General features: G+C 63.8%; 38 protein-coding genes (2 of these 38 running past the window's edge). 13 read left to right on the top strand and 25 right to left on the bottom strand.

The window, feature by feature from the left end; all coding sequences use genetic code 11:
• Positions 1-598 carry the 3' portion of an amino acid ABC transporter ATP-binding protein gene (locus OKW20_RS23860; RefSeq protein ID WP_429176168.1) on the top strand. It extends 164 nt beyond the left edge of the window, so only the last 598 of its 762 coding nucleotides appear in the window; the start codon falls outside the window, past its left edge; its stop codon occupies positions 596-598.
• A gap of 215 nt (positions 599-813) precedes the next feature.
• Here OKW20_RS23860 and pyc read toward each other — a convergent pair whose 3' ends face one another.
• Positions 814-4,272 (bottom strand): pyruvate carboxylase, encoded by a 3,459-nt coding sequence (gene pyc / locus OKW20_RS23855; protein WP_429176166.1) that lies wholly within the window; start codon positions 4,270-4,272, stop codon positions 814-816.
• Between the two features lie 119 nt (positions 4,273-4,391).
• Complete coding sequence (locus OKW20_RS23850; protein WP_034802969.1) at positions 4,392-5,132, bottom strand: helix-turn-helix transcriptional regulator; 741 nt, start codon at positions 5,130-5,132, stop codon at positions 4,392-4,394.
• Positions 5,133-5,521: 389 nt separating this feature from the next.
• Here OKW20_RS23850 and OKW20_RS23845 point away from each other — a divergent pair, with 389 nt between their 5' ends.
• Positions 5,522-7,279, top strand: coding sequence for a glucan ABC transporter ATP-binding protein/ permease (locus OKW20_RS23845; RefSeq protein ID WP_429176162.1), 1,758 nt, complete (start codon positions 5,522-5,524; stop codon positions 7,277-7,279).
• A gap of 152 nt (positions 7,280-7,431) precedes the next feature.
• Positions 7,432-8,064 carry a LysE family translocator gene (locus OKW20_RS23840; protein ID WP_429176160.1) on the top strand — a complete coding sequence of 211 codons (633 nt, stop codon included), beginning with the start codon at positions 7,432-7,434 and terminating at the stop codon, positions 8,062-8,064.
• Between the two features lie 29 nt (positions 8,065-8,093).
• Here the strand turns inward: OKW20_RS23840 and OKW20_RS23835 are convergent, their stop codons facing one another.
• The 3 genes from OKW20_RS23835 to OKW20_RS23825 all read right to left on the bottom strand — a co-directional run bounded on the left by OKW20_RS23835 (position 8,094) and on the right by OKW20_RS23825 (position 19,394).
• Positions 8,094-9,248 (bottom strand): OpgC family protein, encoded by a 1,155-nt coding sequence (locus OKW20_RS23835; protein WP_429176158.1) that lies wholly within the window; start codon positions 9,246-9,248, stop codon positions 8,094-8,096.
• 264 nt (positions 9,249-9,512) lie between these two features.
• A complete protein-coding gene (gene ndvB, locus OKW20_RS23830; protein ID WP_429176156.1) occupies positions 9,513-18,140 on the bottom strand; it encodes a cyclic beta-(1,2)-glucan synthase in 8,628 nt (2,875 codons plus the stop codon).
• Positions 18,141-18,500: 360 nt separating this feature from the next.
• Positions 18,501-19,394, bottom strand: coding sequence for a LysR family transcriptional regulator (locus OKW20_RS23825; RefSeq protein WP_043625779.1), 894 nt, complete (start codon positions 19,392-19,394; stop codon positions 18,501-18,503).
• Between the two features lie 113 nt (positions 19,395-19,507).
• Between OKW20_RS23825 and hglS the strand changes: the two genes are divergently transcribed.
• From hglS to OKW20_RS23805, 4 genes are all read left to right on the top strand, one after another.
• The gene (gene hglS, locus OKW20_RS23820; RefSeq protein WP_429176153.1) at positions 19,508-20,908 is read left to right on the top strand and encodes a 2-oxoadipate dioxygenase/decarboxylase HglS; all 1,401 of its coding nucleotides are present in this window, start codon (positions 19,508-19,510) and stop codon (positions 20,906-20,908) included.
• A gap of 10 nt (positions 20,909-20,918) precedes the next feature.
• On the top strand, positions 20,919-22,340 hold the full coding sequence (locus OKW20_RS23815; RefSeq protein ID WP_429176149.1) for an FAD-binding oxidoreductase: 1,422 nt from the start codon (positions 20,919-20,921) through the stop codon (positions 22,338-22,340).
• Positions 22,341-22,430: 90 nt separating this feature from the next.
• Positions 22,431-23,963 carry an L-piperidine-6-carboxylate dehydrogenase gene (gene amaB / locus OKW20_RS23810; RefSeq protein WP_429176146.1) on the top strand — a complete coding sequence of 511 codons (1,533 nt, stop codon included), beginning with the start codon at positions 22,431-22,433 and terminating at the stop codon, positions 23,961-23,963.
• A 25-nt stretch (positions 23,964-23,988) separates the two neighbouring features.
• On the top strand, positions 23,989-25,221 hold the full coding sequence (locus OKW20_RS23805) for a pyridoxal phosphate-dependent aminotransferase (RefSeq protein WP_429176143.1): 1,233 nt from the start codon (positions 23,989-23,991) through the stop codon (positions 25,219-25,221).
• Between the two features lie 292 nt (positions 25,222-25,513).
• Here OKW20_RS23805 and OKW20_RS23800 read toward each other — a convergent pair whose 3' ends face one another.
• Positions 25,514-26,062 (bottom strand): cupin domain-containing protein, encoded by a 549-nt coding sequence (locus OKW20_RS23800; protein ID WP_429176141.1) that lies wholly within the window; start codon positions 26,060-26,062, stop codon positions 25,514-25,516.
• A gap of 148 nt (positions 26,063-26,210) precedes the next feature.
• Between OKW20_RS23800 and OKW20_RS23795 the strand changes: the two genes are divergently transcribed.
• Positions 26,211-27,548 (top strand): aspartate aminotransferase family protein, encoded by a 1,338-nt coding sequence (locus tag OKW20_RS23795; protein ID WP_429176138.1) that lies wholly within the window; start codon positions 26,211-26,213, stop codon positions 27,546-27,548.
• 111 nt (positions 27,549-27,659) lie between these two features.
• Here the strand turns inward: OKW20_RS23795 and OKW20_RS23790 are convergent, their stop codons facing one another.
• From OKW20_RS23790 to OKW20_RS23750, 9 genes are all read right to left on the bottom strand, one after another.
• Positions 27,660-28,925 (bottom strand): glycerate kinase type-2 family protein, encoded by a 1,266-nt coding sequence (locus tag OKW20_RS23790; protein WP_429176136.1) that lies wholly within the window; start codon positions 28,923-28,925, stop codon positions 27,660-27,662.
• A gap of 9 nt (positions 28,926-28,934) precedes the next feature.
• Positions 28,935-29,252, bottom strand: coding sequence for a Dabb family protein (locus OKW20_RS23785; protein WP_429176133.1), 318 nt, complete (start codon positions 29,250-29,252; stop codon positions 28,935-28,937).
• 7 nt (positions 29,253-29,259) lie between these two features.
• Positions 29,260-30,915 (bottom strand): GMC family oxidoreductase, encoded by a 1,656-nt coding sequence (locus OKW20_RS23780; protein ID WP_429176126.1) that lies wholly within the window; start codon positions 30,913-30,915, stop codon positions 29,260-29,262.
• Between the two features lie 103 nt (positions 30,916-31,018).
• Positions 31,019-31,798 carry a 3-ketoacyl-ACP reductase gene (locus OKW20_RS23775; RefSeq protein WP_429176105.1) on the bottom strand — a complete coding sequence of 260 codons (780 nt, stop codon included), beginning with the start codon at positions 31,796-31,798 and terminating at the stop codon, positions 31,019-31,021.
• Positions 31,795-33,294 carry an FAD-dependent oxidoreductase gene (locus tag OKW20_RS23770; protein ID WP_429176103.1) on the bottom strand — a complete coding sequence of 500 codons (1,500 nt, stop codon included), beginning with the start codon at positions 33,292-33,294 and terminating at the stop codon, positions 31,795-31,797. The genes OKW20_RS23775 and OKW20_RS23770 overlap by 4 nt, the downstream gene beginning before the upstream one ends.
• A gap of 6 nt (positions 33,295-33,300) precedes the next feature.
• On the bottom strand, positions 33,301-34,416 hold the full coding sequence (locus OKW20_RS23765) for an ABC transporter ATP-binding protein (RefSeq protein WP_043625396.1): 1,116 nt from the start codon (positions 34,414-34,416) through the stop codon (positions 33,301-33,303).
• A 4-nt stretch (positions 34,417-34,420) separates the two neighbouring features.
• Positions 34,421-35,302: a carbohydrate ABC transporter permease gene (locus tag OKW20_RS23760; RefSeq protein WP_043625398.1), complete on the bottom strand. Its 882-nt coding sequence runs from the start codon at positions 35,300-35,302 to the stop codon at positions 34,421-34,423.
• Positions 35,302-36,180, bottom strand: coding sequence for a carbohydrate ABC transporter permease (locus OKW20_RS23755; RefSeq protein WP_043625400.1), 879 nt, complete (start codon positions 36,178-36,180; stop codon positions 35,302-35,304). Before OKW20_RS23755 ends, OKW20_RS23760 begins: the two co-directional genes overlap by 1 nt.
• A 276-nt stretch (positions 36,181-36,456) precedes the next feature.
• The gene (locus tag OKW20_RS23750; protein ID WP_371258915.1) at positions 36,457-37,689 is read right to left on the bottom strand and encodes an ABC transporter substrate-binding protein; all 1,233 of its coding nucleotides are present in this window, start codon (positions 37,687-37,689) and stop codon (positions 36,457-36,459) included.
• Between the two features lie 314 nt (positions 37,690-38,003).
• Between OKW20_RS23750 and OKW20_RS23745 the strand changes: the two genes are divergently transcribed.
• The gene (locus OKW20_RS23745; protein WP_429176097.1) at positions 38,004-39,068 is read left to right on the top strand and encodes a LacI family transcriptional regulator; all 1,065 of its coding nucleotides are present in this window, start codon (positions 38,004-38,006) and stop codon (positions 39,066-39,068) included.
• A 98-nt stretch (positions 39,069-39,166) separates the two neighbouring features.
• Here the strand turns inward: OKW20_RS23745 and OKW20_RS23740 are convergent, their stop codons facing one another.
• Genes OKW20_RS23740 through OKW20_RS23720 form a run of 5 tightly spaced genes read right to left on the bottom strand, consistent with a single transcriptional unit; the run spans position 39,167 to position 45,109 of the window.
• Complete coding sequence (locus OKW20_RS23740; protein ID WP_429176094.1) at positions 39,167-40,675, bottom strand: aldehyde dehydrogenase family protein; 1,509 nt, start codon at positions 40,673-40,675, stop codon at positions 39,167-39,169.
• Positions 40,675-41,454: an enoyl-CoA hydratase/isomerase family protein gene (locus tag OKW20_RS23735; RefSeq protein ID WP_429176091.1), complete on the bottom strand. Its 780-nt coding sequence runs from the start codon at positions 41,452-41,454 to the stop codon at positions 40,675-40,677. The genes OKW20_RS23740 and OKW20_RS23735 overlap by 1 nt, the downstream gene beginning before the upstream one ends.
• A complete protein-coding gene (locus OKW20_RS23730) occupies positions 41,447-43,066 on the bottom strand; it encodes an acyl CoA:acetate/3-ketoacid CoA transferase (protein WP_429176088.1) in 1,620 nt (539 codons plus the stop codon). The genes OKW20_RS23735 and OKW20_RS23730 overlap by 8 nt, the downstream gene beginning before the upstream one ends.
• Positions 43,067-43,070: 4 nt before the next feature.
• The gene (locus tag OKW20_RS23725) at positions 43,071-44,072 is read right to left on the bottom strand and encodes a Gfo/Idh/MocA family protein (protein ID WP_429176086.1); all 1,002 of its coding nucleotides are present in this window, start codon (positions 44,070-44,072) and stop codon (positions 43,071-43,073) included.
• The gene (locus OKW20_RS23720) at positions 44,069-45,109 is read right to left on the bottom strand and encodes a LacI family DNA-binding transcriptional regulator (RefSeq protein ID WP_429116910.1); all 1,041 of its coding nucleotides are present in this window, start codon (positions 45,107-45,109) and stop codon (positions 44,069-44,071) included. Before OKW20_RS23720 ends, OKW20_RS23725 begins: the two co-directional genes overlap by 4 nt.
• A 298-nt stretch (positions 45,110-45,407) precedes the next feature.
• Between OKW20_RS23720 and OKW20_RS23715 the strand changes: the two genes are divergently transcribed.
• Positions 45,408-46,580, top strand: coding sequence for a dihydrodipicolinate synthase family protein (locus tag OKW20_RS23715; RefSeq protein WP_429116907.1), 1,173 nt, complete (start codon positions 45,408-45,410; stop codon positions 46,578-46,580).
• Positions 46,581-46,668: 88 nt separating this feature from the next.
• Here the strand turns inward: OKW20_RS23715 and OKW20_RS23710 are convergent, their stop codons facing one another.
• A complete protein-coding gene (locus tag OKW20_RS23710) occupies positions 46,669-48,837 on the bottom strand; it encodes a TonB-dependent receptor domain-containing protein (protein WP_429176079.1) in 2,169 nt (722 codons plus the stop codon).
• A 152-nt stretch (positions 48,838-48,989) separates the two neighbouring features.
• Here OKW20_RS23710 and OKW20_RS23705 point away from each other — a divergent pair, with 152 nt between their 5' ends.
• The gene (locus tag OKW20_RS23705) at positions 48,990-50,459 is read left to right on the top strand and encodes a glycosyl transferase family protein (protein WP_429176070.1); all 1,470 of its coding nucleotides are present in this window, start codon (positions 48,990-48,992) and stop codon (positions 50,457-50,459) included.
• A 17-nt stretch (positions 50,460-50,476) separates the two neighbouring features.
• On the opposite strand, the gene OKW20_RS23700 is transcribed toward OKW20_RS23705, so the two are convergent.
• From OKW20_RS23700 to OKW20_RS23690, 3 genes are all read right to left on the bottom strand, one after another.
• The gene (locus tag OKW20_RS23700; RefSeq protein WP_429176067.1) at positions 50,477-52,540 is read right to left on the bottom strand and encodes a M3 family metallopeptidase; all 2,064 of its coding nucleotides are present in this window, start codon (positions 52,538-52,540) and stop codon (positions 50,477-50,479) included.
• A gap of 106 nt (positions 52,541-52,646) precedes the next feature.
• Positions 52,647-53,288, bottom strand: a complete 642-nt coding sequence (locus OKW20_RS23695) for a LysE family translocator (RefSeq protein WP_034803056.1) — start codon at positions 53,286-53,288, stop codon at positions 52,647-52,649.
• A 47-nt stretch (positions 53,289-53,335) separates the two neighbouring features.
• Complete coding sequence (locus OKW20_RS23690; RefSeq protein WP_402325968.1) at positions 53,336-53,467, bottom strand: hypothetical protein; 132 nt, start codon at positions 53,465-53,467, stop codon at positions 53,336-53,338.
• Between the two features lie 199 nt (positions 53,468-53,666).
• On the opposite strand from OKW20_RS23690, the gene leuB reads away from it, so the two are divergent.
• Both leuB and OKW20_RS23680 read left to right on the top strand, forming a co-directional pair.
• On the top strand, positions 53,667-54,779 hold the full coding sequence (leuB, locus tag OKW20_RS23685; protein ID WP_429176065.1) for a 3-isopropylmalate dehydrogenase: 1,113 nt from the start codon (positions 53,667-53,669) through the stop codon (positions 54,777-54,779).
• Between the two features lie 228 nt (positions 54,780-55,007).
• Positions 55,008-55,697, top strand: coding sequence for a phosphatase PAP2 family protein (locus OKW20_RS23680; RefSeq protein WP_429176062.1), 690 nt, complete (start codon positions 55,008-55,010; stop codon positions 55,695-55,697).
• Positions 55,698-55,797: 100 nt separating this feature from the next.
• Here the strand turns inward: OKW20_RS23680 and OKW20_RS23675 are convergent, their stop codons facing one another.
• Positions 55,798-57,671: the 3' portion of an MFS transporter gene (locus OKW20_RS23675; protein ID WP_429176060.1), read on the bottom strand. The gene runs 16 nt beyond the window's last position; 1,874 of the gene's 1,890 nt are visible here — the last part of the coding sequence; its start codon lies off the right edge, out of view; the stop codon is at positions 55,798-55,800.

Genomic DNA, 57,671 nt, shown 5'->3' with positions numbered 1-57,671 from the left:
CGGATCGATCAAGCTCGGTAGCGAACAGGTCCAGTTCTGGCCTGGAAGCCGGGTTGGCTGGGCAACCATCCAGCGGCTACGCCGGCAGACCGGCATGGTGTTCCAGAACTTCCAGCTCTTTCCGCACCAGACAGCACTCGGCAACGTCATGGAGGGTCTCGTCACCGTGCTGAAATGGCCGGCCGACAAGGCCCGGGCGCGCGCCATGGAACTCTTGGAAAAGGTCGGCATGGCCCACAAGGCGGACGCCTGGCCGGCGACACTCTCGGGCGGGCAGCAACAGCGCGTGGCGATCGCCCGGGCGCTGGCCCCGTCGCCGCGCGTCCTGCTCTGCGACGAGCCCACTTCGGCGCTCGACCCGGAACTGGCCGAAGAAGTGGTCGAGGTGCTGAGCCGGCTTGCCCGCGAAGGCACCACCATGGTGATGGCGACCCACGATCTCCGGCTTGCCTCGCGCGTCGCCGACAAGGTGATCTTCCTCGACGGCGGCCTCGTCGTCGAAAGCGGCGCGCCGAAGACAATCTTCTCCGCGCCGGAGCGCGAGCGCACCAAGAAGTTCATCGCCTCGCTCAGCGCCCCGCACGACTACGAGATCTGAAGGGAAGCATTACGACCGGTTACGATGGATAAGGAGCAGCAGGCGACAGGCGTCTCCATTATCCTCGCCTCCCCGCAACAGTTGTCATCCTCGGGCTTGACCCGAGGATGACGGCGGAGAAGTACGCCCGCTACAGTGGCCCTTTGCGCCTCTCGCAAAACAAAAACGGCCGGATTTGCATCCGGCCGTTTCCGTTTGTCCGTGGGGGCGAACGCTTACGCGTCGAACACGATCAGCAGGTCCTTGGCGTCGATCTGGTCGCCGGCGCGCACGAGCACCTCGGAAACCGTGCCGTCCTTCTCGGCGTGCAGAGCCGTCTCCATCTTCATCGCTTCGATCGAAAGCAGCACGTCGCCGGCCTTGACCGCCTGGCCGGCGGCAACGGCAACGGTCGAGATGACGCCTGGCATCGGCGCGCCGAGCTGGGCGGCATTGCCGCCCTCGGCCTTGCGGCGTACCGCGCTCGTTGCACTGCGGTTGCGGTCCGGAACCTTGATCAGGCGCGGCTGGCCGTTGAGTTCGAAGAACACCTTGACCATGCCCTTCTCGTCCGGCTCGCTCTTGGCCTGGTGCAGGATGACGAGCGACTTGCCCCGCTCGATCTCCGGCTGCAGCTCCTCGCCCGGTGCCAGCCCATAGAAATAGGCCGGCGTCGGCAACACGCTGACCGGACCATAGGTGTCGGCCGCGATCGCATAGTCGGTGAAGACCTTCGGATACATCAGGTAGGAGGCGAACTCGAAGTCGTCGACCTTACGCTCAAGCTTCTCCTCGATGGCTTTACGCTCCGCATCGAGATCGGCCGGCGGCAGCAGCGAGCCGGGAACGGCGGTGTAGGCCTTCTCGCCCTTCAGCGCCTTCTTCTGCAGCGCTTCCGGCCAGCCGCCCGGGGGCTGACCAAGATCGCCCTTCAGCATCGAGACGACCGAATCCGGGAAGGCGATGTCCTTTGCCGGGTTCTCGACGTCGGCGACGGTGAGGTCCTGCGAGACCATCATCAGCGCCATGTCGCCGACCACCTTGGAGGACGGCGTCACCTTGACGATATCGCCAAACATCTGGTTGGCGTCGGCATAGGCCTGGGCAACGCGGTGCCACTTGGTTTCCAGCCCGAGCGAACGGGCCTGTTCCTTGAGGTTGGTGAACTGGCCGCCCGGCATTTCGTGCAGGTAGACTTCGGACGCCGGTCCCTTGAGGTCGCTTTCGAAGGCGGCGTACTGGTAGCGCACTGCTTCCCAATAGAAGGAAATGCGGCGGATCCATTCGGGATCGAGGCCGGGATCACGTTCCGAGCCGCGCAGCGCCTCGACGATCGAGCCGAGGCAGGGCTGCGAGGTGTTGCCGGAGAGCGCGTCCATCGCCGCATCGACCACGTCGACGCCGCTATCGACGGCGGCAAGCACCGTTGCAGCCGCAATGCCCGAGGTGTCGTGCGTGTGGAAATGGATCGGCAGGTCCGTCGCCTCGCGCAGCGCCTTGAAGAGCACCCGTGCGGCCGCCGGCTTCAAGAGGCCCGCCATGTCCTTGACGGCGATCATGTGCGCGCCGGCCTTTTCGAGCTCGGCCGCCAGCGCCGTGTAGTACTTGAGATCGTACTTCGGGCGGGCCGAATTCAGGATGTCGCCGGTGTAGCAGATCGCCGCCTCGCAGATGCGGTTCTCCTCGGCAACGGCCTCCATCGAGACGCGCATGTTGTCGACCCAGTTGAGGCAGTCGAAGACGCGGAAGACGTCGATGCCGCCCTTGGCCGCCTGGCGGACGAAGTACTTCACGACGTTGTCCGGGTAGTTCTTGTAGCCGACGCCGTTGGCGCCGCGCAAAAGCATCTGCAGCAGCAGGTTCGGCGCATCCTCGCGGATGCGGGCAAGGCGATCCCACGGGTCTTCGGTGAGGAAGCGCATGGAGACGTCGAAGGTCGCGCCACCCCAGCATTCGAGCGAGAAGAGCTGCGGCAGGGCACGGGCATAGGTGCCGGCGACACGGGCGATGTCGTGCGTGCGCATGCGCGTGGCAAGAAGCGACTGGTGGCCGTCGCGCATGGTGGTGTCGGTGAGGAATACCTGCTTTTCGCCGCGCACCCACTCGGCAAACTTCTTCGGGCCGAGTTCGTCGAGCTTCTGCTTGGTACCCGCAGGGATCTCGCCCTGGATGAACGGCACGACGGGCTTGGCCGCGTCTGCCGGCGGCCGCGGGCGGCCCTTGGCCTCAGGATGGCCGTTGACGGTGACGTCGGCGAGATAGGTCAAGAGCTTCGTCGCACGGTCCTGGCGCCGCACCTGCTGGAACAGCTCCGGCGTCGTGTCGATGAAGCGGGTGGTGTAGGTGTTGTTGCGGAACTGCTCGTGGCCGATGATCGCCTCGAGGAAGGTGAGGTTGGTCGCCACGCCGCGGATACGGAATTCGCGCAGCGCCCGGTCCATACGGCTGATCGCTTCCTGGGGCGTGCTGCCCGAGGCCGTCACTTTTACCAGCAGCGGATCGTAGTAGCGCGTGATATAGGCGCCGGTATAGGCCGTGCCGCCGTCGAGACGGATGCCGAAGCCGGCCGCCGAGCGATAGCCGGTGATGCGGCCATAGTCGGGAATGAAGTTCTGTTCCGGATCTTCCGTCGTGATGCGGCACTGCAGCGCGTGGCCGTTAAGCCGGATGTCTTCCTGCTTGGGAACGCCCGAGGCCGGCGTGCCGATCGCCTCGCCGTCGAGGATATGGATCTGCGCCTTGACGATGTCGATGCCGGTCACCACTTCGGTGACGGTGTGCTCGACCTGAATGCGCGGGTTCACTTCGATGAAGTAGAATTTGCCGGTATCGGCATCCATCAGATACTCGACGGTGCCGGCGCCGACATAGCTGGTCGCTTCGGCGATCTTCAGCGAATAGTTGGCCAGTTCCTGGCGCTGCGCATCGGAAAGGTACGGAGCCGGCGCACGCTCGACGACCTTCTGGTTGCGGCGCTGGATGGAGCAGTCGCGCTCGAACAGGTGCACGACATTGCCGTGGGTGTCGCCGAGGATCTGGCTTTCGACGTGGCGGGCGCGCTCGACCAGCTTTTCGAGATAGACCTCGTCCTTGCCGAAGGCGGCCTTGGCCTCGCGCTTGGCTTCCGTCACCTCGCGGATAAGGTCCTTCGGGTCGCGAATGGCGCGCATGCCGCGTCCGCCGCCGCCCCAGGAGGCCTTGAGCATGACGGGGTAGCCGATCTCGGCGGCCAGGCGATGGATTTCCTTTTCGTCTTCCGGCAGCGGATCGGTGGCCGGCACGACCGGCACGCCGACGGAAATGGCGAGGTTGCGGGCTGCCACCTTGTTGCCGAGCTGGCGCATGGTTGCCGGCCGCGGACCGATGAAGATGATGCCGGCGGCGTCACAGGCATCGACGAACTCGGGGCTTTCCGACAGCAGGCCGTAACCCGGGTGAATGGCATCGGCACCCGAGAGCTTGGCGACGCGGATGACTTCCTCGATCGACAGGTAGCTCTCGATCGGACCGAGGTCGCGGGCCAGATGCGGACCGCGACCGATCTGGTAGCTTTCGTCCGCTTTAAAGCGGTGCAGCGCGAGTTTGTCCTCTTCCGCCCATATCGCGACCGTTTTCAGACCGAGTTCGTTTGCAGCGCGAAAAACGCGGATGGCAATTTCAGAACGGTTGGCAACAAGGATCTTCGAGATAGGCAAGTCGGTCTCCTCAATGACTTGATATTGCGGGAAATGCTGCACCCGCGAAATAAAGTATTAGCGGGTCACCGGGCAGAGCGCAATTTCAGATGCGACAGGAAACCGAATGCCTTTCGACTTTAGGAAATCAGGCCGAGACGGAAGGCGATCGCCACGACGTGGTGGCGGTTCTTGGCCTTCAGCTTTTCCTGGATTCCGTTCATGTACCAATCGACCGTGTGGCTCGAAATATCGAGCACCTTGCCGATGTCGTTGGAGGTCAGGCCATCGGCCAGATAGTTGAGCGCTTCCATTTCGCGCCGCGTCATTTGCACCTCGACGCGCGAGCCGAGTTCGGCCGAAACCTCCGGGTCGGTCAGGTCCAGGAGCTTCCAGAACAGCCGCTTGGCGATCGAGTCGAACAGGCTGATCTCGACCGGGCTCAGGTCGACGACACGTCCGCCGACCGTCAGGTTGCCGAGCAGGCCGCGCCGGCCGTGCACCGGGAAGATGTAGCCGTCGTAGAGACCGTGGTTGCGGGCCTCGATCATCATGCTTTCCATGCGCTTGCGATGCGGATCGGAGCGGAAGGCAAAGAGCGTATCGCGCCAGCGGAAACCGCGCTGGGCATGGCCGAGATAGCGGATCGTCGGGTCGATCACCACGAACTTCTTGCGGATGTAGATCTGCGGCCAGCCCTCGGGCCAGCGACCGGCAAGCAGCAGCCTCAGCGGGTTGTCATGCGGCTTGGGCTGGCGCACGACGCCGTAGAAGTCGAAGCCACAGCGATCGAGCAGACGCTCGAATTCAGGGATGATTTCCTCGCGAGTCTTCATCTCCTCCAGAAGCGCGAGAAACTGTACGAGCAGCGTAATGTTCATGGATCACCTTCCAGGGTCGATGCATATGGTCGCATTTCCGAATCCGGACATAAAGGCACCGTTCAGCGACCATTCATGTTGCACCCGCGATAATCCGTCATACCACGCCCGGTCTTATGCGAAATATGCAAGAAATCGGAGTTGGCACGACAGATAGCAGACTATGAATATTCTCGCCAAGCTCGCAGACAAGCGAAACGGGAAAAGGAATAGCTGTCCTGCGTCCGGCTACGGCTTCCCATTGCCGCCAAAGACCGTCTCAGCGCGGCCCCGAGTGTTCTAACGGCGCGAAGCTTCGATGCCCGCCATGGGGAACCTCGAGGACGCGGGTGCATCCGCCGCAGAAGGTCTGCGGCGCGTCAAATCCGGTACCCGGAAGGGGTGAGACAGTGTCATTGTTCCAGGTGTATGCAAGAGCGCTCCAGTATCTTGCGGTTCACAAGTTTCGCGTCTCAGCGATTGTTCTCGCCAACGTCGTTCTGGCGGCCATCACCATTGCCGAACCGATCCTGTTCGGACGCATCATCGACGCCATCTCGTCGAAGGGCGAAGTCACGCCGATGCTGCTGATGTGGGCAGGCCTCGGCGTCTTCAACACCGTCGCTTTCGTGCTCGTCGCCCGCGAGGCCGACCGGCTGGCCCATGGCCGCCGCGCCACGCTTTTGACGGAAGCCTTCGGCCGCATCGTTTCCATGCCGCTCGCCTGGCATAGCCAGCGCGGCACTTCCAACGCGCTGCACACGCTGCTTCGCGCCTGCGAAACCCTCTTCGGTCTCTGGCTCGAATTCATGCGCCAGCACCTGGCGACGGCCGTCGCCCTCATTCTGCTCGTTCCGACCGCCTTTGCCATGGACGTGCGCCTGTCGCTCGTGCTTGTCGTTCTCGGCGCGCTCTATGTGGTGATCAGCAAGGTGGTGATGAGCCGCACCAAGGAAGGCCAGGCTTCGGTCGAGAACCACTACCACACGGTTTTCTCCCACGTTTCCGACGCGATCAGCAACGTTTCGGTCGTGCACAGCTACAACCGCATCGAGGCTGAAACCCGCGAGCTGAAGAAGTTCACCGAGCGGCTGATCTCCGCCCAGTTCCCGGTTCTCGACTGGTGGGCGCTGGCAAGCGGGCTGAACCGCGTCGCCTCGACCATCTCGATGATGGCGATCCTCGTCATCGGTACCGTGCTGGTGCAGCGCGGCGAACTCGGCGTTGGCGAAGTCATCGCCTTCATCGGCTTTGCCAACCTGCTGATCGGCCGTCTCGACCAGATGAAGGCCTTCGTCACGCAGATCTTCGAGGCCCGTGCCAAGCTTGAGGACTTCTTCACCCTCGAAGATTCCGTCCGCGAACGCGACGAGCCGGCCGGTGCGACCGAACTGCCGGCGGTTGTCGGCGAGGTCGAGTTCCGCAACGTCTCCTTCGACTTTGCGAACACGAACCAGGGCGTGCACAACGTCTCGTTCACGGCCAAGGCCGGCCAGACGATCGCCATCGTCGGCCCGACCGGCGCCGGCAAGACGACGCTCGTCAACTTGCTTCAGCGCGTCCACGATCCGCGTGACGGTCAGATCCTGATCGACGGCAACGACATCTCAAAGGTGACGCGCAAGTCGCTGCGGCGTTCGATCGCCACCGTCTTCCAGGATGCGGGCCTGATGAACCGCTCGATCTCGGACAACATCCGCCTCGGCCGTGACGATGCGACGATCGAAGAAATCATGGCTGCCGCCGAAGCGGCTGCCGCCTGCGACTTCATCGAGGGCCGCACGACCGGTTACGACACTGTGGTCGGCGAGCGCGGCAACCGGCTGTCGGGCGGCGAACGCCAGCGCGTGGCCATCGCCCGCGCCATCCTGAAGAACGCGCCGATCCTGGTGCTCGACGAGGCGACCAGCGCGCTCGACGTCGAAACCGAAAACCGCGTGAAGGATGCGATCGACGCGCTGCGCAAGAACCGCACCACTTTCATCATCGCCCACCGCCTGTCGACGGTGCGCGAGGCGGACCTGGTGATCTTCATGGACCAGGGCCGGATCGTCGAGATGGGTGGCTTCAACGAGCTCAGCCAGAGTAACGGCCGCTTTGCCGCCCTGCTCCGCGCCAGCGGCATCCTGACGGACGACGATGTCCGCATGAGCCACACGGCAGCCTAAGACACGCTCCAAGCAAGCGAACAAGCTTCAAGCCACCCGCAGCCAACTGCGGGTGGTTTTTTCGTTTCGGCGTCACTTGCATGGAGCGGACTTGCCATTCTGGGGAATGCTGGTATTCCGGAATTCCGGCTTCAATTCCAAGGGAACCACCAATGCCGGACATTTCCACGATCGCAGTTTTCGCCGCAGCAAGCCTCGTGCTCACCGCCACGCCCGGGCCCGACATGCTGCTGATTGCCTCTCGCAGCGTCAGCCAGGGACGCGCGGTCGGGTTTCTTACCTATGCTGGCATTGCGCTCGGCACCTATTGCCACGCGCTCGCCGCCGCACTCGGTCTGTCGCAGCTTTTTGTCACCGTTCCGATCGCCTATGAGATCGTCCGCTGGGCCGGCTGCGCCTATCTGCTCTATCTCGCCTGGAAGACCATCCGCTCGGATTCAATGGGCGCCTCCCCGATTGCAACCCTCAAGCGGCTTTCGGCCCGCCGGGTTTTCGGCGAGGGGCTGATGACGAACCTGCTCAATCCGAAGATGGCGCTCTTCGTGCTGGCCCTGTTTCCGCAATTCGTCGATCCGAACGGCGGATCGATGGTCCTGCAGATGCTGCTGCTTGCGACCATCCTGAACGGGATAGGCCTGCTGGTGAACGGTTCGGTCATCCTCGTCGGCAGCCATCTGCGCGCGCGGCTGTCCGGCTTCCGGCGTTTCCCCAAGCTGCCACAATACCTTCTCGCCGGCGTGTTCACCGCCCTCGCCTGCCGCCTGGCCCTAGGTTCTCGAACCTGACACTGAAGCCCTGTGACGGGCGGCGTTTCTCACGCCGCCCTTAGCGGCTTAGCCACGGCGATGCCGCGCAGCCATTCGAGATAGTAGGCATAGACGAAGTGCACCCCGATGCCGGCGACGACGAAGAGGCTGCCGACAACAGGGTTTTTCCCCGTCACGAACAGCAGCACCTGGCCGGACATCGCCAGGATCGTGCCAAAAATGAAGATCGGCAGGGAATGCCGGCCGACCACCGCCAGCGGATGATCGCGGTCGAGTTTGGCAAGGCTGCTGATCCGCGGCGTCACCGCGATGAGGTAGCCGAGCGCCAGCACATGCAGCAGTCGCGGCGTGGACAGAAAGGTCTTGTCGAAGCCCGTCAGAACGGCCGGAAGACCGAAGGAAAAATCGATGCTCCAGAAAGAGAAGAGCACCCAGACGGCGGAAACCGCGAGATAGAGCCCGGAAAGCGCGATCAGCCAGGGCCAGCGCGGCAGCGATCCGCCGTTGCGCACATAGGTCATCATGACGACGCCGATGACGAACAGGAACTGCCAGGACCAGGGATTGAGAAACCAGTAGCCCTCGTCGAGGAAGTTCGACGGCACGAATTTGAAGATGCCCGCAGCGAGCCAGAGGGCGGCCGAGAGCAGAAGCAGCAGTTTCTTGCTAACGCCATTCAGCCAGAGGATGCCCGGCAGCATCAGGAACAGCGCCGCATACATCGACAGGATGTTGTTGTAGCCGAGCTGATGGCCCAAGAGCACCATGGCGACGATGCCCTGCTCCGTCTGCTCCACCATCGGGCGGATGTTGATCTCGCCGATCAGGTCCTGCCGCCCGAAATAGAGTGCGCCGCCGGCAAAGATCGCCAGCGTCACGATGCTGGTCATGATGTGGGCGATGTAGAGCGCCAGGGCCCGGCGCCAGATTTTCAGCGTCATGGCCAACCGTGCGCCGGAGACGAACTTGCCGCCATAGGCGATCCCGACCGAGAGGCCGGAGATCAGGACGAAGGCTTCGGCGGAATCGGAAAAGCCGAAGTTCTTGTGCGTCAGGTATTCGAGATATTGTCCGGGAACGTGATTGACGAAGATCGTCAGGAGACAAAGCGCCCTGAATACATCAAGGCGTGTGTCGCGCTCCTTCGGAACCAATCGGGCGGACATCGGCTCGACGCCACCCGGAAAAGTCTTTTGCAGCATGCGGTCCGTTTTCCAGGATTTGGCGCCCCTGCCCCATCCCTGTTGAAACGGGCACCGACGTCCCGCCTTTCGCGCGATGCCCGGCACCATGAAAGAGAGCGGGATGTCAATGTGCTCGCGGTTTCCCGCCCCCACCCCGCTCACGAGATTTAGAGCACGACGCCCGGCCGTCGAGGTCGTGCCGCCCCGCATCTCCGCAAAGAAAAAACCGGCCTTGCCCTTGCGGGAACAAAGCCGGTTTCATCCTGTCTTCAATGCCGGCCGTTACAGCAAAATGCCTTCATGCGCGTTTTTTGTGACACTATTGTTGACGCTGACGATCGGCTCGCCACTTTTCTTGTCGCGCTCAACCGAAATCTTGTGCCGCGCGCCATTGAGCGTCACTTCAGCCGAGTAGCCATTCCAGGCCGCCGGCAGCACCGGCCGGATAACCAGCCTGTCACCCTGCCTGCGGATCCCGAGGATGCCTTCGACACCGACGCGGTAGAGCCAGCCGGCCGAACCGGTGTACCAGGTCCAGCCGCCGCGTCCCGCAAGGTCGCCCTCGCCATAGATATCGGCGGCAACCACATAGGGCTCGACGCGGTAGTGTTCCGCCGCTTCGCGGCTTCCCGCATGGGAAACCGGATTCAGCATGTTGAACACGCGCCAGGCCTCTTCCGCCCTGCCCTGTTCGGCAAAAGCGAGCGCCACCCAGGTAGCCGCATGGGTATACTGCCCACCGTTCTCGCGCACGCCGGGCGGATAGGCCTTGATGTAGCCCGGATCCTGCGCCGTGCGCTCGAGCGGCGGCGTGAACAGCCGCACGATGTGCTGGTCCGGATCGACGAGTTCGGCCATGACCGCATCCATCGCCTTCAGCGAGCGCTGCTCGTCGCCTTCGCCCGAGAGCACGCTCCAGGACTGGCCGATGGAATCGATCCGGCATTCGAGCGCTTCGCTGGTGCCCAGCGGCGTGCCGTCGTCGTAGTAGCCACGGCGATAGTAGTCGCCGTCCCAGCCCGCCGCGTTGAGCGCCGTCTTGAGCGCTTCGAGATGGGCTTCCCAACGGGTGACGCGGGCCTCGTCCTTGCGCTCGCGCGCATAGGGCAGGAAGCCGCGCAGCGTGCCTGCGAGGAACCAGCCGAGCCAAGTGCTTGTGCCCTTGCCGGCCTGGCCCACCCGGTTCATGCCGTCGTTCCAATCGCCGCCGAGGAACAGCGGCAGGCCGTTTTCGCCGGTCCGCTTGATCGCAAGATCGAGGGCACGGGCGCAATGCTCGTAAACGTCGCCAATCTCCTCGGAGATCTCCGGCTTGTAGAAGGCGTCGTGCTGTCCCTCTTCCAGCGCCGGGCCGGTGATGAAGGCGAGCCGTTCCGCCAGAATGTCGGAGGTGCCGGTCACCGTGCAATAGTGGGTGACGGCATGGGCGAGCCAGACCACGTCATCGGAGATCATCGTGCGCACGCCCGCGCCGGTTCCCGGCAGCCACCAGTGCTGTACGTCGCCTTCGACGAACTGGCGCGCCGCGGCGTTGAGGATCTGCGCCCGGGCAAGCTCCGGCCGATGGATCAGGAACGCCAGCGTATCCTGCAGCTGGTCACGGAAGCCGAAGGCTCCGCTCGCCTGGTAGAAAGCCGAGCGCGCCATGATGCGGCACCCGAGGCTCTGATAGGGCAGCCAGTTGTTGATCATGGCGTCGAAGGCCGGATCCGGCGTTTCCACCTTCACGATGTCGGTGAAATCGCGCCAGAACGACTTTGCCGCATCAAGCACCGTATCGAAGGCGGTTTGACGCAGTTCGCCGACGACGGCGCGAAGCTGCTCTTCATTGTCGGCATCGCCGAGAATGAAGGTGACCTGCCGCTCGGCGCCGGGTTCGATCGTCAGATGGGTCGCGACAACCGCGCAAGGATCGCCGTCGACATCGACGGAGCCCGAGAGATCCGTACCCGAAAGCACGGCCTGCGGCACGAGGATGCCCCCGAGCGAGCCGAGGAACTCCCGTCGGCTGGATGTGTAGCCGGCCGCTTCGCCACCATCGACGGTGAAGAAGGCGGAACGTCCGCCGAAGTCGATGCTGTAGGGGTTGGTCGCGACCAGGGCCGACGTCTCTTCGTCCCACTTCGAGAGAATGAAGGGCGCCGAGCGCGCGCGGTTGTTGCCGAGTACCCATTCGGCATAGCCGTAAAGCCGCAGCTGCCGCGCCGTCGCGGCACGGTTGCGCACCGTGAGACGAACGAGCTTGGCCGGCAGGCTGCGATGAACCGTGTGGGTCGCCTCGATGTCGAGATCGTCCTGGCTGCTGCGGAAGCGCGAGTAGCCGAGCCCGTGAACCGTCTCGAACACGACCGAACGACGACGCGACAGCGCCGCATAGGGCGTAGACACCGAGCCGCTCGCCATATCGCGGATGAAGATCGCTTCGCCCGGACGGTTGATGACGGTGTCGTTGGTCCAAGGCGTCAGCTGGTAGTCGCGCGAATTGCGGCTCCAGGAGAAGGCAGCGCCTTCGGCCGAAACATGGAAGCCGAACTGCTCGTTGGAGATGACATTGATCCAGGGCTGCGGCGTCGCTTCGCCGCCGCGCAGGCGCACAACGTATTCGCGTCCGCCTTCGGCAAAGCCGCCGAAGCCGTTCCAGAAAGAGAGATCGTCGCCCTTGATCTCCGCCGGTGCAACATCTGCCGCTTCCTGCGGCGCCGCCAGGAGCGGACCGACGAACTCGCTGCTCTTTTCGGCACCCTTTACCGGCGCCGGCGAATAGAGCGAGTTGGCGCGGGCGATCTGGTCGGAGATCGTGCCGTTGCGGGCATGGAAGACGGCGCGCGAGGCCGACAGCAGCGTCGACCACGTCTCGGCTTCCATCAGGTCGCGGCGCACCGAGAAGATGTGCTGGCGCGGACCGTCCGAGAGGCCGCGAAGCCTCAGGTTCTCGCACATGGAATCGAGCGCGTGCTGCATGTCCTGGGCATAGGACGAGGCGCGCTCGTTGATGATGACGAGATCGGCGGTGATGCCGCGGGCGCGCAGGTATTCCTGGGCGCGCAGCGCCTCGCGGGCGATGCCGAGATCGCCGTCGTCGTTGATGCGCAGGCAGAAGATCGGGTAGTCGCCCGAAATCGCCAGCGGCCAGAGCTTCGACTGGGAATCGAGGCCGGCCTGAACCGTCGCCGAATCGGCACGCAGATGCATGTCCGGATAGACGAGATAGCGGCCGAGCATCTGGAAGCTTGCCGCTTCCTGCGAGGTCACGCCGACATGGCGCATCTGCACCTGGCTACGGGTCCAGGCGTGGATGAGCTCCTGGTTGAAGGTCTCCGGATGGCGGTAGCGGTCGATCGCGCGATCGACCTCCTCGCGGCTTGGGGCGGCGATCGTCCAGAAGACGACGCTGACCTTCTTGCCGGCGGGCACGCGCACGACCCGGCGCAGCGACATGATCGGATCGAGCGTGAAGCCGTCCGTGCCCGAAAGCGCCGCATCCGTATCGAAGGCGGCGGCTTCGGCAAGCGTGCGGCCCGGGCCGATGAAGCGGCGACGGTCGGTCTCGGCTTCCGTGTGGCGGTCGCTGCCGGCATTGTCGGTGACGAGATGCGCCACTTCCATGTCCGGATCGCTGGAGCTGCGCTTGTTGCGGCTGACGCGAATGACGTCGCCGCGGCGGCTGATTTCCGTGCGCAGGAACATCTTCGAAAACGCCGGGTGGGCGCTGTCGGCCTCGTCGGTCGAAAGCACCGGCTCGGCATAGGAGGTCACTTCGATGAAGCGGTCCTGGGTGCCGGTGTTGAGCAGCATGACACGACGGCCCTCGGCATCGTGCTCGGTGGCGACGATGCACTCGACCTCGCTTGTGAGGTCGCCGACGGTCTTGACGAATTCCGCCTTGTCGTCGCCGAAGCGGGTCAGCATCTTCTCACCGGCCGCACGCCGCGGCTCCGCGGTCGCCGACCACCAGTCGCCGGTCGTCGTATCGCGCAGGAAGATGAAGGTGCCGGTACGGTCCTCGACCGGATCCGGCTTCCAGCGGGTGACGGACTGGCCGTTCCAGCGCGCATAACCCGCGCCGTTGGCCGTCAGCATCACCGAGTAGTGGCCGTTGGAGAGAAACACGGTCTCGCGGTCCTGCGAAAGCGGGTTCTCGATGATGCGGACCTCAGGGCGCAGGAGATCGTCCTGGCCCTTGCCGACCGATTCCGGCTCGCGCTTGGCATTCATGATCGGAATGTCGCGCGGCGCCTTTTCCTGCAGCAGCAGTTCTGCAGCCTCGATCACCGGGTCAGCGTGGAACCACTCGCGCAGGCGGCCATTGAAGACGACGTTGGCGACAGCCGCGATCGACATGCCATGGTGGTGCGCATAGTAGTTGCGAACGACCGCGCACTTCTGGCCCTCGGGCACGCGCGTCGGCGTGAAGTCGACGGCGTCGTGGTAGCCGTAGGCGCCGAGCGCGCCGACTTCGCGAAGACGCCCGAGGTTGGCGAGCGCCGACTTCGGATCGTACATGCAGGCAAGGATCGAGGCGTAGGGCGCGATGACCGCGTTCTGGCCGAGACCACGCTTGAGGCCGAGCGTCGGCACACCGAAGTTGGTGTACTGGTAGGTCAGTTCGTGGTCGCGCGCGTTGAACGCCGCTTCCGAGATGCCCCACGGCGTGCCGAGGCGACGGCCGTGGTTGATCTGTTCCTTCACGACCAGATTGTTGGTCTGGTTGAGGATACCGCCCTGACGCTCCTGCATGACCAGCGGCGGCATCAGGTATTCGAACATCGAGCCGGACCAGGAGATCAGCGCGCCGCGCGCGCCGATCGGCACGATCGGTCGGCCGAGCTTGTACCAGTGCTCGGTCGGCAAATCGCCCTTGGCGATGGCAAACAGGCTGGTGAGACGGGCTTCCGACGCCAGAAGATCGTAGCAGGCCTCGTCGAGTTCGTTGGCGTTGACGCGGAAGCCGATCGACAGCAGGCGCCGCTCCGGACGGAAGAGGAAGCCGAAATCCATCGAGAAGGCGATGTCGCGTGCCCGGTCCTTCAACACCAGCAGGCGCTGGCGCAGCGATTCGATTGCGCCGAGGTCAAAGACGCCATCGGCGATATGAGCTTCGCAGGTGGTGACGAGCGAGTTGGCCCACTTCGTCACTTCGCTGCTTTGCGGTGTGCGCACCTCGTGGTCGAGGTTGACCGTGAGCTTGTGCATGTCGCGCGCCAGAACGGCCAGGTTGATCACACGGATCGAGGCGAACTCGTGTTCGCGCATGATCGCGGCGAGCGCATTCTGGAAGCCGACGATGCGCTCCTCGATCAGGCGACGCAACGGACGTACCGTCTTGCGGTCGTCGGGCAGGTCGCGCAGCACCTCCTGAAGGATCGCAGCGACGTCGCCGATACCGATCAGGCTGCCCTGGACATGCGCCGACGGCGCTTCCGCCCAGTCGCGACACATTGACGACACGGCGATCAGGTGACCGGCCAGATTGCCGCTGTCGACCGACGAAATGTAGCGCGGCTCCATGGTTTCGAGCGTATTCGTCCGGTACCAGTTGAACAGATGGCCGCGATATTTCGGCATCCGGTCGATGGTGGCGATCGTCTGCTCCAGCCGGTTGATCGTCTCCTCGAAGCCGATCCAGCCGAAATCGCGCGCCGACATGACGGAAAGCAGGTAGACGCCGATATTGGTCGGCGACGTCCGCTCGGCGAGAACCGGCTGCGGCGTTTCCTGGAAGTTGTCCGGCGGCAGGAAGTGCTGCTCGGCGGTGACGAAGGTCTCGAAGTAGCGCCAGGTGCGGCGCGCGATCAGGCGCATCTCGTCGATCGCCTCGTCGGAAACGACGAGCTGGTCTTCTGTTTCAGCCGACTGGCTGACGAACCAGGCAACGGCGGGCGACAGCGCCCAGAGCAGTGCGAAGGGAATGCCGATGAAGGGCAGGCCGGTGTCGGAAATCGCCGCGAGGGCCAGCGAGATCGCCGACAGCGCCGGCGCGATCCACATGGCGCGGTAATAGTCGCCGATGGTGCCGTGGCCGGCACTCTGCACCTGGGCGGCCGTGCGCCATTCGAGCATCAGCTTGCCGCTGACAAAGGTGCGGTAGAGCGAACGCACGATGGCGTCGCCCATCATCGCCGCATTGTGGGCGATGAAGACGATGCGCAGCGCGACCTGGGCGTTGGCGGCACGGACTTCGGTCAGGACCGCATGCAGGTGCGCTCGGGCGACGATGTCGTTGCGGCGCGGCAGGAGGCCGTTGATCAGCGACAGGGTGGGGGCGACGAACAGGCTGAAGATCAGCACGATCTGCCAGATCAGCGCTTCGGTCGGCTCCATGTAATACCAGCCCATGACCGAGGCGACGAGCCAGGCGAGCGGGATCAGCGAACGGCGCAGGTTGTCGTACATCTTCCAGCGCCCGAGCATCGACAGCCCGTTCGAGAAATTGAAGATGTAGGGCAGCAGCTGCCAGTCGCCGCGCGCCCAGCGATGCTGGCGCGACATCTCGACCTCGTAGCGGGTCGGAAAGTCCTCGACGAGCTCGACGTCGGTGACGAGCGCGCAGCGCACGTAGGACCCTTCGAGCAGGTCGTGGCTGAGAACGGCGTTTTCCTGAATACGTCCCTTCAGCGCCGCCTCGAAGGCGTCGACATGGTAGAGGCCCTTGCCGGTGAAGCTGCCTTCGCCGGCAATGTCTTGGTAGACGTCGGACACGGTGAAGACATAGGGGTCGATACCGCGGTTGGAAGAGAAGATGCGCTGGAAGGCGGAGGCTTCGCTGCCGGTCGTCAGCGACGGCGTCACGCGCGGCTGCAGCAGGCTGTAGCCGGCGATCACGTCCTGCGTCTTCGGGTCGACGACCGGACGGTTGATCGGATGGTACATCTTGCCGACGAGCTTCGTCACCGCGTCGCGCATCAGGCGCGTGTCGGAATCGAGCGTCATGACGTATTGCACGTTGTCCGGCACCGTGTTGGCGCCCTGCAGGAACGAGGTGTCACGGTCACCGCGCAGGAGCATGTTCAGCTCATGCAGCTTGCCGCGCTTGCGCTCCCAGCCCATCCACACGCCTTCCTGCTCGTTATACAGGCGGCGGCGATGCAGCAGGTAGAAGCGGGTCTTGCCGTCATAGGCATAACGCGCCGAAAGCTGGGCGATCTCGCGCTTGGCATAGTCGAGCACGTCGGCGTCGGCGCTCGATTCCTCGTCCTTGCTATCGGCCCAGTCGCTGACCAGCGCAAAGTAGATCTCTCCGCGCGGGTTGGCGAGGTAATGGACCTCGAGATTGCGCACCAGTTCGTCGACGTGATCGCGCTTGGAAATCAGGCACGGCACCGCAACAAGCGTGCGGGCGTCCTGAGGGATCCCGTCGAGGAACTCGTAGCCGACCAGCCGCGACGGTTTGACGAACAGCGTCACCAGCGTGTTGAACAGGCCCATCGCACCTTCCGAAGCCGGCAGGGCAAAGAGCAGCAACATGATCAGCTTCGCGCCGTTCGGGATCTCCATCGGGCTGACGAAGGAATATACGGCGATCATCGCCAGGATGGTCAGAAGGATGTTCGGCCCGGCGATCGCAAACCAGTCGAGCTTGCGGCTGAGGCGAATGATGCTCTGCAACACCGACGGCCGGTAGCTGATCTTCCTTTCCAGAAGCTTGCGCTGCTTGCCGACGAGGAACGATCCGACATTCGGCTGTTGCAGTGGCGCTTCCGTCTCCGCCGCGACTTCCGCCTCGCGCACCATCTGGATGGCGATCTGCGTCACTTCGAATTCGCTGTGCCCCGAGCGGCGCGCCAGCTTTTCGATCGTGTCGCGGTACTTGTTGCGCGAGCCGAAATCGAGCGCCGCATAGTCGGAGCCTTCGCGAAGTGCGGCGTCGATCTTGCTGACGCTTTCGAACCAGACGGCCCAGTCGGTGTCGTCGATCTCGCGCAGGCTGCGGATGATGTTGCTCATCGTCGCATTGCCGGACGACAGGCGGTTCTGCTCGGCAACCAGCGCGCTTTCGACATCGCTGCCGCGCTTTTCAAGCTGCTCCTCGATCCAGCCGATGACGGCGCCCGAGGTCTGCGATCCATCGCGCATGCGATAGAGCAGTTGCGCGACGAAGGTATTGTCGGCCGCCAGCGCTTCCGATTCCACAAGCAGCGTGCGCGACTTTTCCGGATCGCTAATGCGGATGATCTGGTCGGCGACGTCGTTTGCCTTGCGCCGCATGCCGCGCGAGCGTTCGACGCGGATGGCGATCCGTCTGAGGTTCTCGATCAGCACGAAGCGCAGGATCGACGGCAGTGCCCAGAGTTCGCCGATCTTGAAGGTGTCGTGCTTCTGGAAGCCCTCGACCATGGCCGTGATGCTTTCGCGCGTCACCGTGCTGTGGGTGTGGGCAGCGTAGAGCCAGGCGAGCGCCATTGTGCGCGGGATCACCGTGCCCGAAACCGAAATCGTCGGAAGCTGGCGATAGAACCGGCGCGGGAAATCGCGCCGCACTTCCTGGATCGCCTCTTCGACGACGTGATGGTTGTCGAGCAGCCATTCGGCGGCCGGCGTGATCGTTGCGCCGGCCTCGACGTCCGCGGCCGTCGCCCGGTAGACGCGCAGGATCTCGTTCTCGTTCTCGCGATGCCGCGGACGGAACTCGAACGGGAAGAAGCCCGGCAGCGAGGAGACACCCTTGGCCGCGAGATCCTCGCCGCATTGGCGGAGGTCCTCCATCGAGAAGAAGGTGGCGCGGATCGAATCGTTGTAATCGATCTGCTTGGCTTCCGGTTCGCGCGGAGAGGTGGGCGGCGTAGTTTGAAGCTGCATGGGTACGGGTTCTGAATCCAACCGGGGTTGATCGGCCCGGCCCTCGTCGGGGTGCCGGGTTGGCTGCGGACCTGAGAATTCAGGCTGAGCCGGCGCGTTGCTAGACACGGTCATGTGTCCTCCCATCCACCGTCATGTCCCGGGAAACCGGAATCTGGCGGTAACAGGCACCGCCCGCGACTGGGCATCGGAGATCGCAAAGCCGGCGGCGCATTGATTTTCAAGGCCGCGGTGATGCATGAAAATGGCATTTTTTAGCCGTGGTGCCAACAGCTTGCAAGGATTGCTCATACAAGATTGGACGATTTGCGCACAGTCGTTCCAGGTCGAAATCGACCGATGTGCGGACCCCCTTGGCACTTCGATACAGCTCTCTCAAATGCCCCTTCTCAAGCTTCATCGCGGATGGCAGACAAGGCGAAACGTGAAGGGGCGGCGAAGGTTCCCTTGAAATGCACAAAAGCGCAGCTGGCGTTAGCCCACCTGCTCGGTGATCCACTCGCGGAAAGCAAGGCTGATCGGGTTTTCGAGCTTGCCCTCGGGCACTGCGAGATAATAGCTGTTTTCCGTCTGCATCGGCCGGTCGAGCACGATCCGCAGCGTGCCGGCGGCAATCTCCTGCTCGATCAGATAGCGCGGCAGAAGCGCAAAACCGAGGCCGGCGGTCGCCGCCTCGATCACCATGGAGAACTGGTCGAAGCGGTTGCCACGATAGGCCCCTCGCCCGTCCATGTCGTTGGCCTCGAACCATTGCGCCCAGAGCTTGGGCCGGGTGGCCAGATGCAGGAGCGGACCGGCGACCAGGTCTTCCGGGGTTGCGATCGGATGGTCCGCCAGCAGGGCAGGGCTTGCGGCCGGCACGATGATCTCGCTGCAGAGATAGCTGCAGGTGGCGCGTGCCCAGACCGGCTGGCCATAATGAATGGCGAGATCGAAATTCTGCTCTTCGAAATCGAACGGCGCCGAGCGTGACGCGATGTTGATCACCGTGTCCGGATGGCGCTTGAGGAAATCGGGAAGCCGCGGCACCAGCCAGCGGCTGCCGAAGGTCGGCAGCGACGCGATCGAGAGCGTCGAATCCGCCCGGGCAGACGCCATCGCCCGCACCATCAGCTCCTCGGTCTGGTTGAGCAGACGGCGCACCTCCGGCAGAAACTTCTGGCCAGCGTCGGACAGGATCACCCGCTGGCGCACGCGCTCGAACAGGAGCACCCCGAGCTGGTTTTCGAGATCCTTGATCTGGCGGCTGACGGCGCTCTGGGTAAGGTTCAGCTCGGCGGCGGCCTGCGTGAAGCTGCCGTGTCGCGCCGCGCATTCGAACGCCTGCAGCGTCGTCACGTCGGGAACCAGTCTGCGGCTCAACTTCATTCCGCCCTCGCATCAACATAGTCAGAAGCAACGCGATCAATGGCCAGTTCGATCGGATATGATCCGAAATGAGAATGACCTTGTCCTTCACCCATAGCGCGAGGCGAGCCCCAGTGAAAGAGAATAGTTTCGTATCCGCCGACGACATCCGCTCGGCCTTTTCCGCAGCCATGTCGGTCATGTACCGCCAAGAGGTGCCGGCTTACGGCACGCTGATGGAGCTGGTCGCCAAGGTCAACGACGATACGCTCGCCGCCGATCCCAAGCTGAAGGAGCGCCTCGACGCGACGGATACGCTCGACCGCATCTCAGAGGAGCGCCACGGTGCGATCCGGCTCGGCACACCTGCCGAACTTGCGATGATGCGCCGCGTCTTTGCCGTCATGGGCATGTTTCCGGTCGGCTACTACGACCTGTCGACCGCCGGCGTTCCGGTTCACTCCACCGCCTTCCGTCCGGTCGGCGACGCGGCGCTCAAGCGCAACCCGTTCCGCGTCTTCACCTCGCTGCTGCGTCTCGACCTCATCGCCGACGAAGCGCTGCGCGCCGAAGCCGACGTCATCCTGGCTGCGCGCCAGATCTTCACCGACGGCGCCGTGGCGCTCACGGAAAAGGCCGAGCGCGACGGAGGCCTCGATAAGGCGGATGCCGAGCGCTTCGTTTCGGAAGTGCTCGAAACCTTCCGCTGGCACGACAAGGCCAATGTCAGCCCCGACATGTACAAGCGCCTGCATGACGCCCATCGCCTGATCGCCGACGTCGTCTCCTTCAAGGGCCCGCACATCAATCATCTCACCCCGCGCACGCTCGACATCGACAAGGTGCAGGCGCTGATGCCGGAATACGCGATTGCCCCGAAGGCCGTCGTCGAGGGTCCGCCGACCCGCAAGTGCCCGATCCTCCTGCGCCAGACCTCGTTCAAGGCGCTCGAAGAGGCGGTCTCCTTCATGGACGCCGACGGCACCTGGAAGGAAGGTTCGCACACCGCCCGCTTCGGCGAGATCGAACAGCGCGGCATCGCGCTGACCCCGAAGGGCCGCGCCCTCTATGACGAGTTGCTCGACGCCTCGCGCAAGATCGTCCGCCCGGCGGCTGACGGCTCCAACGCCCGCGAATACGAAGCGGCGCTTGCAGGGGCTTTCGAGCCCTTCCCGGACACCTGGGCAGGCATCCGCGAAGCCGGACTCGGCTATTTCAGCTATTCGCTGACGGAAAAAGGCCGCAAGGCTGGCATCTCTGCTGCACGCGACATCGAAGCGCTGATCGCAGCCGGCCTCGTTCAGTTCGATGCGATCGTCTACGAAGACTTCCTGCCGGTCAGCGCCGCGGGTATCTTCCAGTCGAACCTCGGTGACGGCGCCCAGCAGGACTTTGTTGCCAGCCCGAACCAGAAGCGCTTCGAGAGCGATCTCGGCGCGACCGTGCTCAACGAGTTCGATCATTATGCCGGCATCGAGCAGGCTTCGATCGAAAGCTGCCTCCGGGTCTTGACCGGCGCCATCGCTGCGGAATGATACTGATCCTATGATCGATCAACTGCACATCGACGCACTCACTGGCATCCTTGGAGACAAGGGTGTCCTGACGCGTCCTGAAGACTTGGAAGCCTATGAGACCGGCGCGCGCTACGATCGCGGCCGGACCTCGCTCGTTCTGCGGCCGGCAACGACCGAAGAGGTCTCTGCTGCCGTTGCCTACTGCGTCTCGAACGGCATCGCGCTGATCCCGCAATCCGGCAACACCGGGCTTGTCTCCGGCTCGACCCCGGATCAGTCAGGCGACGAAGCCATCCTCAGCCTCGACCGGCTGGCAAAGCGGTTCGAACTCGACCTCGACAACCGCTCGGTCCGGCTCGACGCCGGCTTCCGGCTGTCCGATCTCAACCGGAAGCTGGAAGAGCACGGCCTGTTCTTCCCGATCGACCTCGGCGCCGACCCCCGCATCGGCGGCATGATCGCCACCAATACCGGCGGATCGCGCTTCCTGAAATACGGCGACGTGCGCCGCAACACGCTCGGCCTCAAGGTCGTGCTGGCGGACGCGGACGGCACCGTGCTCGACCTGCAATGCGACCTGCGCAAGAACAACACCGGCGTTGACTGGAAGCAGATCTTCGTCGGCACCTCGGGCGCCTTCGGCATCGTCACTGAATGCGTGCTGAACCTTGAGCGCCTGCCGCAACAGACGGCAACGGCACTGCTGGTTCCGGCGAGCGGCGCCCATGTGATGCCGCTGCTGCGCGCTATGGAAGAACGCCTCGGCGCCTATCTTTCGGCCTTCGAGGGCATGTCGAGCAATGCCGTTAAGGCGGCCTTCGCCCATGTGCCGTCGCTGAAAAACCCGTTCCAGGCTGGCCAGGTCCCCGACTACGTCATCCTCGCCGAGATCAGCCGCACCTGGACGCCACGCGAGGGTGAGCAGTCGCTCGACGCCGTGCTGGAAACGGCGCTTGCAGAGATCTGGGAGATGGAGGAGGCACCGCTCGCCGACGCCTTCGTCGGTCCGCCGCACGAAATCTGGGCGCTGCGCCACGCGCTTTCCGAGGGCGTCAAGCACTTGGGCAAGCTGATCGCCTTCGACGTCTCCTTCCGCCGGGGTGACATCATGGCCTTCTGCGACCATATGAAGGCCGAGATGCCCTTAAAATTCCCCGATGTGACCGTCTGCGATTTCGGCCATATCGGCGACGGCGGCGTGCACTTCAACCTCGTCGTGCCGAAGGACAGCGACCTTCTCAAGGACGATACTTTCGAACCCCGACTGCGCGAATGGGTTTTCGCCGTCGCCGTCGAGGAGTATCACGGCAGCTTCAGCGCGGAACATGCGATCGGCCGCCGCAATCAGGCCTATTACGACTTTTATACGCCAGACAAACTCAAGGATATGGCCGCAGGCCTGAAGACGCTGACCTCGCCGGGAAAACTCGGCAGCGTGCGCTTCGGATAGCCCAGAGCGAAATGCGGAAACGCACATGCGGTTTTCCGCCCGCATTTCGCTCCAACGAATGATCCAAACCGATAAGACGGGAGTCAGACCATGAACATCGCAACCAAGACAGTCGACGTGACCAAGGAGGCCGCAGCGCTTCTCGAAAAGATGGGCGTCGCCAAGGAACTCTACACCGGCGGCGACATGCCGTCCTTTAGCCCGGTCACCGGCGAGAAGATCGGCAACCTGAAGACGGTTTCGGCAGCGGAAGCCGCCGCCAAGATCGAAAAGGCCCATGAAGCGTTCAAGGCCTGGCGCCTCGTTCCGGCGCCGAAGCGCGGCGAACTGATTCGCCTGCTCGGCGAAGAACTGCGCGCCTTCAAGGCCGACCTCGGCCGCCTGGTTTCGATCGAAGCCGGCAAGATCACCTCGGAAGGCCTCGGCGAAGTCCAGGAAATGATCGACATCTGCGATTTCGCCGTCGGTCTTTCCCGCCAGCTCTACGGCCTGACGATCGCCACCGAACGCCCCGGCCACCGCATGATGGAAACCTGGCATCCGCTCGGCGTCGTCGGCGTCATCTCCGCCTTCAACTTCCCGGTCGCCGTCTGGTCCTGGAACGCAGCACTTGCCATCGTCTGCGGCAATTCGGTCGTCTGGAAGCCGTCGGAAAAGACCCCGCTTACCGCGCTTGCCTCCCAGGCGATCTTCGAGCGTGCCCTCGCCCGCTTCGGCGATGCGCCGGAAGGCCTGTCGCAGGTGCTGATCGGCGACCGCGCCATCGGTGAAGTTCTCGTCGACAACCCGAAGGTTCCGCTCGTATCGGCCACCGGCTCGACCCGCATGGGCCGCGACGTCGGCCCGCGCCTTGCCAAGCGCTTCGCCCGCGCCATCCTCGAGCTCGGCGGCAACAATGCCGGCATCGTCTGCCCGTCGGCCGATCTCGACATGGCGCTGCGCGCCATCGCCTTCGGCGCCATGGGCACCGCCGGCCAGCGTTGCACCACCATGCGCCGCCTCTTCGTGCATGAAAGCGTCTACGACCAGCTCGTTCCGCGCCTGAAGAAGGCCTATGGTTCGGTTTCGGTCGGCAACCCGCTGGAATCGACTGCCCTCGTCGGCCCGCTCGTCGACAAGGCAGCCTTCGACGGCATGCAGAAGGCGATCGCTGAAGCCAAGTCGCACGGCGGCAACGTCACCGGCGGCGAACGCGTCGAGCTCGGCTACGACAACGGCTACTACGCCAAGCCCGCGCTCGTCGAAATGCCTGTCCAGGCCGGCCCGGTCTTCGAAGAAACCTTCGCGCCGATCCTCTACGTCATGAAGTACAGCGACTTCGACGCCGTTCTTGACGACCACAATGCGGTCGCAGCCGGCCTGTCGTCCTCGATCTTCACCCGCGACATGCAGGAATCGGAACGGTTCCTCGCCGTCGACGGCTCGGATTGCGGTATCGCCAACGTCAACATCGGCACCTCGGGCGCTGAAATCGGCGGCGCCTTCGGCGGCGAAAAGGAAACCGGCGGCGGTCGCGAATCCGGCTCGGACTCGTGGAAGGCCTACATGCGCCGCGCCACCAACACGGTGAACTATTCGAAGGCTCTGCCGCTGGCGCAGGGCGTGTCGTTCGACATCGAATAACCGCACGGCCAGGCAGGTAGAGACCATGACCATCAACCAAACGGTCAAGGAGGCGGGCTTTCAGCCCGCCTCGCGGATCTCCTCGATCGGGGTATCCGAAATCCTGAAGATCGGCGCGCGCGCGCAAGCGATGAAGCGCGAAGGCAAGCGGGTGATCATCCTCGGCGCGGGCGAGCCGGACTTCGACACGCCCGACTTCGTCAAGGACGCCGCCTGCGAGGCGATCAAGCGCGGCGACACCAAGTACACCGCACTCGACGGCACGCCGGAGCTGAAGAAGGCGATCCGCGAAAAATTCCAGCGTGAAAACGGCCTTGCCTACGAGCAGGACGAGATCACGGTGGCAACCGGCGCCAAGCAGATCCTGTTCAACGCCATGATGGCGTCGATCAATCCCGGCGACGAAGTGGTCATCCCGACGCCCTACTGGACCTCCTATTCGGATATCGTCCAGATCTGCGAAGGCAAGCCGGTTCTGATCCCCTGCGACGCCTCCTCCGGTTTCCGTCTGACGGCCGACAAGCTCGAAGCGGCAATCACGCCGAAGACGCGCTGGGTGCTCCTGAACTCGCCTTCGAACCCGTCGGGCGCCGCCTACAGCGCGAGCGACTACCGCCCGCTGCTCGACGTGCTCCTGAAGCACCCGCATGTGTGGCTGCTGGTCGACGACATGTACGAGCACATCGTCTATGACGGCTTCCGCTTCGTCACCCCGGCCCAGCTAGAGCCCCGGCTGAAGGATCGGACGCTGACGGTCAACGGCGTCTCCAAGGCCTATGCCATGACCGGCTGGCGCATCGGCTATGCCGGTGGCCCGCGCGACCTGATCAAGGCGATGGCTGTCGTCCAGAGCCAGGCGACCTCCTGCCCCTCCTCCGTCAGCCAGGCCGCTTCCGTTGCCGCGCTGACCGGCCCGCAGGAATTCCTGAAGGAACGGACCGCCAGCTTCCAGCGCCGCCGCGATCTCGTCGTCAATGGCCTCAACGCCATCGACGGTCTCGATTGCCGCGTCCCGGAAGGTGCCTTCTACACCTTCTCCGGCTGCGCCGGCATGCTCGGCAAGGTCACGCCGTCGGGCAGGACGATCGCAACAGATACGGACTTCTGCGCCTACCTGCTCGACGACGCCCATGTCGCCGTCGTTCCGGGCTCGGCCTTCGGTCTCTCGCCCTTCTTCCGCATCTCCTATGCGACCTCTGAAGCGGAACTGAAGGAAGCGCTGAAGCGCATCGCCGACGCCTGCGCGCGGCTTTCGTAGTTGGGTCATCGGCGGGCGCTCTGAGTTCGGAGGCGCCCCTCACCCTAGCCCTCTCCCCGCCTGCGGGGAGAGGGGACAGCGTCGAGATCGACGCGCCGACCCTTTTCCATTTGACCAATCTTCTGGCCCCTCTCCCCTTGTGAACCGAGCTCCTTGGTACCGTCACAGGCCTTGAGACGGATCGAGCGCGAGCGGCATATCCCTTCTCCCCGTCAAAACGGGGAGAAGGTCGCGGCAGCGGGATGAGGGGCATTCGCGCACTCCGGCACTGCGATTAAGACGTCCCTCTCTCTCAAAACGTCGGCGGCGTACAGGCGCTGATCACTTCGCAGGGCACCGGCCCCACACATCGGAAGCGGTGCGGTCGCCGGCTTTCGAAATAATAGGCATCCCCTGGCCCGAGAATCCGCCGCTCGTCGTCGACGGTGACCTCGATGCGGCCCGACAGCACGATGCCCCCTTCCTCCCCGTCATGCACCAGCAGCACCTTCCCGGTATCCGCGCCCGGCTGGTAGATCTCCTTCAGGATCTGCAGGCTGCGACCAAAGAGGTTCTCGCCGATCTGGCGATAGGAAATCGGTCCCTTGCCGATCTCCACCAGTTCTTCGGCCGCATAAAAGGCCTTACGCGGCTTTTCCGGTTCGAAGGAGAAGAACTCCGCCAGCCCGATCGGTATGCCATCGAGAATGCGCTTCAGCGCGCCGACGGACGGGTTGGACGCGTTCGACTCGATCAGCGAGATCGTCGAGTTGGTAACGCCGGCGCGCTTGGCGAGTTCCCGTTGCGACAGATTGTGCATCAGTCTGAGATGCCGAAGCCGGTTTCCGATATCGACGGTCATATGATCCGAGCCTTGGTGTTCAGGTTGTTCGAAATAGCGCAAACACGCTGAATCAGCGTTATGTATTTCAATGACTTAACTGACATCAGAAAAGGACTTGTTTGGCAAATCAAATCATGGCGTCAATCGCCAACCTCAGGAGGATGCCATGAACCAGCACACCAAGCCCAACGCCCCCGTTCTCGACAGCTATTGGATGCCGTTTACCGCCAACCGGCAGTTCAAGCAGGCCCCGCGCCTGCTCGCCTCGGCCGAGGGCATGCACTACACCAGCACCGATGGCCGCACGATCCTCGACGGCACGGCCGGGCTCTGGTGCGTCAATGCCGGCCATGGCCGCCGCCAGATTGCCGCTGCCGTCGAGCGCCAGCTGTCGACGATGGATTTTGCCCCCTCCTTCCAGATGGGCCACCCGATCGCGTTCGACTTTGCCGAGCGCCTCGCCGAGATCGCGCCGGGTCCCGCGGGACAGAAGCTCGACCGCGTGTTCTTCACCGGATCCGGCTCGGAATCGGTCGACACGGCGCTGAAGATCGCGATCGCCTACCAGCGTGCCATCGGCCAGGGCACCCGCACGCGCCTGATCGGCCGCGAGCGCGGCTATCACGGTGTCGGCTTCGGCGGCATTTCGGTCGGCGGCATCCTCAACAACCGCCGCGTCTTCCCGCAGCTTCCCGGCTCCGATCACCTGCGCCACACGCACGACCCCGCCAAGAACGCCTTCGTCAAGGGCCAGCCGGAACACGGCGCCGAGCTTGCCGACGATCTCGAGCGGCTGGTGGCGCTGCATGGCGCCGAAACCATCGCCGCCTGCATCGTCGAACCGGTCGCCGGCTCAACCGGCGTGCTGATCCCGCCGAAGGGATATCTTGAGCGTCTGCGCGCGATCTGCGACAAGCACGGCATCCTGTTGATCTTCGACGAAGTCATCACCGGCTTCGGCCGCCTCGGCGCCGCCTTCGCCACCGACTTCTTCGGTGTAGTCCCTGATATGGTGACGGCGGCCAAGGGTCTCACCAACGGTGCGATCCCGATGGGCGCGGTCTTTGCCAGCCGCAAGGTGCACGACGCGCTGATGCACGGGCCGGAAAACGCGATCGAGCTCTTCCACGGCTATACCTATTCCGGCCACCCGGCCGCCTGCGCCGCCGGTATCGCCACGCTCGACATTTACCGTGACGAGGGCCTGATGACCCGCGCCGTCGAGCTGCAGGACGCCTGGCACGACGCCATGCATTCGCTGAAGGGCCTGCCCAACGTCATCGACATCCGCACAATCGGCCTGATCGCCGGCATCGAGCTGCAATCGCGCGACGGCGCTATCGGCGCCCGCGCCTACGACGTCTTCGTCGATTGCTTCGAAAAGGGCCTGCTCATCCGCGTCACCGGCGACATCATCGCCTTCTCGCCGCCGCTGATCGCCGAAGAGAAACACTTTGGCGAGATCGTCTCGATCCTCGGCGATGCGCTGAAGCGCGCCAAGTAAATCGAAACGCCGCAAATCAAAACAACGCCGCCGCCGAAGATCTCGGCGGCGGCGTTGTCATTTCAGGTACAGTGCTGAATCCGGCTAACGTCTCCACAGAAGCGCCGCACCCTAGCGAATCAACAGCGCCCGGAAATCGTTGACGTTCGTTCCGGTTGGGCCTGGGACGAACAGATCGCCGCTCGCCGAAAAGGCCGACCAGGCGTCGTGACGGACGAGATGCAGCCGCGGATCGATACCTGCCTCCCGCATGCGCGCGATGCTCTCACCATCGGCAAAGGCGCCGGCATTATCTTCCGAACCATCAATGCCATCCGTATCGGCCGCAAGTGCATCGATGCCCGCAACACCATCGATGTCGAGCGCCAGCGACAGCAGAAACTCGCTGTTGCGCCCGCCCTTGCCATAGTCCTTGCCCGAGATCGTCACGGTCGTTTCGCCGCCGGAAAGCAGCACCACCGGCTTGTCGAAGGGGCGGTTCCTGAGGGCCACTTCGCGAGCAAGGGCAGCATGCATGCGACCGATATCACGCGCCTCGCCTTCGATCGCGTCAGAGAGGATGTGCGCCTCGATGCCCAGTTCCCGGGCCTTGGCCGCGGCAGCCTCCAATGAGACGCTTGCCGACGCGATAACGTGGCACTCATGTCCGGCGAATCGCGGATCGTCGGGATCGGGTGCCGCAGCCGCGTCAGAGCGCAGATGCGCCACCACGCCATCCGGTAGCTCCATGCGGTAGCGGGTGACAATTTCTAGCGCTTCCGTTGGCGTGCTACGATCCGGAACGGTCGGCCCCGAGGCGACGAAGGCCGGGTTATCGCCGGGTACGTCCGAAACGACGAGACTGACGACACGAGCCGGGAAGGCGGCGGCAGCGAGGCGACCGCCCTTGATGCGCGACACGTCCTTGCGCACGACGTTCATCGCCGAGATCGGCGCTCCCGACGCCAGCAGCGCCCTGTTGACGGCGACCTCGTCAGCGAGCGTCAAGCCTTCAGGCGGCGCCGGCAGCAGGGCCGAGCCGCCACCGGAGATCAGGGCAATGACGAGGTCGTCGGCGGTCAAACCTGCGACCGCCTTCAGCAACGCATCCGATGCGGCGAGCCCCGCCTCATCCGGCACCGGATGGGCCGACTGCAGCACCGTGATTGTCTCGCAATGTTCGATCGGTCCATGGCGCGCCACGACCGTGCCGCTGAAGGGATGCTTCCAGAGTTTCTCGAAAGCGGCCGCCATCTGGCTTGCCGCCTTGCCGGCACCGACCACCACGGTCCGCCCTTTCGGCGGCTCGGGCAGATGCGCCATGATCGCCTCATAGGGATCGGCGGCTCGAACGGCCGCCGCGAAAAGCTCTGTCAGGAATGGGCGCGCGTCGATCATCCCCGCCACTCAGCCAGCGATTTCGAGGTCGTAGACGAAGATGCCGGCAACGCCGCCTTCGGCTGCCGCCACGATCTTGGCGCCGGTCTTGCGGTGCTCCTCGTCTTCGAGATAGGCGTCGCGTGCGGCCACATCGGCGAAGTCGACGATGAAGCCTTCTGCAAACCCCTTGTCCATGCCCACTTCCGGGCTGACATTGGCGCCGACATGGGCGGCGAGAAAGCCGGGTAGCCGCGACTTCAGCGCGGATATTTCGGCGAAGATAGTCGCCTTTTCGTCCCCGGAGATTTCAGGGCGGAAGCGGATGAAGACGCAATGGCGGATCATGGGGACCTCAACGGATATCGGCGCGGGCGCGCGGGCGGCTATCGTTGCGTTCGTGGGCGAAGATCGCCGGCGGCAGGGGCTGGCGCTCGCGGATGATATCGGCGCCCTTTTCCCCCATCATGATCGTCGGCCCATTGGTGTTGCAAGAGGGAACGCGCGGCATCACCGAGCTGTCGCAGACGCGCAGGCCTTCAAGTCCGCGCACCTTCAGGTCCAGCCCGACCACGGCCGAGGCATCCGTCCCCATCTTGCAGGTACCGACCGGATGATGGTCGGTCTTGGCATTGGTGCAGCCGTATTCGAAGAACTGCTCATCGCTCATGACCGAGTTGCCCGGCAGGCGCTCCGCCAGCACGAAGGGCTTCAGTGCCGCCTGCTGCATGATCTCGCGGGCGATCTTCAAGCCCTCGATCGACATCTTGCGGTCGTGCGGATCCTCCCAGTAATTCGGATCGATCAGCGGTGCTGCCGCCGGATCGGAGGACGAGAGCCGCACCGTGCCGCGCGAGCGGGGATGCAGATAGGCGGAATTCAGCGTCACGCCGGCGTTCTTCAGCTTCTCGACCCCCGCCTCGATGCCGGAACCGAGACCGAGGTGAAACTGGATATCCGGCGAACGGGCATTCGGATCCGCATACCAGAAGCCGCCGGTCTCAAATAGCGACGACGCCACCGGGCCTGAGCGGAAGAGCACATACTGCAACCCAGCCCATAGCGTACGATGGAGTTTCGCCACACCGTCATAGGTGTGGTCGCCGGTGCATTCCGAGATCACGAAGAGATCGAGGTGATCCTGCAGATTGCCTCCGACGCCGGGCAGGTCGTGTTTCACCGAGACGCCCACCGATTTCAGGTGATCGGCCGGCCCGATGCCGGACTGCAAAAGCAGCTTCGGCGAGCCGATGGCACCCGAGGTAACCAGCACCTCGCGATCCGCCCGGATGATCTCGCTGCCCTTGGCCGTAACGACCTCGACGCCGACGGCGCGAGTGCCTTCGAGCACGATCCGCGCCACGCGCGCGCCGGTGCGGACCGTCAGATTGCGGCGGTCCTTGATCGGCGAGAGATAGGCGAGCGACGCACTCGACCGGCGGCGGTTGCGCTGGGTGAGCTGGTAGAAGCCGACGCCCGCCTGCTGGCGGCCGTTGAAATCGTGATTGTAGGGAATGCCGAGTTCCTGTCCGGCGCGGATATAGGCGTCGCAGATCGGCAGCGCAGCGGTCGGCATCGAGACGCCGAGCGGCCCGCCATAGGAATGGTAATCGTCGGCAAAACGCTGGTTGTCTTCCGAGCGCTTGAAATAGGGAAGCACGCTGCGATAGTCCCAGCCGGCGCAGCCGTCCTCGGAGGCCCAGAGGTCGTAGTCGGCAGCGTTACCGCGGGTATAGAGCTGGGCATTGATCGACGAGCCGCCTCCGATCACCTTGGCCTGGGTGTAGCGCAGCACCCTGCCCTTCATGTGCTTCTGCGGCACCGTCTCCCAGCCCCAGCTGGCAACGCCCTTGGTCATCTTGGCAAAGCCTGCCGGCATGTGAAACAGCGGATTCCAGTCTCCGCCACCGGCTTCGAGCAGCAGCACGCGAATCGATGGGTCCTCGGAGAGGCGATTGGCGAGAACGCAGCCGGCCGGGCCGGCGCCGGTGATGATATAGTCGTAGCTCATTCCCTGTCTTTCCTCCGCCGCCATCAATTTGGAACGTTCCAAATTTTCGACGTGTTCAACTCAAACCCTGCCCGCTTGCGAGCCTCAAAAGTCTTGCCTGTTCCTAGAGACGGCCGATCGACAGCCCGCCATCCGCCTGGATGACCGAGCCGGTGGCAAAGGCAAATTTGCCGCCGGCAAGCCCGGCCGCGATATTGCCGATATCGTCGGGCTCGCCCCAGCGCCGCATCGGCACCAGTCCGCCATCGATCAAGCCATCGTATTTCGCCGAGACGCCGGCGGTCATGTCGGAGCGAATGATGCCCGGACGGATCTCGAAAACCGAGATGCCGGTATTGGCAAGCCGCAGCGCCAGCCCCTGGCTGAAGGCGGCAAGCCCGGCCTTGGTCATGCAATAGTCGAGCCGCTCCGGCGAGGTCATCGTCGCCGAAACCGAGGTGATATTGATGATCGAGCGTGGTGTCGTATCGGTCGGATCCGTCAGCATCGATACCAGCACCGCCTGGGTGAAGAATACCGTGCCACGCAGGTTGGTGGCGACGATCGTGTCGAAGTTCTCCGGCAGCAGATCGAGGAAATCGCCCCTGACGACGGAGGCAATGCCGGCATTGTTGACAAGGCAACGAATTGGACCGAGCTCGGCGCGGACGCGCTCGACGGTTGCAGCATGGCCGCCGACATCGGCGAGGTTTGCTTCGATATAGATTGCTCGTCCGCCATCACCCGACAGTTCTGACAGCGTCTGGGCCGTGGCGCTATCGGCGGCACCAAGGCCGGTGATCGCGATATCAAAACCCTCGCGGGCGAGCGCGCGGGCAACGCCGAGACCGATGCCGCGGCGACCGCCGGTGACGATGGCGACGGGGCGCGTCGATGACGTCATAATCGGATCTCCTTCGCAAGGATATGGTCGGCGACCCTGAGCGCCTGGGCGGCAATCGTCAGCGCCGGGTTGACGGCGGCTGAGGTCGGCAGGCAGCCGGCGTCAACGACAAAGAGGTTCGGGTGGTCGAAGGCGCGGCAGTAGGTGTCGAGCGGTGCGTCCTTCGGGTCCGTGCCCATCCGTACCGTGCCGCATTGGTGTGACGGCGTGCGCTTGTCGAAGGCTTGCGACAGAACGATCGGATAGCCCGCCGCCTTGAAATGCGCGCGCATCTTCGCTTCAAGCCCGGAAAGCGCCTCCATGTTCGAGCGCCGCCACTGCATGATGATGCCCTTGCCATCGACCATGATGCGGCTTTCCGGGTTCGGCAGGTCCTCGGTCATCATGTACCAGTCGATCGCATGACCGGCCATGAAATCGAAGGCAAACCGGGGCGCCCAGACGGGCGCGTTGGCCTTCAGGATGTCGGCGTTGATCTTACCGAGAAGCTGGACATTGCCGAGCGGCAGGCCGTCCCTGCCGCCGGTCAGGTAATAGTCGTTCAGCATCAGCGTCTTCTGGTAGACGCTGTCATTGCGCTTGAACGGGTTGATCGCGAGCATGGCGCTGCAATTGTGGTTCATGAAGTTGCGTCCGACCTGGTCGGACGCGTTGGCGAGCCCCTTGCCGTCGCCGGAGCGCAAGAGGATGGCCGCCGAATTGATCGCGCCGGCCGAGAGGATCACCAGGTTCGGCGACAGCGTCTTCTTTTCGCCCCTATGGGTGTAGTGGATGGCCTCGATCCGCCCGCCCGGGCGGGCCTCAAGCGTGTCGACATGCGCCGAGGTGATCAACTCGATGTTGGGGTCCTTGAGCGCCGCGGCGAGCGATGTGGTCTCGGCATCCATCTTGCCCTTGCCGGTATTCGGGAACCCATCCCAGGGCGTGCGCCCGCCGGCAAGCCACGTGTCGATGTCGACGCCGAGCGGAAGCGTTGCCGGATGCAGCCCCTGCGCCTTCAGCTCAGCGCGCGCCCGCGCGATGGCCGGCTCGTCCGGCACCGGGCCAAAGGTGTATGGCGTGCTATGGAACGGTTCCGTCGGGTCGTCGCCGAGTTCGCCGCGCACCTCGAACAGTCGCTCGGCCTTGCCGTACCACGGCTCCAGTTCCTCGTAAGGGAAGGGCCATGCCGGCGAAACGCCGCCAAGATGCTGCATCTCGGTGAAATCCTCGGCACGGTAGCGCAGAAGCACCGCACCGAAGAGCTTGGAATTGCCGCCGACGAAATAGAAGTTTCCCGGATTGAACTCGGTGCCATCAGGCTCGCGCCACATCTCCCTCGGCCGAAAGTGCCCCTTGACGAAGATCGAGCTGTAGCTGCGCGCTTCCGGCGTGTCGGGCAGGCGCTCGCCGCGCTCGAGGATGGCGATGCGGGCGCCGGAGCCGGCAAGCCCCGCCGCAAGCGTGGAGCCGCCGATCCCCGACCCGATGATGACGATGTCCGGCTGCTCCTGCATGATCGATTACGCGATCCGCTGCTGGCTCTGCGGGTCGAAGAACACCGCCTTGTCGAGGTTGAAGGCGAGCCGCGAGGTCTGACCGGCAGCAATGCGGGCATCGGCGCGAAGCCGGGCAACGATCTCCTTGCCGCCGAGACGCGTGACCGCGAACGTGTCGGAACCGGCCGGCTCGACCACCTCGATCAGGCATTCGCCCTCGGCAACCACCTTGGCATTGCGGTCGGCGCCATCTGGGTCGGTCAGCGCTTCCGGACGAATGCCGAAGACCACGTCCTTGCCGGCATAGGCCGAGAGCGCACCGTTGGCCTGCGGCACCGCGAGTTTCAGCGGCTCGGCATTCGGACGCGCCAGCGCAACCGCGATATCGGAACCGCTCTTTTCGATGCGCGCGGTCAAAAGGTTCATCGCCGGCGAACCCATGAAGTCGGCGACGAACATGTTGGCCGGGTTGTTGTAGATCTCGGCCGGCGTGCCGAACTGCTGCAGCACGCCGTCCTTCAGAACGGCGATCTTCGTCGCCAGCGTCATTGCCTCGATCTGGTCGTGGGTGACGTAGACGATCGTCGTCTTCATCCGGTTGTGCAGCCGCTTGATCTCGGTGCGCATGTCGACGCGAAGCTTGGCATCGAGGTTGGACAGCGGCTCGTCGAACAGGAAGACCTGCGGATTGCGCACCAGCGCCCGGCCCATGGCGACGCGCTGGCGCTGGCCGCCGGAGAGCTGGCTCGGCTTGCGGTCGAGCAGATGGCCGATCTGCAGCATGTCGGCGACCTGCTTGATCGCCTTCTCGCGCTCGTCCTTCGGCACGCCGCGGATTTCCATGCCGAAGGCGATGTTTCCGGCGACCGTCATGTTCGGGTAGAGGGCGTAGGACTGGAACACCATGGCGATATCGCGCTTCGACGGGTGCAGGTCGGCAACCGAGCGGCCGTTGATGGCGATCTCGCCTGATGTGATCGGCTCGAGACCGGCGATGGTGTTGAGCAGCGTGGACTTGCCGCAACCGGACGGGCCGACGAGCACGAGGAAGCCGCCCTTTTCGATCTCCAGGTTGATGTCCTTCAGGATCTCGAGCGAGCCATAGGATTTGCGCAAGTTGCTGATTTTCAAGAAAGACATGAGCTTATCCTTTCACGGCGCCCGACATCAGGCCGCGAACGAAGTAGCGGCCGGACACGATGTAGACGATGAGCGTTGGCAGGGCGGCGAGGATCGCGCCTGCGAAGTGGACGTTATATTCCTTGACGCCTGTCGAGGACGAAACGAGGTTGTTGAGCGCGACCGTCATCGGCGTCGAATAGGGGCCCGAGAAGGATGCGCCGAACAGGAAGTCGTTCCAGATGTTGGTGAACTGCCAGATGACCGAGACGACGATAATCGGACCGGAAGACGGCAGCAGGATGCGCCAGAAGATCTGGAAGAAGCTGGCTCCGTCGATCTGCGCTGCGCGCACCAGCTCGGTCGGGAAGGCCTCGTAGTAGTTGCGGAAATAAAGCGTCGTGAAGCCGAGGCCGTAGATCACATGGACGAAGATCAGGCCCCAGATCGAACCGGCGAGCCCCAGGATCCCAAGGATGCGCGCCATCGGGATCAGCACGATCTGGAAAGGGATGAAGCAGGACAGAAGCAGCATGGCGAAGAAGATGTTGGCACCGGGAAAGCGCCACTTCGTCAGCACGTAGCCGTTCAGCGCACCGATGATCGTCGAGATCGCCACGGCCGGCACGACCATCAGGATCGAGTTGATGAAGAAGGGTTTCAGGCCCGTCGGCTGCACGCCGATCTGCGCCGTCGACCAGGCCTGAAGCCAGGGCTCGAGCGTAAAGGTCTGCGGCAGGTTGAGCATGCCGCCCTGGCGGATCTCGTCGAGCGGCTTCACCGAGTTCACCAGCATCACATAGAGCGGCAGCAGCGAATAGAGCGCAAAGAGGATCAGCGCGGTGTAGATCAACGCGCGGGTGAGGCGGTTGTGCGAGATGATGTTGTCTGGGCTCGGAGCGCTCATCAGCGTTTTGCTCCCCGGATTTCGGAATAGAGATAGGGAACGATGATCGAGAAGATCATCACCAGCATGATGATCGCCGAGGACGCGCCGATGCCCATCTGGTTGCGGGTGAAGGTGTAGGAATACATGAAGGTCGCCGGCAGCTCGGTCGCCTGGCCGGGGCCGCCACCGGTGAGCGCGATGATCAGGTCGTAGGCCTTGATCGCCAGATGCGCGAGCACGACGAAAGCCGAGAGGAACACCGGCCGCATCAAGGGAATGATGATCCGGCGATAGATCGTCGAGGTCTTGGCGCCGTCGATCTGGGCCGCCTTGATGATCTCGTTGTCGACGCCGCGAAGGCCGGCCAGGAACATCGCCATGATGAAGCCGGTCGACTGCCAGACGGCGGCGATGACGACGCAGTAGATCGCGTAGTTGCGGTCCTTGATCCAGTTGAACGAGAAACTCTCCCAGCCCCAGAGATGCATGGTGTTCTCAAGGCCGATGCCGGGATCGAGGAACCACTTCCAGGCCGTACCGGTCACGATGAACGAAAGCGCCATCGGATAGAGATAGATCGGCCGCAGGAACCCTTCAGCGCGGATCTTCTGGTCGAGCAGGATCGCCAGCCCGAGGCCAAGCACCGAGCAGATGGCGATATAGAGCGCGGCGAAGATCGCCAGGTTGCTCACCGCCCGCCACCAGTGTGGCAGCGCCCACAGCTTCGTATAGTTGCTTAAACCGACGAAATTGTAGGACGGCAGCATCTTGCTGTCCGTCATCGACAGAAAGCCGGTATAGGCAATGAAACCATAGACAAAGATCAGGACGATGAGGAAGCTCGGGGCAAGCACCAGCTTCGGTATCAGGTCCTGCAGGCGACTGCGGCTATCCATGAACGTTCACCACTTCTGGCGCGGCCGTCGGGCACAACCCCGATATCGGCATCCGCGCGAGGTTCTGGGTATCAAAGCGCCCCTCCCCGCGTCCTGTTGGCCACGGTGGTTCGACGGCGCCTGCATGTCGGAATGGGGTGTCCGGGGCGCCTAGCAGCGCCGCGTGTCTCGCAAGACACGCTAAGGTCGCTGCAACACCTAAGTTGCTGCATAATTTTGTCCTTAAATCCATGCGGATCTAAGGAATTATGCAGTACGCGCCCCGGAGCGAGCCCGTTACTTCGCGGCCTCGACGGCCGAGACCAGTTCCTTGACGGCCTCTTCGGACGTCAGTTCGCCGTTGAACTCACGCGTCACGACGTCGTAGATCGCGTTCTTGACGGCAGCCGGATTGGCATGGCCATGGGCCATGGAGCCGAAGAGCTTGCCGTTGGTGTTGGCTTCCGCCAGGTCCTTGATGCCCTTCTTGCCGCAATCGTCGAAGGCCGTGTCCGGAACGTCGGTGCGGGCCGGAACCGAACCCTTGACCACGTTGAAGGCCGACTGGAAGGTCGGACTTTCGATCGCCGAAGCCATGGCGAGCTGCGCCGGAACCTTGTCGTCGGCAACCTTGAACATCGCGAACTGGTCGGAGTTGAAGGTCACGGACCCTTGCGTACCCGGGAAGCGCATGCAGACGAAATCGGTGCCCGGCACCTTCTTCGCCTTCAGGAACTCGCCCTTGGCCCAGTCGCCCATGAACTGCAGGCCGGCCTTGTTCTCGATGACCATCGCGGAAGCAAGGTTCCAGTCACGGCCCGAGAAGTTGTCGTCGACATAGGAGCGCAGCTTCGTCATGCGGTCGAAGGCTTCCTTCATCTTGTCGCCGCCGAGCGCTGCCGGGTCGAGATCGATGAAAGCCTGCTTGTAGAAGTCTGTGCCGAGCGAAAGCACGACGGCGTCGAAGATCGTCGCATCCTGCCAGGGCTGGCCGCCGTGAGCGATCGGGGTGATCCCCTGGGCCTTGAAGTTGTCGAGCAGGGCAACCAGTTCGTCCCAGTTGGTCGGCTCCTTGCCGCCAGCCTTGTCGAGGGCAGCCTTGTTGATCCAGACCCAGTTGGTCGAGTGCACGTTGACCGGTGCCGCGATCCAGTGGCCGTCATACTTCGAGAACTGCTGCAGGGCGGTCGGGATCACCTTGTCCCAGCCTTCCTTGGAAGCCGTCTCGTCGAGGTTGCCGAGTGCGCCTTCCTTGGCCCAGTCGAGAATGTCGAAGCCGAGCATCTGCACGGCGGTCGGAGCGTTGCCTGCGGTGACGCGCGCGCGCAGCACCGTCATGGCTTCCGTGCCGCCACCGCCGGCAACCGGCATGTCGGTCCAGGTGATGCCCTTGCTTTCCAGGTCCTTCTTCAGAACGTCGAGTGCGGCGGCTTCGCCACCGGATGTCCACCAGTGCAGAACTTCCACATTTTCGGCTGCGCGCGCGGCGGTGGCCGCCATCATCAGCGCCACAACGGCCGTCGTCGTCATCAACTTGCGCATCGTTTTCCTCCCGTTTGCAAGTTAACGAGGCGGAACCTCCTCCACCCCGGAATTCGCGCCGCTTCAGCCAGCGGCTGGCCATTTAAAACGTTATAAATTCAGCAAGTCAAGCATTCCGCCATTTTGTACTTTAGCACCTTCGGAACCGTTTGAATTTACTGAATTATATAGCTCACATTAGCTATTGCAGCGCAGCAATCCATGCCGCGATGCGAGATTTAAAACGTTTTCATGATTCGATTGCCTAAGCGTTCGCACCACGTTACAAAACCCGCTCTTGCCCGCTCTCAGGATGACTAGCATTGGCCGATCCCTCCAAGCCCGCCCACCACGAAGACAGCGGTGCCACCGTCAAGCGCGGCAAGCCGACCCTTCGCACGATCGCGGAAATCACCGGCCTTGCGGTCACCACCGTCTCGCGCGCGCTGTCCGATGCGCCGCAGATCTCCATCGAAACCCGCAAGCGGGTGCGCGAGGTCGCCGACGAGATCGGCTATTCGCCCGACCGTGCCGCCCAGCGCCTGAAGACTGGCCGCACCAATGTCATCGGCGTGCTGCTCGATCCACATGAGGAAATTCTCGGCTACGGCACCTCGATCATGAGCGGCATCGCCAAGGCGCTGCAGGGCACCGCCTTTCACCTGATCGTCATGCCGAACTTCCTCAACTCGACCAATGTCGAAGCGGTCAACTACATCACCCGCAACGCGATGGCCGACGGCCTGATCTTCTCGCGCACGGAACCGCTCGATCCCCGCGTCCGATTGCTGTCCGATCTCGGCTTTCCCTTCGTCACCCATGGGCGCACGGAGCTTTCCACCCCGCATCCCTATGTCGACTACGACAACTTCACCTTCTCCTACCAGGCGACGAAGCGCCTGATCGCCAAGGGCAGGCGCAAGCCCGCGCTGATCAGCGGTCCCGCCGATTTCACCTTTGCGGGCCATCTGCAACACGGCTTCATGACCGCCGTGCGCGAGGCCGGCTGCGCCTACGAGATCCTCTCGGGCATCGACCTCGACAGCCCCGCCGGCGCGATCCGCGACCGTGTGCGCCAGCGCTATGCCGAGCCCGATCCGCCGGATAGCTTCATGTGCGGCGGCGAGGTCTGTGCGCTGGCGACCATCACCGGCATGAGCGATTGCGGCCTGACGCTCGGACGCGAATACGACATCGTCGCCAAGCAGACCTCGCACCTCTTGAGCGCCATCCAGCCGCAGGTCGAGACGATCTACGAGGACCTGACGGCGACCGGCGAGGACATGGGCCGGGTGCTCCTGCAGAAGATCGGCGGTGAGAGCGACGTCAGCAAGCTGCAGCTGCTGCTCTGTCCGCAGATCCCGTCGAGCTTCGGCACGGCCGGCTGAGCGGGCGAACACGGCGCGCAGGACGGCGTCGCGTGACGCTGCCTCCTGCCCCAATGTTCTCCCCATCGTCCGCATGTCGTCTCTCCTCCGGTCTAGCCTTAGCGCGGCATCCACCAGCCGGTGCGCGGCCCCATATGCATGTTGAGCGTCTTCGTCTCGGTGTAGTCCTCGACCGAATGCCGGCCGAGTTCACGGCCGAGGCCGGACTGGCGGTAGCCGCCAAAGGGCAGCTCCGACGCACCGTCCATGAAGGTGTTCATCCAGATGGTGCCCGCGCGCACGCGGCGGCCAATCGTCAGGCAGGTGTCGAAGTCACGGCTCCAGACGCCGGCCGAAAGGCCGTAGTCGATCGCATTGGCAATGCGGATCGCCTCCTCGGTCGTCTCGAAGGTCAAAACGGAAAGAACCGGCCCGAACACTTCTTCCCGCGCCACTGCCATGTCCGGCCGCACGGAAGAAAGGATCGTCGGCGCCATGAACTGGCCCATGCCGAGATCGAGCGCCGTGCCGCCATGAGCGACCGCTGCACCGTCCCTGGAAGCGGCAGAAACATAGCCGGCAATCTTTTCCAGATGCTGCGGCGTGATGATGGCGCCCACCTGGGTTTCCGGATCAAGCGGATCGCCGACCTTGACCTTGGCAGAAAGTTCGGCGATGCGGCGCGTCACCTCGTCGGCGATATCGCGATGCAGGATCAGGCGCGAACCGGCATTGCAGCATTCGCCGGCATTGAAGTAAGCGCCGAACACTGCGGCATCGATGAACTCATCGAGATTGGCGTCCGGAAAGACGATCTGCGGGTTTTTGCCGCCGAGCTCCAGCGAGACCTTCTTCAGCGTCTGTGCAGCATTGGCCATGGTCAGGCGGCCGACGCCGGTCGAGCCGGTGAAGGACACCATGTCGACATCAGGATGCGTCGTCATCGGCGCGCCGACCTCCGGCCCCGTACCGGTGATGATGTTGACGACGCCGGCGGGAACGCCGGCGGCTTCGAGGATTTCGCCGAGCAGCAACGTCGAGGCCGAGGTCAGCTCGGACGGCTTGACGACAGTGGTGCAGCCGGCGGCCAGCGCAAAGGGCAGCTTCTGGCTGACGATAAGGAACGGGAAATTCCAGGGCGTGATGATCGAGACGACGCCGATCGCCTCGCGCAAGACGACACCGAGCGTGCCGTCGCCGAGCGTGTTGTAGCTCTCGCCATGCAGATCGCGGGCGAGAGCCGCCGCATAACGCCAGATATCGGCGGCACCGCCAAGTTCGCCCTTAGCCTGGCTGATCGGCTTGCCGGACTCGATCGCATCGAGATAGGCAAGCTCATCGGCGCGCTCGGCAATGATGTCGGCGGCACGCAAAAGCACCAGCGAACGCTGGGATGCGGTCATGCGCGGCCAGGCGCCATCGTCGAAAGCGCGGCGGGCAGCGGCAATCGCCTTTTCGGCGTCGGCCTTGGTGCCGGCCTGATAACGGCTGACGACAACGCCATGGCCCGGCGCCACGCGCTCGATCGTGCGCCCTTCGGCGCTGTCCACCCACTTGCCGTCGATCAGCATCTGGAAGGCGCGAACCTTGTGGCCTTCGATCGGCTTGGGTTTCACGAGCACGGTCATTACCATTCTCCCTTGAATTGGGCTTCACGCTTCTCCGAAAAGGCAGCGACACCTTCCTTGAGGTCGCCGGTCTTGGCGACGAGGATCGAGCCGAGTGCCTCGACCGCAGATCCGTTGTCTTCGCCATTCGCCGAAGCGAGCATCAGTTTCGAAATCTCGAGCGCCGCAGGCCCGCGTTTGGCGACACGCGCTGCGTAGTCGCGGGCGGCGGCAAGCACGGTTCCGGTCTCGACAACGGCATCGACCAAACCTTGAATGCGGGCAGTCTCGGCGGTGAACATCTCGCCACCGAGAACCATGCGCCTGACAATCTGGGCGCCGAAGCGTGAGACGAGACGCTGCGTGCCCGACCAGCCGGGCACCATGCCAAGGCTCGTCTCCGGCAGGCCGATCTTGATCTGCGCCTCGGCCAGCCGGATATCGGCGGCCGCCGCAAGCTCCAGCCCGCCGCCGAGCGCGTGGCCGTTGAGGGCCGCAATGACAGGCATGCGCAGGGTCGCCAGCCGCTCGAACACGCGATGGCCGAAGCGCACCCAGTCATGTCCGAAGGCAGGCGCATCCATGCCGCCCCACGCCTTGATGTCGCCACCGGCGGAAAACGCCTTGCCCTCGCCGGTCAGGATGACGACGCGTACGTTGCGGTCAGCTTCAACCGTGTCGCAGGCGGCTGCGAGCGCCTTCAGCATGTCGATGTCGAAGGCGTTGAGCTTGTCCGGACGGGCAACCGTCATGGTCGCGATCGGCCCATCGACCTCGATGCGAATACGACCCTCAGCCACGACCGCCTCCCTGAAGCCGGCGCGCCGGCTTTTTCGGCAGCTCCAATCCGATCAACGCTTCCTGGAACAGGGCAGCATCCATCGGCTTCAGCCTGTCGGAAACGATCAGCGGGAATTCCGACTGGTCGAGAATATGCGCCTGCAGATCAACGCCAGGCGCGATCTCGGTCAGCATCACGCCCTCGGGCGTCAGCTTCATTACGCAGCGTTCGGTCACATAGGTGATGTCCTGGCCCTGCTCGATACCGCGGCGGCCGGAGAAGGTGACGTGCTCGACTTCGTTGACCAGCTTCTTCAGCTTGCCTTCCTTCTCGATCACCAGCCTGCCGTCGGCGATCGCGAGCTTGGCTCCGGCATTGAACATCCCGGAGAACACGATCTTCTTCGCCCGTGCGGTGATGTCGACGAAACCGCCGGCGCCAGCCGTCACATGCGGGCGGAAAGAGAGTTTCGACACATTGACCGAGCCGTTGCGATCGATCTCAAGGAAGGAGAGCAGCGAGGCATCGAAGCCGGCGCCCTGGAAATAGGTGAACTGGTAGGGCGACGGCATGAAAGCATCGGCATTCGAGGCGCAGCCGAAGGCGAAATCGAGAAGCGGCACGCCGCCGACGGCGCCCTGCTCGATCACCCAGGTGACCGCACCATGCAGCCCTTCTTCGAGCAGGATGCGCGGCACATTGGCCGAGATGCCGAAGCCGAGATTGACGGCGCTGCCGGCCTGCAGCTCCTGCGCCACGCGGCGGGCAATCACCTTCTGGATGTTGAATTCCGGTACGCGGAAACTGTCGAGCGGCCGGAAGATCTCGCCTGAAATCGCCGGATCGTAGAGCGTCTGGGTCGTCTGCTTCTGATCGGGATCGACGATGACGTAATCGACGAGCACGCCCGGCACCCGCACGTCGTGGGGCTTCAGCGAGCCTTCCTTGGTGACACGCTTGACCTGAGCAATGACGATGCCGCCGTTGTTGCGGGCAGCGAGCGCCTGGTCGAGACCGCCGAGATAGGCGCCCTCGTGCTCATAGGTGAGGTTGCCGCGCTCGTCGGCCGTCGTCGCGCGGATGATTGCCACCTGCGGCGCGATCGCCTTGAAATAGAGCCAGTCCTCGCCTTCGAAGGACACCTTCTTGACCACCGGTTCGGCTGCGGCCGAAGCGTTCATGGCGCAGCCTTCGCGCGACGGATCGACGAAGGTGTCGAGCCCGACCTTGGTCAGGACGCCGGGGCGCTTGGCAGCAGCCTCTCGGTGCATGTCGAACAGGATGCCGGACGGCACGTTGTAGGCGGCCACTTCGTCAGCGCCGATCATCTGCCAGATCAGCGGCGGTTCGGCACTCGACGGGCCGGAAGGGTAGGAGCCGCCGATGATCTTCTTCAGCAGACCTTTCTTGGCGATGTAATCGACACCCTTGATGCCGCTCATGTCGCCGGCGGCAATCGGGTGCAGCGTCGTCAGGTCGCGCGGATGGCCGGTCGTCTCGAACCGCTCGCCGATCGCCTTCAGCATCAGGTCGGGGCAGCCGAGTCCGCTGGACGAGGAGACGGAAACGACGGCACCATCCGGGATCAAAGCGGCCGCTTCGGCCGGCGAGATATGCTTGCTCATCGACATCAGTTCAAAGTCCCGTTTCGATCGCCACGGCCTGGCCGGTGGCCGCCGCCTTGACGACGGCAAGGCCTGTTGCCAGCGACCAGACGCCGTCTTCGCCCGTCGCCGAAGCACGGCCCTCGCCCCTGACGGCGGCGTGGAAGGCGGAAAGCGCGGTTTCGTAGAGATTGGCATGGTCGAGCGTCAGCTCGCTCTCGCCATCGGCGTTGCGCAGCGTCACCGTGCCTGTCGGCCTCTGCGTCATCACGTTGCGGCCGATCAGCGATCCTTCGGTGCCATGCACCTCAAGACCGGTCTCGGCGTATTTGGTGGTGAAGGCATCGTGGAACTGAGCGATGACGCCGGAGCGGAAGTGGATGACACCCATGACGCCGTCTTCCAGGCCTTCCTTGCCCATGCCGGCGCTATGGCTGATGGCGACCGCTTCGATCGGGTCGTCATTGAGAATGAAGCGCAACGTATCGGCGTCGTGCACGGTGATGTCGAGGATGACGCCGCCGCCGGCATCCGGCCGCTCCAGCCGCCAACCCTGGAGATGCGGTGGCAGATAGACCGCATGGAAGACGCGCGCAGCAATCGGCCGGCCGATCTTGCCTTCGGCGATCGCATCGCGCATCGCCCTATGGCTTGCGGCGTTGCGCAGATGGTGGTTGGTGGCAAGAACCACACCCGCTTCCCGCGCCGCGCTCACCATGTCGCGCGCATCCTCCAGCGTCATCGCCAGCGGCTTCTCGCAGAGCACGTGTTTGCCGGCAGCGATCGCCGCCAGCGTCTGCTCGCGATGCAGTTCATTGGTGGTGGAGACATAGACGGCATCGACATCGGGATCGCCGACGAGTTCCGCGACAGATGTCACCGACTTCGGAATCCCGTTCTCTTCGGCATAGGCCGCACCACGTTCGGCGCTGGTGCTCATGACCGAAACGACCTCGCCTCCGGCGGCGCGGATCGCGCCGATCACCCATTCACGCGCAATCGTGCTTGCGCCGATCAGACCCCAACGCGTCATGCCAGTGCCTCCCTTTTTCTTTCCACCGCGGCGCCGCAGCTCTGGCGAACCACGAGACGAACCGAACCAACGATCGTTTCCGGCTCCGCCTTGCCGGCCTTGATCTGCTTCAACAGCAGCTCGGCGGCCCGCTGACCCATGCCTTGCGGATCGACGGACACCGTCGTCAGCGCCGGCACGGCGGTCTTCGCCTCGATCACGTCGTCGAAACCGATGACGGCGAAGTCTGCGCCCGGCTCCAGTCGCCGCGCCCTCAGGCCATCACAGACGCCGAAGGCGACCGCGTCGTTGAAGCAGAGTGCGGCCGTCGGCCGGTCGGCGAGCATCATCGCCTGCTCCACCGCGGTCACCCCACCGGCGCGCGACGGCGCCGAACCGATGATCAGCGCGTCGGAAACCGGCATGCCGGCCTCGACAAGAGCATCGCGGTAGCCGCGCATGCGCGCCTCGAAAACGGCCGTATCCGGAAAACCGCCGAGGAAGGCGATGCGCTGGTGGCCGCGCTCGATCAGGTGACGGACGGCAGCCATGGCGCCGGCATGATTGTCGGAGATCAGCGATGACACCTCGGCACCGGCGATGTCGCGAACGACGAGCACGACCGGAATGCCGCTCTCGACCAGCGGCGCGAGATCGGCCGCTTCCGTGCCGCGCGCCGGGGAGACGATCAGGCCGGAAACGCCGTGCTCACGCATGGACGCCACAACTTCGCGCTGGCGCTCGATCTTCTCACCGGTGTTGGCGAGGAACTGCACGAAGCCGGCCGACTGCACGACCGCATCGACGCCGACGGCGAGCTCGGCAAAGAAGCTGTTGGTGAGATCGTTGACGACGATGCCAATGATCTTGGACTTCGCCTGGCGAAGGTTGGCGGCGCTACGGTTATAGACGTAACCAAGATCGCGGATGGCGGCATTCACCTTGGCGCGCGTCGTCTCGTTGACGAGCGAGCTGCCTTGAAGAACGAGCGACACGGTCGACTTCGACACGCCGGCGGCGCGCGCAATATCGATGACCGTTACCCTCTCCTTGACCACAGCATCCTCCCGAATTCTTCTGCCTGCTTTTCTCTTTCATAATTGGAACGTTCCAATTTCGTCAAGAGTTAGCTGATCACTTTTTTCCGGTCCGGCCGCGCCCGGCGCAGAGACAAGACGTCCAGAGAGACGTTAAGATTCGCGCGATAGACAGATTATTTGATTGAATTTCAATAATAATATCGAAAGTATGCATTCACTCGGAGGAGAGGCGCCTCGCCTGAAAAACATTGTCGCTTGCCATTTGGAACGATCCAAAGTATTCCAAGACAAACGTCCGCGGAGGAGACCAACCCCAATGACAAGCCTGACGCTGCCGTGCAAAGACGGTTCGCTTGAACAGTATCGTCTGACCGGAACGCCGATCGAACGGCCCAGCACGCCGCCGATCTTCAACCGCATCGCCTATGCGGCTGCCCACGTGGTTTCGGATCCGCTTGGCGACCTCGATCCCTGGGGCAATCCGGCGATCGACTGGGACGCGACCATGGCGTTTCGCCATCACCTCTGGAGCCTGGGCTTCAAGATCGCCGAGGCGATGGACACGGCCCAGCGCGGCATGGGCCTTGCCTGGCCGGGCGCGCAGGAACTGATCCGCCGCGCGCTGAGCGATGCTCGGCAGGTGCCGGGCGCTGATCTTGCCTGCGGCGCCGGCACCGATCATCTCGCCCCGGCAGACGCGCGGTCCCTGGACGACGTGATTGCGGCCTATGAGGAACAGGTCGGCTTCGTAGAAGGCGAGGGGGGCAGGGCGATCATGATGGCAAGCCGGGCGCTTGCCCGCGTCGCCCGTTCCGCCGACGACTATCGCCACGTCTATGGCCGCATCCTCGGCCAGGCCAGGCACAAGGTGGTGCTGCACTGGCTCGGCGACATGTTCGATCCGCAGCTTCGGGGCTACTGGGGTTCGGAGGATTTCGACAAGGCGCTCGATACGGTGCTGTCGATCATCGAGGCCAACCGCGACAAGGTCGAGGGCATCAAGATCTCGCTGCTCGATAACACCAAGGAAGTGGCACTGCGCAATCGCCTGCCCGAAGGCGTGCTCTGCTTCACCGGCGACGACTTCAACTATGCCGAACTGATCGAAGGCGACGGCACGAAGTATAGCCACGCGCTGCTCGGCATCTTCGATGCGGTGGCGCCCTCTGCCTCCAAGGCCTTGGCGGCACTCGCGAAAGGCGATCTAGCGACCTTCCGCGGCGTGATCGAGCCGACCGTGCCGCTGTCCCGCAAGATCTTCGAAGCGCCAACGCAATACTACAAGGCCGGCGTCGTTCTCCTCGCCTGGCTGAACGGGCACCAGCGCCACTTCACCATGCCGGCCGGCATGCAGTCCGCCCGCGGGGCGCTGCACTATGCCGATATCTTCCGCCTCGCCGACCGCGCAAATGTACTCGACCGGCCGGAACTGGCGGCGCAGCGGATGAAAAGCCTGCTATCGACTTTTGGCGTCGACCAAAACGCTTGAGAAAGACGGGCGCCTGAGAAAAGCCAGACGGCGCCCGGAAGGCGCCGTCTGTTCTCGATCTGAAGCCGGGCAGGGACCGGCCGGATAATCAGAATGTCGCCGTCAGGCTCAGCCAGAACCGGCGACCTTCCCCGACGGCATTGAAATCGGTCGGCTCCACTTCCTTGTCGAAAAGGTTGTAGACGGCTGCGTTCAGCGTCAGGCCTTCGCCGACATCATATTTCGTGCCGATATCGACGGTGGTGTAGGCATCATACTTGTAACCCGTTTTGCCGTTGATCTTCACAGGCTTGCCGCTGGTGGTCGAGACACGCGGGCCGGCGGAGATTTCTTCGCCGTGATAGTTGACCGAGGCCCAGGCCTCGAGCCCTTCGACCGGCGTGAACCAGTCAGCTCTCAGATTGGCCATGTGCTCCGGTGTGCGCGCCAGCGGGAAGCCGGCAAAATCTCCGGTCTGCTGTTCCGACTGCGTATAGGTATAGCTGGCGCGAAGTGTCAGATCCGGGGTCGCGTTCCAGGTCGCCGTCAGTTCCACACCCTGGATAATCGCGTCGTCGATGTTGTAGTTGTACCAGAGGCGGTAGTTCGGATCCTCGCTCCAACGGACCGGATTACCCGAGGCATCCAACACCGGCATGTTGGCGATCTTGTCCCGGAAGTCCGTGTAGAAATAGGTTCCGCCGAGGATGACATCGCCATTGTCCCAGACCGCGCCGATTTCATAGCTGGTGCTCGATTCGGCCTTCAGGTTCGGGTCCGCGATGATGACGCCGCAGGTGCCGGTCGGCCCGTAGGTGCAACCGCCGCCGCCGGTGGTGTAGGCATAGCCCGGGGCGATGCTGCGGATATCGGGCGCGCGGAAGCCGGTGGAGACGCCGCCCTTCACCGTCAGCATGTCGGTCGCGTTCCAGACGCCATAGATGCGCGGGCTCAGGTGGTAGCCATACTCCTCGTGATGATCGAGACGCAGGCCGGTGGTCAGCGCGAAGTCATCGACCATGCGCCATTCGTCCTCGGCAAACAGCGCCCATTGGGTGGCCGAGAAAGTTTCGGTTTTCCCCGTGCGTCGACCCGGATTCTGGTCGGAAAGCCGCGCCTCGAAATATTGCCCGCCGGTCACCAGCGTGTGGCTGCCGCCGAGATCGAAAGGGGTGGTGAACTTGCCGTCGATGACGGTGTTGCGGACTTCGGGTGCGCGTGGCTGCTTGATGAAACGGCCGTCCGCCTGGCTGTAATTGTAGTTCCGGCGCTCCGCCCATTCCTGCAGGATGGAGAAGTCGGACGTCGTAGGTCCCCAGCGCCCCGTATGGGAAAACGACCAATGATCGCGGTCGTTTTCGTTGTAGGTACTGACGGCGCGCGGCCCGGGCGCAATGGTGTTACCGACATTGGCGTCGCGCTTCAGCCGCGCCGTGCCGCCTTCCAGGAAGAAGTCGTGATCCTCGTTTGGCGTATAGGAAAGCCGCGCCGTCAGATCGTGCTCCTTCGCGCCGGTGATGCCAGAAAGGAACTTGTCCTCGCTGCGCTTCAGTCCGCGCCCCCAGATCTGCACGCCGAGCGTATCTTTCAGGATCGGGCCGCTGGTGTAGAACGACATCTGGCCAGAATTGCCGAACTGCCTATGCTGCTGCATCGTGCCGTCGGTCGTGAACGAACCGGTCCAGCTGTCGGCGACCTTGCGGGTGATGATATTGATGACGCCACCCATGGCATCGGAACCGTAGAGCGACGACATCGGACCGCGCACGATCTCGATGCGCTCGATGGCGGCGGCGGGCGGGATGAAGCTTTGCTCGAAGCCGGAATTGCCGTTGGTGCGCGCGTCGCGCGTGCTCTGGCGTTTGCCGTCGACGAGGATCAGCGTGTAGGAGCCGGGCAGGCCGCGGATGAAGATGTCGCGCTCGTTGGCGACACCGGTCACCGCCACCCCTTGCGCGTCGCGCAGCGCATCGGTGAGATCGCGGAACGACCGCTTCTGCAAATCTTCGCCCGTGACCACCGTAATGCTCGCCGGCGCATCCTTGACGTTCTGCTCGAACCCGGTCGCCGTCACCACGATCTGCTCAAGCTCGGTCGCTTTCTCCTTGTCCTCTTCCTTGGCCTTCTGCGCCAAGGCGTCCGTCGGCACTGTCAACGCCGTACCGGCAAGGCAGGCGCAGACGAAACGAAGTGACCATCCGGCCGGACCGCACCGGTTCCGGCGGGCCCCTTGCCGCCGCCCCTCGGTTTCGGTCGCAAGCCCCATCCGCTTCATCATCTTCGCCCCGCATATATCTTGAGTAATGAACTCCACTTAGTTATTGGCGAGGGAGACGGTCAACGACGCTGTTTTGGAACGGTTCCAAATACGAAACGACGCAAAACAGCGCCCGCGAATATGCCGGATGAGACAGGAAGGCAGGACGAACCATGGCGGAAGAACGAACGGGCGAGGCAATTGGAAAGCCGGTCTCGAACGAACGTCAGACGGATCTGAGCAAGCTGCGCCTACTGGTGGCGCTCGACGCGCTGCTGCGCGAAAACAGCGTCAGCCGTGCCGCCTCAAGCGTCGGCCTGCAGCCCTCGGCGATGAGCCGCCTGCTCGGTCAATTGCGTGAGGACTATGCCGATCCGCTGTTTCTGCGCACCGGTCATGGGCTGCGCCCGACCCCGCTTGCCGAGTCTCTGCGGCTGCGCGTGCGCGCACTTGCCGCAGAGACCGAAGCCCTGCTTGACGCACGCTCCAATGCCTCCGCCCCCACAGCAACGGGTCACGCCGGTTGGGGAGGGCAGGCCCTGACCGACGCACCGCCGCTGGCGGTCCGGCCAAGCCGCCTGCTTGAGGGGGAGCCGGCGCCGGAACAGTTCGCCGCAAAGCTGGCCGAAATCGGTGACGACGCCGCCCCTGAACGACGATTGGCCCGCTGCATCGCGACTGTCGGCACCGGCGCCGGCCGAAGCCGACCCTTGAGCGAAGAGGAGGCAGAGGACGCGCTGGCGATCATCCTTGCCGGGGAGGCTGATCCGGTACAGATCGGCGCGCTGATGACGGTGCTGCACTATCGCGGGCCGACGGCGGTGGAGGTGGCCGGCTTCGTGCGCGCCATGCGCCGCCATATCGGCGCGATTGTGCCGGGAAGCGGGATCGCGGACCTCGACTGGCCCTGCTACCTCTCGCCGAAATTGAAGACCGCACCCTGGTTCCTGCATGCGGCACGGCTCGTCGCCGATGCCGGCCATCGCGTCGTGCTGCATGGAAGCTACGGTGAAGAGGGTCAGGAGCGGCACAAGCTCGAGGTGGCCGCTTCCACAGCCGGCATCCCGGTCTGCACGTCGATCGCAGCCGCGAAGGCTGCACTTGGGTCGGCGGGCATCGCCTACCTGCCGCTCTCGGCCTTTGCCCCACAGGTCTATCGTCTGCTGGGGCTCTATCGGCTGATGGAGATGCGCATGCCGCTGAACGCCGCCATCCATCTCATCAATCCGATGGGCGGGCGGGCAAGCCTGCTCGGCGTCGCCAATCCTTCGAGCCGTACGCTCAGCCGCGACATCGCTCTATTGCTCGAAACGAGAGAACTGACGATCCTCGGCAACACCCGCGACCACGCCGAGTTCACGCCCTACCGCCAGACGCCGCTTTTCCGTCTTGTCGGGGGCGAACCATCGGACCTCATCATTCCCGCGAAAATCGCGCCGCCAGCCGAAGCGCGCACCGGCTTGAGCAGCCGCGAATACTGGCAAGCCGTCTGGACCGGTGCTGCCCGCGACCAACGCGCGGAAACCACCATCGTCACGACGGCTGCTGCTGCCCTTCTCAGCCTGCGCAATCACGACGACTACGAGGCTGCTTGCGAGACGGCGCGGGGACTTTGGAACAACCGATCACGCCGGATGGCGTGATCGGAGATAGGCGTGGCTCAGGCGGCCAGGCCCTTTTTCGCCAGCATCGCATCCGGGCTCGGTAGCTTGCCACGGAAGGCCTTGTAGGCATCCTCCGGATCGATCGAACCGCCGACCGAATAGATGTTGTCCTTGAGGCGGGCGGCCATGGCCGGATCGAAAGCGTTGCCGGTTTCCTCGAAGGCCGCGAAGGCGTCAGCGTCGAGCACTTCCGACCACATGTAGGAATAGTAGCCTGCCGAGTAGCCGTCGCCCGAGAAGACGTGCAGGAAATGCGGGCTGCGGTGGCGCATGACGATGGATTTCGGCATGCCGATCTCATCGAGCTTCTTGGCTTCGAGCGCCATCGGTTCCGCCGTCACTTCAGCCGTGTGATAGGCCATGTCGACCAGCGCCGACGAGGTGAACTCGACCGTTGCAAAGCCCGAGTTGAAGGTCCGCGCCGCCAGCACCTTGTCGAGCAGCGCCTGCGGCATCGGCTCGCCGGTCTGGTAGTGCACCGCGTAACGCTTGAGGATCTCCGGCACCGTCAGCCAGTGTTCGTAAAGCTGCGACGGCAGCTCGACGAAGTCGCGCGAGACGCCCGTGCCGGAAACCGAAGGATAGGTGACGTTGGATAGCATGCCATGCAATGCGTGTCCGAACTCGTGGAAGAGCGTGCGGGCGTCGTCGAGCGACAGCAGCGCCGGCTTGCCCTCGGCGGGCTTCGCGAAATTGCAGACGTTGTAGATGATCGGCAGTTCGCCCTCGGCGCCGTTCTTCAGCTTGAGCTTGTGCTGCGACTGGAACGAGCTCATCCAGGCACCGGAGCGCTTCGAGGACCGGGCGAAGTAATCGCCGAGAAACAGCGCCACCAGCTTGCCGGCTGCATCCTTGATCTCGAAGACGCGCACATCGGGATGGTAAGCGGCAATGCCCTTCTTCTCCGTCGCGGTAACGCCGAACAGGCGCTTGGCGACATCGAAGCAGGCCTCGATGATCTTTTCGAGCTGCAGATAAGGCTTGAGTTCGCCCTCGGAGAAATTGAACTTCTCGGCCCTAAGCTTCTCGGCGTAATGGCGCCAGTCCCAGGGCATGACGTCGTGATTGCGGCCCTCGTCGGCAACCAGCCGGGCAAGCTCGGCTTCTTCCTCACGAGCACGGGCAACCGCCTTTTCCCATACCTGCATCAAGAGGCCGTTCACGGCATCAGGCGTCTTCGCCATGGTGTCGTCGAGTTTCAGCGACGCGAAGTTTTCGTATCCGAGCAGCTTTGCCTTTTCCGCCCGCAGCGCCAGCGTCTCGGCGATCAGCCCGCGATTGTCGGTCTCGCCACCGCTTTCACCGCGCGCGATCCAGGCGCGGAAGGCCTGCTCGCGAAGCTCGCGTTTGTCGGAGAAGGTCAGGAACGGTTCAATGATCGAACGCGACAGGGTGACGGCATATTTCCCCTTCTGGCCGCGGTCGTCGGCGACCGCCGCCATGGCGTCACGCAGGAAGTCCGGAAGCCCGGCGAGTTGCTCCTCGCTCTCCAGGAACAGAACCCAGCTCTTTTCGTCGGCGAGCACGTTCTGCCCGAACTTGGCGCCGAGACCGGCGAGCTTTTCGTTGATCGCTGCCAGCCGCTCCTGCTCGGGCTTTGCAAGCTTGGCGCCGGACTTGACGAAGCCCTTCCAGTGCCGTTCGAGCACGCGCGTCGCTTCGAGATCGAGGCCGAGGCCTGCGCGCCCTTCCCAGAGCGTGTCGATGCGCTTGAACAGCGCCGCATTCATGCCGATCTTCGAATAGTGCCGCGACATCTTCGGCGCGATATCGCGCTCCAGCGCCTGGATCGCCTCGTTGGTGTCGGCGCCGGCCTTGTTCCAGAAGATCGAGGATACGCGCGAAAGTCCGTCGCCGGCGATCTCCAGCGCAATGATCGTGTTTTCGAAGGTCGGCGCCGCCGGGTTTTCGGCAATCGCGTCGATCTCCGCCTCATGCTCCCGGAAAGCTGCGTCGAACGCTGGGGCAAAATCCTCGTCCTTCACCAGATCGAAACGCGGCAGGCCTTCGTGGCCGGTCCATGCGGTGAGCGCGGGATTGAGCGGGGTGCTGGTGGTCATCAGAAGTCCTTTCGCATGCGGTCCGACGCGGCGCCGGGGAGGGGCGCCCCTGATCTATGACATCGGGGCGCGGAGGCAATGGAGGTGGTCGCGCAGTGGCTTGCCGTCAAGGCCTGCGCAAACCGAGAAGTCCGGGAGCTGCGTGCCAGACCGCCTGAACGGCAAAGCCGATGAACAGGAGACCGGAAAGCCGGACGATCGCGAGTTCGTGGCGCCGGTAGAAGCGCCGCACGACGGACGTTCCGATGATGACGATCAGGATCAGGTCGGCAACGAGAAATCCGATCAGCGAGACGCCGAGCAGCGCCGGCAGCGCATCGAACTCGAGCGCGTTGGCCGAACTGGCAAGCAGCGCCGTGAAGGTTGCGAGCGCCACCGGATAACCCTTGGGATTGGTGAGTCCGAAAATCAGTCCGCGCCTTAGAGGGCGCTCGACTGTCACAAGCGCGCGGTTTTCGCCGGCGGGGCGTGCGCGCAGTGCCGTCCAGCCGATCCAGCCGAGATAGGCGCCACAGAAGAGACCGAGGATATCGAAGATCGTCGTTCCGACGGAGCGGGCGCCGACGATTGCGACCAGCGCCAGGGTCGACCAGAGAACGTCACCGGCAAGATGCCCACCCATGAACAGGGCGCCTGCCTTGCGCCCCTGGCCCGCGCCGATACCGAGCAGCGCCAGAAACGCCGGCCCGGGAATAAGGACATAGGAGAGGGCGGCGAGAAAGGCTCCGATCAGCAGCGTCTCGGACATGGCGGGTTCCCAGTTGTGTTGCCCGCATTCGATCCGGAGGCACCGATTCAGTCAAGAGGAAAGCTAAGCCAGCTATAGGACGAGGCCGGTGAGCGCCGGATGGACGGACGGCCAGCAAAGGTCAGGTTCTTGGTCGTGGCGCGGATATGGGCGGCGACGGCGTGGAGGAAGTTGCGCATGTTTTTTGTCCTTGAGGGATCGATGGCCGGGCAGGCACGCTGTTTCTGAGAAAATCATCGCAGTCCCCCGGCTGATCAGCTGTTCCGTCGGGAACATGTCGCTTGCGGCCGCGCACAAATCTTTCGTTTCGCCGATTTCCCTCGATACGAAGTTGCGCTAGAACGCGGCCGAGTTTTCCCCCCGCGAGAAGGACTATCCATGACTGTGCGCAACCTCTTCCTTCTGCCCGGCGACGGCATCGGCCCGGAAGCCATGGCGGAAGTCCGCAAAATCATCGCCTACATGAATGCCGAGCTTGCTGCCGGCTTCGTGACGGACGAGGGCCTGGTCGGCGGTTCGGCCTATGACGCCCACGGCCAGGCGATCTCGGAAGAGGACATGGCAAAGGCGCTCGCCGCCGACGCGGTGCTGTTTGGCGCCGTCGGCGGTCCGAAGTGGGATGCGGTGCCTTACGAGGTTCGCCCGGAAGCGGGCCTCTTGCGCCTGCGCAAGGATCTCGAACTCTTCGCCAACCTGCGTCCGGCAATCTGCTATCCGGCGCTGGCTGCCGCTTCCTCGCTGAAGCCCGAACTGGTCGAAGGTCTCGACATCCTGATCGTGCGTGAACTCACCGGTGGCGTCTATTTCGGCGAGCCGAAGGAGATCGTCGATCTCGGCAACGGCCAGAAGCGCGGCATCGACACCCAGGTCTACGACACCTACGAGATCGAGCGCATCTCGGGCGTCGCCTTCGAACTGGCCCGCACGCGGCAAAACCGCGTCTGCTCGATGGAAAAGCGCAACGTCATGAAGTCGGGCGTCTTGTGGAACCAGGTGGTGACCGAGACGCACAAGGCGAAGTATTCCGACGTCCAGCTCGAGCACATGCTGGCGGACGCCGGCGGCATGCAGCTGGTGCGCCAGCCCAAGCAGTTCGACGTCATCGTCACCGACAACCTGTTCGGCGACATGCTGTCGGACGTGGCCGCCATGCTCACCGGTTCGCTCGGCATGCTGCCGTCGGCCTCGCTCGGTGCACCGGACGGTGTCAGCGGCAAGCGCAAGGCGCTCTACGAGCCGGTGCATGGCTCGGCGCCCGACATTGCCGGCCAGGGCATTGCCAACCCGATCGCGATGATCGCGTCGTTTGCGATGTGCCTGCGTTATTCCTTCAACCTGGTGAAGGAAGCCGACAATCTGGAAAAGGCGATCGCCAACGTGCTCGACCAGGGCATCCGCACCGGCGACATCATGGCCGAAGGGGCGAAGAAGGTCGGCACCACGGAAATGGGCGACGCCATTCTCGCCGAGTTCAAGGCGCTCTCGGCTTAAGCATAACCGGCACCTCAAGGCGTCGATCTGGCGCCTGCCGAAGCCACGACAAACAAACACCTCCGGAGCGCATCCGGAGGTGTTTTGCGTTTACGGCCTTGAATTTGCCAAAAGAACCGACACATCGGGGAAGACAGCCCGGGCCGCCTGGCGCAGCAAGCGCCCTGCACCAAGCGCCGACAGCAACAGACAATTGCCGCGCGATCTGGCCGGCAGGACGGGAGAACCATGAACCGACCACTTGCGGCCACCGGATGGATCGTGCTGACGACTGCCGTCCTCGTGTTCGCGCTCATCCCGCTCGATCCGTTCCTGTCGCAGCGCGCTCAGGGCCTGCCGGACAGCATTGTCACCTTCAATGAACGGATCACCGATTTCGGTACCTTTGGCTGGATGATCTATCTTTCCGGCGCCCTGCTCGCGGGAGCCTTCGTGCTGCGACGGGCGGCAGGCCAGGGGCCGCTTCAAAACAAGGCGCGCGCCGCCCGCGATCTCGCCGCCTATTTCCTGCTGACGATCGGCACAGCCAGCGCCCTCGTGCACACGCTGAAGGTCCTGATCGGCCGGGCACGACCGGAACTCTTTGCCGAACTCGGCGCCTACAGCCTCTCGCCGTTCGCCACCAGTGATCTCTATGAGAGCTTTCCGTCCGGGCACTCGACCGCGGCCGGTGCGTTTTTCGGCGTCTTCGCCATGCTGCTGCCGAGACTGAGGCCGCTGTTTCTGGTGCTGGCGCTGACGATCGGTGTTTCCCGCGTCATCGTCGGCGCGCACTATCCGAGCGACGTCGCCGCCGGGCTGCTGCTCGGCCTTTGGACATCGGTGATGATGGCATTTGCCTTCGCAAAATACGGCCGCCTGTTTCATCTCGGCCCAGGCGGGTGGCCGCTTGCCGGACGCAGCGAACCGACCCAATAAAAAGCCGGCGCGGAAGACCGCGCCGGAGTCAGGAGAGCCATAATAGCTCGGGGAAGAATTGAGGTGCTCCCGGGATGTGTTCTCTCCGGGAGCGCCGGGCTTAATCCATCGCGTGGATGTCGCGATCCTTCGTTTCCGGCAGGAACAGGAGGCCGATGACCAGCGTGATGCCTGCAAAGACGATCGGGTACCAGAGGCCGTAGTAGATGTCGCCCTGGGCAGCACTCATCGCGAAGGCCGTAGCCGGAAGCAGGCCACCGAACCAGCCGTTGCCGATGTGGTAGGGCAGCGACATGCCGGTGTAGCGGATGCGGGTCGGGAAGAGTTCGACCAGCAGGGCGGCGATCGGGCCGTAGACCATCGTCACGTAGATGACGAGCACGGTGAGCACCGCGATGATCGTCGTCCAGTTGACGCTGGCCGGGTCAGCGACCATCGCGTAGGTGCCGCCGCCAGCGACCGTGTAGACGGCCATTTCGGTGGCAGTGCCTACTTCATCCTTGGTCAGCAGCTTGTCGGCGATGAGCTTTTCGGCCGGAACCATGGTCTTTTCGCCGCCGCGCACTGCGGCTGCATCGAGCGACAGTTCCGGATTGGCGGTGACGAAGCCGTCAAGCTTGGCGTCCGGAACCTTTGCCGCACCACGAACCAGCGGATAGCCGGCATTGTGGAGCGCCATGTTGGTCTGCTTTTCGAAGGCGGCGTTGGCAGCCTTGGCACCATCGCCAGCAGCAACGGCGTCGTAGCTGTTGATCGTCGTGTCGCCGACCTTGACCGTCGCTGCCGTGCCCGCTGCCGCCGTCGTGACGACGTCATAGGGAACGGAGTTCTTGGTGAGGAACGCGGTTGCGATGTCGCACGAGGTCGTGAACTTCGCCGTGCCCGTCGGGTTGAACTGGAATTTGCAGTCGCCGGGAGCCGCGGTCACCGTTGCGCGAACGGTTGCCTGGGCTTGAGCGAGTGCCGGGTTACCGGCCCAGGTCAGCGCCTTGAACAGCGGGAAGTAGGTGAGCATGGCGAGCAGCAGGCCGGCCATGATGATCGGCTTGCGGCCGATCTTGTCGGAGAGCCAGCCGAAGAGCACGAAGAAGCCCGTGCCGAGGATGAGCGAGGCGGCGACCATGATGTTGGCCGACTGCGCGTCCACCTTCAGAACGCCGGTCAGGAAGAACAGCGCGTAGAACTGGCCGGAATACCAGACGACGGCCTGGCCGACGACGGCGCCGAACAGCGCGAGCAGGGCAATCTTGGCATTTTTCCACTGGCCGAAAGCTTCGCGCAGCGGTGCCTTCGAGGTCTTGCCCTCTTCCTTCATCTTCTTGAAGGCAGGCGATTCGTTCATCTTCAGGCGAATCCAGACGGAAATACCGAGCAGCACGCAGGACAGCAGGAACGGAATGCGCCAGCCCCAGGCGGCGAAGGCTTCCTTGCCGAGCGCGAACTGCACGAGCAGGATCACCACCAGCGACAGGAACAAACCGAGCGTTGCCGTGGTCTGGATCCAGGAGGTGAAGTAGCCACGGCGACCGTTCGGCGCGTGTTCGGCCACGTAGGTTGCCGCACCGCCATATTCGCCGCCGAGCGCCAGGCCCTGCAGCATGCGCAGCACGATGAGAAGGATCGGCGCGGCAATGCCGATCGAGGCAGCGCCGGGCAGGATGCCGACCAGGAAGGTCGACAGACCCATGATAAGGATCGTGACGAGGAAGGTGTATTTGCGGCCGACGAGGTCACCGAGGCGACCGAAGACCAGGGCGCCGAACGGGCGAACCAGGAAGCCGGCGGCAAAGGCCAGAAGCGCGAAGATATTACGCGTCGTTTCCGGGTAGGAACTGAAGAAGGTCGCGCCGATGTAAACGGCGAGCGAACCGTAGAGATAGAAATCGTACCATTCGAAGACGGTACCGAGCGACGAGGCGAAGATGACCTTCTTCTCCTCGCCGGTCATCGGACGCGTTTTTGCGTCGTCCGCTG

This window comes from Ensifer sp. LBL (assembly GCF_050435225.1).
Classification (GTDB): domain Bacteria; phylum Pseudomonadota; class Alphaproteobacteria; order Rhizobiales; family Rhizobiaceae; genus Ensifer.
This window is presented reverse-complemented; position numbering and strand designations above follow the sequence as displayed.

Excerpts from the sequence above, each read along its gene's own strand:
- OKW20_RS23750 (WP_371258915.1), bottom strand. The coding sequence starts at position 37,689 with ATGACGACGACGGCCGTTGTGGCGCTGATGATGGCGGCCACCGCCGCG.
- OKW20_RS23785 (WP_429176133.1), bottom strand. The coding sequence starts at position 29,252 with ATGATCCGCCATTGCGTCTTCATCCGCTTCCGCCCTGAAATCTCCGGG.
- OKW20_RS23680 (WP_429176062.1), top strand. The coding sequence starts at position 55,008 with ATGAACCGACCACTTGCGGCCACCGGATGGATCGTGCTGACGACTGCC.
- OKW20_RS23710 (WP_429176079.1), bottom strand. The coding sequence starts at position 48,837 with ATGATGAAGCGGATGGGGCTTGCGACCGAAACCGAGGGGCGGCGGCAA.
- OKW20_RS23695 (WP_034803056.1), bottom strand. The coding sequence starts at position 53,288 with ATGTCCGAGACGCTGCTGATCGGAGCCTTTCTCGCCGCCCTCTCCTAT.
- OKW20_RS23815 (WP_429176149.1), top strand. The coding sequence starts at position 20,919 with ATGATCGATCAACTGCACATCGACGCACTCACTGGCATCCTTGGAGAC.
- OKW20_RS23730 (WP_429176088.1), bottom strand. The coding sequence starts at position 43,066 with ATGTCGATGAGCAAGCATATCTCGCCGGCCGAAGCGGCCGCTTTGATC.
- amaB (WP_429176146.1), top strand. The coding sequence starts at position 22,431 with ATGAACATCGCAACCAAGACAGTCGACGTGACCAAGGAGGCCGCAGCG.
- OKW20_RS23765 (WP_043625396.1), bottom strand. The coding sequence starts at position 34,416 with ATGTCTTTCTTGAAAATCAGCAACTTGCGCAAATCCTATGGCTCGCTC.
- OKW20_RS23850 (WP_034802969.1), bottom strand. The coding sequence starts at position 5,132 with ATGAACATTACGCTGCTCGTACAGTTTCTCGCGCTTCTGGAGGAGATG.
- OKW20_RS23770 (WP_429176103.1), bottom strand. The coding sequence starts at position 33,294 with ATGCAGGAGCAGCCGGACATCGTCATCATCGGGTCGGGGATCGGCGGC.
- OKW20_RS23715 (WP_429116907.1), top strand. The coding sequence starts at position 45,408 with ATGACAAGCCTGACGCTGCCGTGCAAAGACGGTTCGCTTGAACAGTAT.
- OKW20_RS23800 (WP_429176141.1), bottom strand. The coding sequence starts at position 26,062 with ATGACCGTCGATATCGGAAACCGGCTTCGGCATCTCAGACTGATGCAC.
- OKW20_RS23725 (WP_429176086.1), bottom strand. The coding sequence starts at position 44,072 with ATGACGCGTTGGGGTCTGATCGGCGCAAGCACGATTGCGCGTGAATGG.
- OKW20_RS23795 (WP_429176138.1), top strand. The coding sequence starts at position 26,211 with ATGAACCAGCACACCAAGCCCAACGCCCCCGTTCTCGACAGCTATTGG.
- OKW20_RS23835 (WP_429176158.1), bottom strand. The coding sequence starts at position 9,248 with ATGCTGCAAAAGACTTTTCCGGGTGGCGTCGAGCCGATGTCCGCCCGA.
- leuB (WP_429176065.1), top strand. The coding sequence starts at position 53,667 with ATGACTGTGCGCAACCTCTTCCTTCTGCCCGGCGACGGCATCGGCCCG.
- OKW20_RS23700 (WP_429176067.1), bottom strand. The coding sequence starts at position 52,540 with ATGACCACCAGCACCCCGCTCAATCCCGCGCTCACCGCATGGACCGGC.
- OKW20_RS23760 (WP_043625398.1), bottom strand. The coding sequence starts at position 35,302 with ATGAGCGCTCCGAGCCCAGACAACATCATCTCGCACAACCGCCTCACC.
- OKW20_RS23755 (WP_043625400.1), bottom strand. The coding sequence starts at position 36,180 with ATGGATAGCCGCAGTCGCCTGCAGGACCTGATACCGAAGCTGGTGCTT.
- OKW20_RS23825 (WP_043625779.1), bottom strand. The coding sequence starts at position 19,394 with ATGAAGTTGAGCCGCAGACTGGTTCCCGACGTGACGACGCTGCAGGCG.
- OKW20_RS23705 (WP_429176070.1), top strand. The coding sequence starts at position 48,990 with ATGGCGGAAGAACGAACGGGCGAGGCAATTGGAAAGCCGGTCTCGAAC.
- OKW20_RS23775 (WP_429176105.1), bottom strand. The coding sequence starts at position 31,798 with ATGACGTCATCGACGCGCCCCGTCGCCATCGTCACCGGCGGTCGCCGC.
- OKW20_RS23740 (WP_429176094.1), bottom strand. The coding sequence starts at position 40,675 with ATGACCGTGCTCGTGAAACCCAAGCCGATCGAAGGCCACAAGGTTCGC.
- OKW20_RS23790 (WP_429176136.1), bottom strand. The coding sequence starts at position 28,925 with ATGATCGACGCGCGCCCATTCCTGACAGAGCTTTTCGCGGCGGCCGTT.
- OKW20_RS23805 (WP_429176143.1), top strand. The coding sequence starts at position 23,989 with ATGACCATCAACCAAACGGTCAAGGAGGCGGGCTTTCAGCCCGCCTCG.
- ndvB (WP_429176156.1), bottom strand. The coding sequence starts at position 18,140 with ATGACCGTGTCTAGCAACGCGCCGGCTCAGCCTGAATTCTCAGGTCCG.
- OKW20_RS23780 (WP_429176126.1), bottom strand. The coding sequence starts at position 30,915 with ATGAGCTACGACTATATCATCACCGGCGCCGGCCCGGCCGGCTGCGTT.
- OKW20_RS23690 (WP_402325968.1), bottom strand. The coding sequence starts at position 53,467 with ATGCGCAACTTCCTCCACGCCGTCGCCGCCCATATCCGCGCCACGACC.
- OKW20_RS23840 (WP_429176160.1), top strand. The coding sequence starts at position 7,432 with ATGCCGGACATTTCCACGATCGCAGTTTTCGCCGCAGCAAGCCTCGTG.